50 protein-coding genes, 7 tRNA genes and 2 pseudogenes (2 of these 59 cut by a window edge) are annotated in these 57,671 nt (G+C 53.4%); 17 read left to right on the top strand and 42 right to left on the bottom strand.

Translation table 11 applies throughout. The features are described 5' to 3' along the window. The 4 genes from mrdA to ACLJNW_RS11670 form a co-directional block, all read right to left on the bottom strand. Positions 1-1,040, bottom strand: partial view of a peptidoglycan DD-transpeptidase MrdA gene (gene mrdA, locus ACLJNW_RS11685; RefSeq protein WP_000828700.1) — the 5' portion only. The gene continues 862 nt to the left of window position 1, outside the view; the window shows 1,040 of its 1,902 coding nt (coding positions 1-1,040); its start codon is at positions 1,038-1,040; the stop codon falls past the left edge of the window. 30 nt (positions 1,041-1,070) lie between these two features. Further along, a complete protein-coding gene (gene rlmH / locus ACLJNW_RS11680) occupies positions 1,071-1,538 on the bottom strand; it encodes a 23S rRNA (pseudouridine(1915)-N(3))-methyltransferase RlmH (protein ID WP_000776107.1) in 468 nt (155 codons plus the stop codon). Positions 1,539-1,541: 3 nt separating this feature from the next. Next, the gene (rsfS, locus tag ACLJNW_RS11675; protein WP_001161670.1) at positions 1,542-1,859 is read right to left on the bottom strand and encodes a ribosome silencing factor; all 318 of its coding nucleotides are present in this window, start codon (positions 1,857-1,859) and stop codon (positions 1,542-1,544) included. 328 nt (positions 1,860-2,187) lie between these two features. Continuing rightward, positions 2,188-2,796 (bottom strand): adenosylcobalamin/alpha-ribazole phosphatase, encoded by a 609-nt coding sequence (locus tag ACLJNW_RS11670; RefSeq protein WP_021294496.1) that lies wholly within the window; start codon positions 2,794-2,796, stop codon positions 2,188-2,190. A gap of 96 nt (positions 2,797-2,892) precedes the next feature. On the opposite strand from ACLJNW_RS11670, the gene cobD reads away from it, so the two are divergent. Further along, positions 2,893-3,987 (top strand): threonine-phosphate decarboxylase CobD, encoded by a 1,095-nt coding sequence (gene cobD, locus ACLJNW_RS11665; RefSeq protein WP_058663579.1) that lies wholly within the window; start codon positions 2,893-2,895, stop codon positions 3,985-3,987. On the opposite strand, the gene nadD is transcribed toward cobD, so the two are convergent. The 4 genes from nadD to leuS are packed head-to-tail and all read right to left on the bottom strand — an operon-like array spanning position 3,962 to position 8,823. Next, complete coding sequence (gene nadD, locus ACLJNW_RS11660) at positions 3,962-4,603, bottom strand: nicotinate-nucleotide adenylyltransferase (protein ID WP_001518902.1); 642 nt, start codon at positions 4,601-4,603, stop codon at positions 3,962-3,964. The genes cobD and nadD overlap by 26 nt on opposite strands. A gap of 1 nt (position 4,604) precedes the next feature. Continuing rightward, positions 4,605-5,636: a DNA polymerase III subunit delta gene (gene holA, locus ACLJNW_RS11655; protein WP_024154503.1), complete on the bottom strand. Its 1,032-nt coding sequence runs from the start codon at positions 5,634-5,636 to the stop codon at positions 4,605-4,607. Further along, complete coding sequence (gene lptE, locus ACLJNW_RS11650) at positions 5,636-6,226, bottom strand: LPS assembly lipoprotein LptE (protein ID WP_001269950.1); 591 nt, start codon at positions 6,224-6,226, stop codon at positions 5,636-5,638. Before lptE ends, holA begins: the two co-directional genes overlap by 1 nt. Before the next feature lie 14 nt (positions 6,227-6,240). Continuing rightward, positions 6,241-8,823 carry a leucine--tRNA ligase gene (gene leuS, locus ACLJNW_RS11645; RefSeq protein WP_023204470.1) on the bottom strand — a complete coding sequence of 861 codons (2,583 nt, stop codon included), beginning with the start codon at positions 8,821-8,823 and terminating at the stop codon, positions 6,241-6,243. A 236-nt stretch (positions 8,824-9,059) separates the two neighbouring features. Here leuS and ACLJNW_RS11640 point away from each other — a divergent pair, with 236 nt between their 5' ends. From ACLJNW_RS11640 to ACLJNW_RS11620, 5 genes are all read left to right on the top strand, one after another. Further along, positions 9,060-9,401: a UxaA family hydrolase gene (locus ACLJNW_RS11640; RefSeq protein ID WP_001574029.1), complete on the top strand. Its 342-nt coding sequence runs from the start codon at positions 9,060-9,062 to the stop codon at positions 9,399-9,401. A gap of 16 nt (positions 9,402-9,417) precedes the next feature. Further along, positions 9,418-10,590 (top strand): UxaA family hydrolase, encoded by a 1,173-nt coding sequence (locus tag ACLJNW_RS11635; protein ID WP_001675440.1) that lies wholly within the window; start codon positions 9,418-9,420, stop codon positions 10,588-10,590. A gap of 49 nt (positions 10,591-10,639) precedes the next feature. Continuing rightward, entirely contained in the window at positions 10,640-11,593 is a 954-nt protein-coding gene (locus ACLJNW_RS11630; protein ID WP_000694477.1) for a 2-keto-3-deoxygluconate permease, read from the top strand. A 67-nt stretch (positions 11,594-11,660) separates the two neighbouring features. Beyond that, positions 11,661-13,589, top strand: a complete 1,929-nt coding sequence (locus ACLJNW_RS11625; protein WP_024154501.1) for a sigma-54 interaction domain-containing protein — start codon at positions 11,661-11,663, stop codon at positions 13,587-13,589. A 92-nt stretch (positions 13,590-13,681) separates the two neighbouring features. Beyond that, positions 13,682-14,155 (top strand): zinc ribbon-containing protein, encoded by a 474-nt coding sequence (locus tag ACLJNW_RS11620; RefSeq protein ID WP_001044884.1) that lies wholly within the window; start codon positions 13,682-13,684, stop codon positions 14,153-14,155. A gap of 38 nt (positions 14,156-14,193) precedes the next feature. Here ACLJNW_RS11620 and ACLJNW_RS11615 read toward each other — a convergent pair whose 3' ends face one another. Then, on the bottom strand, positions 14,194-15,189 hold the full coding sequence (locus ACLJNW_RS11615; RefSeq protein ID WP_001016627.1) for a tetratricopeptide repeat protein: 996 nt from the start codon (positions 15,187-15,189) through the stop codon (positions 14,194-14,196). Positions 15,190-15,313: 124 nt separating this feature from the next. Here ACLJNW_RS11615 and ACLJNW_RS11610 point away from each other — a divergent pair, with 124 nt between their 5' ends. Genes ACLJNW_RS11610 through ACLJNW_RS11595 form a run of 4 tightly spaced genes read left to right on the top strand, consistent with a single transcriptional unit; the run spans position 15,314 to position 19,618 of the window. Then, positions 15,314-16,021, top strand: a complete 708-nt coding sequence (locus tag ACLJNW_RS11610) for a DUF1266 domain-containing protein (protein WP_001534204.1) — start codon at positions 15,314-15,316, stop codon at positions 16,019-16,021. Next, positions 16,018-17,451 (top strand): J domain-containing protein, encoded by a 1,434-nt coding sequence (locus ACLJNW_RS11605; protein WP_000845203.1) that lies wholly within the window; start codon positions 16,018-16,020, stop codon positions 17,449-17,451. Before ACLJNW_RS11610 ends, ACLJNW_RS11605 begins: the two co-directional genes overlap by 4 nt. An 11-nt stretch (positions 17,452-17,462) precedes the next feature. Then, positions 17,463-18,158 (top strand): DUF1266 domain-containing protein, encoded by a 696-nt coding sequence (locus ACLJNW_RS11600; protein WP_000356624.1) that lies wholly within the window; start codon positions 17,463-17,465, stop codon positions 18,156-18,158. After that, positions 18,155-19,618, top strand: a complete 1,464-nt coding sequence (locus ACLJNW_RS11595) for a J domain-containing protein (RefSeq protein ID WP_024154500.1) — start codon at positions 18,155-18,157, stop codon at positions 19,616-19,618. The genes ACLJNW_RS11600 and ACLJNW_RS11595 overlap by 4 nt, the downstream gene beginning before the upstream one ends. A 21-nt stretch (positions 19,619-19,639) precedes the next feature. Here ACLJNW_RS11595 and hscC read toward each other — a convergent pair whose 3' ends face one another. The 12 genes and pseudogenes from hscC to miaB all read right to left on the bottom strand — a co-directional run bounded on the left by hscC (position 19,640) and on the right by miaB (position 33,017). After that, the gene (gene hscC / locus ACLJNW_RS11590) at positions 19,640-21,319 is read right to left on the bottom strand and encodes a molecular chaperone HscC (protein WP_000368035.1); all 1,680 of its coding nucleotides are present in this window, start codon (positions 21,317-21,319) and stop codon (positions 19,640-19,642) included. A gap of 75 nt (positions 21,320-21,394) precedes the next feature. Then, a pseudogene (locus tag ACLJNW_RS11585) lies at positions 21,395-22,632 on the bottom strand (hypothetical protein). A gap of 31 nt (positions 22,633-22,663) precedes the next feature. Next, a complete protein-coding gene (rihA, locus tag ACLJNW_RS11580; protein WP_023182245.1) occupies positions 22,664-23,599 on the bottom strand; it encodes a pyrimidine-specific ribonucleoside hydrolase RihA in 936 nt (311 codons plus the stop codon). A gap of 116 nt (positions 23,600-23,715) precedes the next feature. Next, a complete protein-coding gene (gltL, locus tag ACLJNW_RS11575) occupies positions 23,716-24,441 on the bottom strand; it encodes a glutamate/aspartate ABC transporter ATP-binding protein GltL (protein ID WP_000631369.1) in 726 nt (241 codons plus the stop codon). Continuing rightward, a complete protein-coding gene (gene gltK / locus ACLJNW_RS11570; RefSeq protein WP_000272799.1) occupies positions 24,441-25,115 on the bottom strand; it encodes a glutamate/aspartate ABC transporter permease GltK in 675 nt (224 codons plus the stop codon). Before gltK ends, gltL begins: the two co-directional genes overlap by 1 nt. Beyond that, complete coding sequence (gene gltJ / locus ACLJNW_RS11565; protein WP_000020930.1) at positions 25,115-25,855, bottom strand: glutamate/aspartate ABC transporter permease GltJ; 741 nt, start codon at positions 25,853-25,855, stop codon at positions 25,115-25,117. Before gltJ ends, gltK begins: the two co-directional genes overlap by 1 nt. Before the next feature lie 159 nt (positions 25,856-26,014). After that, complete coding sequence (locus ACLJNW_RS11560; protein ID WP_001518176.1) at positions 26,015-26,923, bottom strand: amino acid ABC transporter substrate-binding protein; 909 nt, start codon at positions 26,921-26,923, stop codon at positions 26,015-26,017. A 354-nt stretch (positions 26,924-27,277) separates the two neighbouring features. Then, positions 27,278-28,816, bottom strand: coding sequence for an apolipoprotein N-acyltransferase (gene lnt, locus ACLJNW_RS11555; RefSeq protein ID WP_001749116.1), 1,539 nt, complete (start codon positions 28,814-28,816; stop codon positions 27,278-27,280). A 19-nt stretch (positions 28,817-28,835) separates the two neighbouring features. Continuing rightward, on the bottom strand, positions 28,836-29,714 hold the full coding sequence (gene corC / locus ACLJNW_RS11550; protein WP_001278612.1) for a CNNM family magnesium/cobalt transport protein CorC: 879 nt from the start codon (positions 29,712-29,714) through the stop codon (positions 28,836-28,838). 157 nt (positions 29,715-29,871) lie between these two features. Continuing rightward, positions 29,872-30,345, bottom strand: coding sequence for an rRNA maturation RNase YbeY (gene ybeY, locus ACLJNW_RS11545; protein WP_023204619.1), 474 nt, complete (start codon positions 30,343-30,345; stop codon positions 29,872-29,874). Further along, on the bottom strand, positions 30,342-31,388 hold the full coding sequence (locus tag ACLJNW_RS11540) for a PhoH family protein (protein ID WP_001018045.1): 1,047 nt from the start codon (positions 31,386-31,388) through the stop codon (positions 30,342-30,344). The genes ybeY and ACLJNW_RS11540 overlap by 4 nt, the downstream gene beginning before the upstream one ends. A gap of 204 nt (positions 31,389-31,592) precedes the next feature. Continuing rightward, a complete protein-coding gene (gene miaB / locus ACLJNW_RS11535) occupies positions 31,593-33,017 on the bottom strand; it encodes a tRNA (N6-isopentenyl adenosine(37)-C2)-methylthiotransferase MiaB (protein ID WP_001519200.1) in 1,425 nt (474 codons plus the stop codon). 143 nt (positions 33,018-33,160) lie between these two features. Between miaB and ubiF the strand changes: the two genes are divergently transcribed. Continuing rightward, entirely contained in the window at positions 33,161-34,336 is a 1,176-nt protein-coding gene (ubiF, locus tag ACLJNW_RS11530) for a 3-demethoxyubiquinol 3-hydroxylase (protein ID WP_023204618.1), read from the top strand. A gap of 130 nt (positions 34,337-34,466) precedes the next feature. Here the strand turns inward: ubiF and ACLJNW_RS11525 are convergent. The 12 genes from ACLJNW_RS11525 to nagB form a co-directional block, all read right to left on the bottom strand. Then, positions 34,467-34,541: transfer RNA gene (locus ACLJNW_RS11525), tRNA-Gln, on the bottom strand. A gap of 43 nt (positions 34,542-34,584) precedes the next feature. Then, a tRNA-Gln gene (locus ACLJNW_RS11520) sits at positions 34,585-34,659 on the bottom strand. A gap of 46 nt (positions 34,660-34,705) precedes the next feature. Further along, positions 34,706-34,782: transfer RNA gene (locus tag ACLJNW_RS11515), tRNA-Met, on the bottom strand. 15 nt (positions 34,783-34,797) lie between these two features. After that, a tRNA-Gln gene (locus ACLJNW_RS11510) sits at positions 34,798-34,872 on the bottom strand. A gap of 35 nt (positions 34,873-34,907) precedes the next feature. Further along, positions 34,908-34,982, bottom strand: a tRNA-Gln gene (locus ACLJNW_RS11505). 23 nt (positions 34,983-35,005) lie between these two features. Then, a tRNA-Leu gene (locus tag ACLJNW_RS11500) sits at positions 35,006-35,090 on the bottom strand. A gap of 8 nt (positions 35,091-35,098) precedes the next feature. Next, positions 35,099-35,175, bottom strand: a tRNA-Met gene (locus tag ACLJNW_RS11495). A 221-nt stretch (positions 35,176-35,396) separates the two neighbouring features. Further along, a complete protein-coding gene (gene asnB / locus ACLJNW_RS11490; RefSeq protein ID WP_000337034.1) occupies positions 35,397-37,061 on the bottom strand; it encodes an asparagine synthase B in 1,665 nt (554 codons plus the stop codon). A 289-nt stretch (positions 37,062-37,350) separates the two neighbouring features. After that, the gene (nagD, locus tag ACLJNW_RS11485) at positions 37,351-38,103 is read right to left on the bottom strand and encodes a ribonucleotide monophosphatase NagD (protein ID WP_000153143.1); all 753 of its coding nucleotides are present in this window, start codon (positions 38,101-38,103) and stop codon (positions 37,351-37,353) included. Between the two features lie 46 nt (positions 38,104-38,149). Further along, entirely contained in the window at positions 38,150-39,370 is a 1,221-nt protein-coding gene (nagC, locus tag ACLJNW_RS11480) for a DNA-binding transcriptional regulator NagC (RefSeq protein WP_000187578.1), read from the bottom strand. 4 nt (positions 39,371-39,374) lie between these two features. Next, positions 39,375-40,529 carry an N-acetylglucosamine-6-phosphate deacetylase gene (gene nagA, locus ACLJNW_RS11475; RefSeq protein WP_000271186.1) on the bottom strand — a complete coding sequence of 385 codons (1,155 nt, stop codon included), beginning with the start codon at positions 40,527-40,529 and terminating at the stop codon, positions 39,375-39,377. A 59-nt stretch (positions 40,530-40,588) separates the two neighbouring features. Next, positions 40,589-41,389: a glucosamine-6-phosphate deaminase gene (gene nagB, locus ACLJNW_RS11470; RefSeq protein ID WP_001237059.1), complete on the bottom strand. Its 801-nt coding sequence runs from the start codon at positions 41,387-41,389 to the stop codon at positions 40,589-40,591. Between the two features lie 326 nt (positions 41,390-41,715). Between nagB and nagE the strand changes: the two genes are divergently transcribed. The 4 genes from nagE to chiQ all read left to right on the top strand — a co-directional run bounded on the left by nagE (position 41,716) and on the right by chiQ (position 47,786). Beyond that, positions 41,716-43,668, top strand: coding sequence for a PTS N-acetyl glucosamine transporter subunit IIABC (gene nagE, locus ACLJNW_RS11465; protein WP_001023068.1), 1,953 nt, complete (start codon positions 41,716-41,718; stop codon positions 43,666-43,668). A 210-nt stretch (positions 43,669-43,878) separates the two neighbouring features. Further along, on the top strand, positions 43,879-45,546 hold the full coding sequence (glnS, locus tag ACLJNW_RS11460) for a glutamine--tRNA ligase (RefSeq protein ID WP_001287181.1): 1,668 nt from the start codon (positions 43,879-43,881) through the stop codon (positions 45,544-45,546). A gap of 451 nt (positions 45,547-45,997) precedes the next feature. After that, positions 45,998-47,404, top strand: coding sequence for a chitoporin ChiP (chiP, locus tag ACLJNW_RS11455; protein WP_001258803.1), 1,407 nt, complete (start codon positions 45,998-46,000; stop codon positions 47,402-47,404). A 49-nt stretch (positions 47,405-47,453) separates the two neighbouring features. Then, positions 47,454-47,786, top strand: coding sequence for a ChiQ/YbfN family lipoprotein (gene chiQ, locus ACLJNW_RS11450; protein WP_000722260.1), 333 nt, complete (start codon positions 47,454-47,456; stop codon positions 47,784-47,786). Positions 47,787-47,834: 48 nt separating this feature from the next. Here the strand turns inward: chiQ and tcuC are convergent, their stop codons facing one another. From tcuC to ybfF, 9 genes and pseudogenes are all read right to left on the bottom strand, one after another. Then, positions 47,835-49,139: a tricarballylate/proton symporter TcuC gene (tcuC, locus tag ACLJNW_RS11445; protein ID WP_000057014.1), complete on the bottom strand. Its 1,305-nt coding sequence runs from the start codon at positions 49,137-49,139 to the stop codon at positions 47,835-47,837. Positions 49,140-49,189: 50 nt separating this feature from the next. Beyond that, positions 49,190-50,329 (bottom strand): tricarballylate utilization protein TcuB, encoded by a 1,140-nt coding sequence (tcuB, locus tag ACLJNW_RS11440; RefSeq protein WP_020839477.1) that lies wholly within the window; start codon positions 50,327-50,329, stop codon positions 49,190-49,192. Further along, on the bottom strand, positions 50,316-51,719 hold the full coding sequence (gene tcuA / locus ACLJNW_RS11435) for an FAD-dependent tricarballylate dehydrogenase TcuA (protein ID WP_000228705.1): 1,404 nt from the start codon (positions 51,717-51,719) through the stop codon (positions 50,316-50,318). Before tcuA ends, tcuB begins: the two co-directional genes overlap by 14 nt. Before the next feature lie 97 nt (positions 51,720-51,816). After that, positions 51,817-52,743 carry a tricarballylate utilization LysR family transcriptional regulator TcuR gene (gene tcuR / locus ACLJNW_RS11430; RefSeq protein WP_000423371.1) on the bottom strand — a complete coding sequence of 309 codons (927 nt, stop codon included), beginning with the start codon at positions 52,741-52,743 and terminating at the stop codon, positions 51,817-51,819. Positions 52,744-52,857: 114 nt separating this feature from the next. Beyond that, entirely contained in the window at positions 52,858-53,310 is a 453-nt protein-coding gene (gene fur / locus ACLJNW_RS11425) for a ferric iron uptake transcriptional regulator (protein WP_000131699.1), read from the bottom strand. Next, a pseudogene (locus tag ACLJNW_RS11420) lies at positions 53,303-53,388 on the bottom strand (ryhB-regulated fur leader peptide). The gene fur and the pseudogene ACLJNW_RS11420 overlap by 8 nt, the downstream one beginning before the upstream one ends. A 203-nt stretch (positions 53,389-53,591) precedes the next feature. Next, positions 53,592-54,122: a flavodoxin FldA gene (fldA, locus tag ACLJNW_RS11415; RefSeq protein ID WP_001018620.1), complete on the bottom strand. Its 531-nt coding sequence runs from the start codon at positions 54,120-54,122 to the stop codon at positions 53,592-53,594. 150 nt (positions 54,123-54,272) lie between these two features. Continuing rightward, positions 54,273-54,566: a LexA regulated protein gene (gene ybfE / locus ACLJNW_RS11410; RefSeq protein ID WP_001040939.1), complete on the bottom strand. Its 294-nt coding sequence runs from the start codon at positions 54,564-54,566 to the stop codon at positions 54,273-54,275. A gap of 133 nt (positions 54,567-54,699) precedes the next feature. Continuing rightward, the gene (ybfF, locus tag ACLJNW_RS11405) at positions 54,700-55,470 is read right to left on the bottom strand and encodes an esterase (protein ID WP_000773245.1); all 771 of its coding nucleotides are present in this window, start codon (positions 55,468-55,470) and stop codon (positions 54,700-54,702) included. A 184-nt stretch (positions 55,471-55,654) separates the two neighbouring features. Between ybfF and seqA the strand changes: the two genes are divergently transcribed. Both seqA and pgm read left to right on the top strand, forming a co-directional pair. Next, positions 55,655-56,197, top strand: coding sequence for a replication initiation negative regulator SeqA (gene seqA / locus ACLJNW_RS11400; RefSeq protein WP_000848395.1), 543 nt, complete (start codon positions 55,655-55,657; stop codon positions 56,195-56,197). Between the two features lie 24 nt (positions 56,198-56,221). Beyond that, positions 56,222-57,671: the 5' portion of a phosphoglucomutase (alpha-D-glucose-1,6-bisphosphate-dependent) gene (gene pgm / locus ACLJNW_RS11395; RefSeq protein WP_023204349.1), read on the top strand. It continues 191 nt past the right edge of the window; 1,450 of the gene's 1,641 nt are visible here — the first part of the coding sequence; it begins with the start codon at positions 56,222-56,224; the stop codon falls past the right edge of the window.

The raw sequence follows: 57,671 nt of genomic DNA, 5'->3' as shown, positions 1-57,671 counted from the left end.
GTGATGACGCCAGCGCTTAATGCCGATACGGCGACGTAAGGCTTAACGGTAGAAGCGGGTGGGTAGACACCCTGAGTCGCGCGGTTCACTAATGGCGTGTTCGGGTCGTTAAGCAGCCCGGAGTAATCTTTGCTGGAGATGCCGTCCACGAAAAGGTTAGGGTCGTAACTTGGCATGGAGACCAGCGATAGCACGCCGCCGGTACGCGGATCGGTGACAATCACCGCCGCGCGACTGCCTGCCAGCAGCGTTTCAATATACTGCTGGAGCTTGAGATCCAGCGTCAGGTAGATATCGTGTCCGGCCTGCGGCGGCACCTCTTTAAGCTGGCGAATAACGCGACCGCGGTTGTTGACTTCAACCTCTTCATAACCGGTTTGCCCATGCAGAATATCTTCATAGTAGCGCTCAATGCCCAGCTTGCCGATGTCATGGGTGGCGGCGTAGTTCGCCAGTTTGTTTTCTCTGTCGAGACGCTCGACGTCTTTATCATTGATTTTCGATACGTAGCCGATAACGTGGGTCAGCGCCGATCCGTATGGATAATAGCGGCGTTTATAGCCTTTGACTTCGACGCCCGGAAAACGGTACTGGTTGACAGCAAAGCGCGCGACCTGAACTTCCGTCAGGTTTGTTTTCACCGGAATAGAAGTAAAGCGATGGGATCGGGCGCGCTCTTTTTTAAAGGCGGCGATATCGTCGTCGTTTAAATCGACCACACTGCGTAGCGCATCCAGCGTTTGCTGAACGTTATCCACCTTTTCCGGCATCATTTCAATCTGATAGATAGTGCGGTTCAGCGCAAGGGGAATGCCGTTGCGGTCGTAGATTATCCCGCGGCTTGGCGCAATTGGCACCAGCTTGATACGGTTTTCGTTCGAGCGGGTCTGGTAATCGGTAAAACGGAGGATTTGCAGATTATACAAATTGGCGATCAGTACGCCGGTCAGCAGCAAAATACCCAAAAAGGCGACCAGCGCCCGACGCACAAATAGTGCGGACTCAGCCGTATAGTCACGAAAAGAATTTTGTCGTTTCATCCGCTGCTTAATCTTCTCAAGACTTCACGATCACTCACGGTGATAAGGGTGGTTGGTTGTGATGCTCCACGCCCGGTACAAACTCTCCGCAACCAGAACCCGAACCAGCGGGTGAGGGAGCGTTAACGCCGAGAGCGACCAGCTCTGTTCCGCTGCCGCTTTGCAGGCGGGAGATAATCCTTCCGGGCCGCCAATCAGCAAACTGACGTCGCGCCCGTCCTGTTTCCAGCGCTCCAGCTCATTGGCTAACTGCGGCGTATCCCACGGCTTGCCTGGAATATCCAGGGTAACAATGCGATTCTTACCGGCGGCGGCCAGCATCTGCTCGCCCTCTTTGTCGAGAATGCGTTTGATATCCGCGTTCTTGCCGCGTTTGCCCGCAGGGATTTCGATCAGCTCAAAGGGCATATCTTTCGGAAAACGACGCAGATATTCCGTAAATCCCGTTTGAACCCAGTCGGGCATCTTCGTGCCGACAGCGACAAGTTGCAGCTTCACGCATTAACTCCAGAGTTTTTCCAGTTCATACAGGCGGCGACTTTCTTCCTGCATGACATGCACAATCACATCGCCCAGATCGACGACAATCCAGTCAGCCGCATTTTCGCCTTCGACGCCCAATGGCAGCATACCGGCCGCGCGCGACGACTGCACCACGTGGTCGGCAATAGACATAACGTGACGGCTGGAGGTGCCGGTACAAATAATCATACAGTCGGTGATACTGGATTTACCCTGAACATCTAAGGCGATGATGTCCTGACCTTTCAGGTCATCAATTTTGTCGATAACAAAATCCTGGAGTGCTTTACCCTGCAAGTTTTCCCCCTGGGTGAATAATTGCGTTATAACGATAGAAAAAAGGCCAACAGGCTGGACCGGTAAGGCGTTGCGAGTTAACGCTAACCTTCCGGCGGGACGCCGTGTAGTATACCTGAATTAGCAGCGATACCGGGACTTATGTCGCCGGATCGGCGTTTAAAACCAGATTATCATCCCATCCCACGTCACAGAAAGCATCGCCATTTTTGTAAAACAATTTCTGCAAAGCTCTGCAAGGTGAAAAAAGTCTGGCTGCGGAGAATAACAGCCTGTCGGGGGCTGTCAATGGGCGAAACCGCTGCGGCGAGAAAAAACGGAAAATTCATCACTCAGGCCGCCAGACGGCACGACTATTTAATACTTTCAGGGTGGCGAACCCTTCGCACAGGTCGATTGCGCTCCAGCATCCCTGTTCTACCCGGAAATGCCATAGCGAGGCGGCGGGCATTGCGAGCAGACGGGCAATCAACAGGCTGAGTACGCCCTGATGGCTGACGATCAGCAGGTTCTGGCAATCGCTGAACGCGTCGAGTCGCGAGATAAAGCGCTCTACGCGCCGGGTAAAAGCCTGAAAACCCTCGCCATTGGTCGGAACCGCATTCTGCCAGTCCGTACACCAGGCGGCATAGCTTTCGGCATCTTCATGGGCGAGGTCGCGGTGATGGCGCATTTCCCAGTCGCCGAAGTACATCTCATTAAGCTCAGGTAAGATGTGTTGCGGCGTATCCCGGCCCTCCAGTACGAGCCGGGCGGTATGGCGCGCGCGTTCCAGCTCGCTGCATAACACCCGGTCAAATGGCGCGTGGCGCAATAAAGTATGTAGCGTTTTCGCCTGGCCAATCCCATTTTCCGTTAACGGCGTGGGAGCATGTCCGCTATACAACCCGGCGACATTGGCCTCGGTTTCGCCATGACGCACCAGCCACAATCGCATGGTATTCCTCATGAGGTTAAATGCGCAAAACATGATAATGCCCCTGATTGCGCAACGTTTTTTTCACTAAAATAGCGTTTTTTGGCCGGAGGCATAATGGCGTTATTCAACAGCGCGCATGGCGGTAATATTCGGGAAGCCGCGACGGTGTTGGGCATCTCGCCTGACCAGTTACTGGATTTTAGCGCAAACATTAATCCGCTGGGTATGCCTGTCAGCGTGAAACGCGCGCTTATCGACAATCTGGACTGCATTGAGCGCTACCCGGACGCCGATTATTTTCATTTGCACCAGGCGCTGGCGCGTCATCATCAGGTGCCGGCATCGTGGATACTGGCGGGAAATGGCGAGACGGAGTCAATCTTTACCGTGGCGAGCGGTCTTAAACCGCGTCGTGCAATGATTGTCACGCCAGGTTTCGCGGAGTATGGCCGGGCGCTGGCGCAAAGTGGCTGTGAAATTCGTCGCTGGTCTCTACGCGAAGCGGATGGCTGGCAGCTTACCGATGCCATTCTTGAGGCGTTGACGCCCGATCTGGACTGCCTGTTTCTGTGTACGCCCAATAATCCTACCGGCCTGCTGCCGGAGCGGCCGTTATTACAGGCCATTGCCGATCGCTGCAAATCGCTGAACATTAACCTGATCCTGGATGAAGCGTTTATCGATTTTATTCCGCATGAGACGGGCTTTATTCCTGCTCTTAAAGATAATCCGCATATCTGGGTGCTGCGTTCGCTGACCAAATTTTATGCCATTCCCGGCCTGCGGTTGGGATATCTCGTCAATAGCAATGACGCGGCGGTGGCGCGGATGCGTCGCCAACAAATGCCGTGGTCGGTTAACGCGCTGGCGGCGCTGGCCGGTGAGGTAGCGTTACAGGATAGCGCCTGGCAACAGGCGACCTGGCATTGGTTACGGGAGGAGGGCGCCCGGTTTTATCAGGCGCTTTGTCAGCTCCCCCTGCTGACGGTCTATCCCGGGCGGGCAAACTATCTGTTGTTACGCTGTGAGCGAGAGGATATTGACCTGCAGCGGCGGTTGCTGACGCAGCGGATTTTAATTCGTAGCTGCGCTAACTACCCGGGGCTGGACAGCCGCTATTATCGTGTGGCGATACGCAGCGCTGCGCAAAACGAGCGTCTGCTGTCGGCGCTGCGCAATGTGCTTACCGGTATAACCCCTGCTGATTGATGTAGTTCAGCACGTTTTCCGGCAACAGATCGTCGCAGGACTCGCCTTTTTCCAGCCGTTCGCGGATGAGGGTTGCGGAGATATTAAGCCAGGGCGTTTCCGCCAGGTAAATTTTACCGGCTGGCAACTGGTGCAGATCGTCTGGCGTATGGGTCAGATGCTGTTCCAGCCACTGCTGGTGTTGCGCCTGCGTCATTTCAAGGGGGTAGCCGGGACGACGACAAACGATCAGGTGAGTGTTATCAAGGATGGTGTCGTAATCATGCCAGGTGGGGAAGTTAAGCAGCGAGTCCTGGCCGATAATAAACGCCAGCGGCGCTTCGGGGCCCTGTTCTTCGCGCCATGCTTTCAGCGTTTGCGCAGTGTAAGAGGGCGCGTTTCGCTGTAGCTCGCGTTCATCCAGCGTAAAAAGCGGCTTATCGGCGATAGCCAGCTCCAGCATATATTTACGCTGCGCGCTGGAGGCTTCCGGCTGGGGGCGATGCGGCGGCACATTGTTAGGCATAATAATCACCCGCGATAAGCCGATCAGATTCGCCAGCGTTTCAACAGGTTTAAGATGTCCATAATGCACCGGATCAAAGGTGCCGCCGAATAAAGCCTGTAACGATTTCATATCACCCATCAATAAATACGTTTGCCAGCGCCTTATGGCAGAGCAGGAGCGACAGCCCTTCAAGATCTGCCCATACCGACTGACCATAATCCTGTTTGAGCGTAATTTCTGTACGCGTCAGTAACTGCACGGCCTGGCGAAGCTGCGCAGGATGGAGACGCTGCAACGCGTCGCCGATCATGGGGCGACGGTTTTGCCAGACCCGGTGTTTATCAAACAGCGCGCGTAACGGCGTATGCGCGGACTGACGTTTGAGATTTACCAGTAGCAGCAGCTCTCGCTGGAGGGTCCGCAGCAGAATGACCGGCTCACTGCCTTCAAGGCGTAGCTGTTGCAGAATGTGCAGCGCGCGTTTGCTTTTCCCCATCAGTAACGTATCCACCCAGTGGAAAGGGGTAAAGTGGGCGGCGTCATTGACGGCCTGCTCCACGCGAGGAAGCGTTAACTTACCGTCAGGCCAAAGCAGCGACAGTCGTTCCAGCGCCTGCGCCAGCGCCAACAGATTGCCCTCATAGCAATAGCACAGCAGTTGGTTCGCGGCGTCATCCAGTTGCAAATTCTGTGCTTTCGCTCTGGCGGCCACCCAGCGGGGAAGCTGCGCCTGCTCCGGCGTCTGACAACTGACCTGAACGCTACGGTCTGCCAGCGCGGTATACCAGGCGGCGTTTTCCTGCGCTTTGGTGAGCTTGTTTCCGCGTACTATTAATAACAGGTCGTCATGCAGCAGCTCGCTCAGCGTGGCGAGTTGCTCATTCATTGCCGCGTTAGGCCCGTTTTCCGGCAGTTGCAGCACCAGCGTTTGACGGCTGGCGAACAGACTCATCGCCTGGCAGAGTGAGAAAAGCGATCCCCAGTCGGTACTGGGATCGAGAGTAAAAGCGTGGTGCTCTTCGAAGCCTTGCGACGCAGCCGCCAGACGAATAGCGTCCTGACTTTCCTGCAGCAGCAGCGGATCGTTGCCCAATAGCAGATATGCCGCACGCAGCCCTTCGTTGAGCTGCGCACGGAGTTGTTCAGGATACAACCTGATCATTAGTTACTCAGCGTAGTGGAGACGCGTGCTGGCGTAGAGGCGGGCGCCGCCGTCTCATTGTCGGCGGTAGCCTCCTCTTTCGTCGCCTGAATATCCGCCGCGCGGACGCTGGTCAGCTTACGAATCAGCTGTTCAGCGGCTTTGTCGTACATCTCCTGAACGATCATGGCCTGCTCGTTATCCTTCGCCAACGCCATCTGCGGGTTATCGAAGAACGAACGGTACACTTTCGTGCTGATAGGATAGATGTCATGACCCGGAATCAATACCGAGGCATTGACGGTCATTACCATCTGATATTCCGCCGTCTGGCCGTCCTGGAACACTGACGCCGTATCCTGCGAAATAGTCACCGTTCCAAGCCGCAGAGACGGAACGTCTTTGCGCGTTGTGTCTTTATCAAGCAGGTTTACGTTATTCAGCCGTAACTGATTACGTACCGCACGACTTAGCGGACCGTTCGGATCGCCGGAATCGAGGATCATCGTTTTCATTGAAGCCGGAACCTGCGTAGTGCTACGCAGATGCCAGCCGCACCCGGCGGTGACCAGCACCGCCAGAGATAACAACAGTGTTACCAGATATCGCACGCTTCCTCCCGCGCTTAGCCAACAACCAGATTGAGGAGTTTACCCGGAACGTAAATCACTTTACGCACGGTAACGCCATCAAGATATTTTGCCACCAGATGTTCCTGGCCTGCACGTTCACGCACCTGTTCTTCGGTGGCATCCACCGCAACGGTGATCTTACCGCGAACTTTACCGTTAACCTGCACGACAACCAGCGTGGTGTTTTCCACCATTGCCTGCTCGTCGGCTACCGGCCACGGCGCGTTGTCGATATCGCCTTCGCCACCCAGTTCCTGCCACAAGGTAAAGCAGACGTGCGGGGTGAACGGGTTAAGCATACGCACGACGGCCAGCAGCGCTTCCTGAAGCAGTGCGCGGTCTTGTTCGCCTTCCTGCGGGGCTTTCGCCAGTTTGTTCATCAACTCCATGATCGCCGCAATGGCGGTGTTGAACGTCTGACGGCGGCCGATATCATCGGTCACTTTGGCAATGGTTTTATGCACATCGCGACGCAGCGCTTTTTGATCTTCGCTCAGCGCATCGACGTTCAGCGCCGCGACAGGACCTTTAGCGGTGTGTTCGTAAACCAGCTTCCAGACGCGTTTAATAAAGCGGTTTGCGCCTTCTACGCCGGACTCCTGCCATTCCAGAGTCATATCCGCCGGAGAAGCGAACATCATAAACAGGCGTACCGTGTCCGCGCCATAACGTTCAACCATTACCTGCGGGTCGATACCGTTATTTTTCGACTTGGACATTTTACTCATGCCAGTGTAGACCAGCTCATGACCCGCTGCGTCTTTTGCTTTGACGATGCGGCCTTTTTCATCGCGCTCGACGATAGCGTCAACTGGCGAAACCCAGTTACGTTCGCCGTTCTCGCCGACATAATAGAACGCATCCGCCAGCACCATGCCCTGACACAGCAACTGCTTAGCCGGCTCGTCAGAGGTGACCATGCCCGCATCGCGCATCAGCTTATGGAAGAAGCGGAAGTAGAGCAGGTGCATGATGGCATGTTCAATACCGCCGATGTAGATGTCGACTGGCAGCCAGTAGTTGGCGGCTTTGGAATCCAGCATTCCTTCCTGATACTGCGGGCAGGTGTAACGCGCGTAGTACCATGACGATTCCATAAAGGTGTCGAAGGTGTCGGTTTCACGCAGCGCCGGCATACCGTTAACGGTGGTTTTCGCCCACTCAGGATCGGCCTTGATCGGGCTGGTGATGCCGTCCATGACGACGTCTTCCGGCAAAATAACCGGCAGTTGATCTTCCGGCGTCGGCAGCACGGTGCCATCTTCCAGGGTGACCATCGGGATCGGCGCGCCCCAGTAACGCTGACGGGAAACGCCCCAGTCACGCAGACGATAGTTCACTTTACGTTCGCCGACGCCTTTTTCCGCCAGTTTATCGGCAATGGCGTTAAACGCCGCTTCAAAGGCCAGACCGTCGAACTCGCCGGAGTTAAACAGCACGCCTTTTTCGGTCAGCGCCTGTTCGGAAAGATCCGGCTCGGAACCGTCAGCGGCCAGAATCACCGGCTTGATGGTCAAACCGTATTTGGAGGCAAATTCGTAGTCGCGCTGATCGTGACCCGGAACGGCCATCACCGCGCCAGTGCCGTACTCCATCAGGACAAAGTTTGCCGCCCAGACCGGGATCTCTTCGCCAGTTAACGGATGAATCGCTTTATAGCCGGTGTCGACGCCTTTTTTCTCCATGGTCGCCATTTCGGCTTCGGCCACTTTGGTGTTACGGCATTCGTCGATGAACGCCGCCAGCTCGGCGTTATTCGCCGCCGCTTTTTGCGCCAGCGGATGACCGGCGGCCACCGCCAGGTAAGTGGCGCCCATAAAGGTATCCGGACGGGTGGTATAGACGGTCAGGGTGTTATCGTAACCCTTCACATCGAAGGTGATTTCCACGCCTTCAGAGCGGCCAATCCAGTTGCGCTGCATCGTTTTTACGGTATCAGGCCAGTGGTCCAGCTTATCCAGATCGCGCAACAATTCGTCTGCGTAAGCGGTGATTTTGATAAACCACTGTGGGATCTCTTTACGCTCAACTTTGGTGTCGCAGCGCCAGCAGCAGCCGTCGATCACCTGTTCGTTGGCGAGAACGGTCTGATCGTTCGGGCACCAGTTAACGGCAGAAGTCTTCTTGTACACCAGGCCTTTTTTATACAGCTCGGTGAAGAATTTCTGTTCCCAGCGGTAGTATTCCGGGGTGCAGGTCGCGATTTCACGGCTCCAGTCATAGCCAAAACCCAGCGTTTTGAGCTGGTTTTTCATATACGCGATGTTGTCGTACGTCCACGGTGCCGGCGCGGTGTTGTTCTTCACCGCCGCGCCTTCCGCCGGCAGGCCGAAGGCGTCCCAGCCGATTGGCTGCAGCACGTTTTTGCCCAGCATACGCTGGTAGCGGGCAACCACGTCGCCGATGGTGTAGTTACGTACGTGGCCCATGTGTAGTCGGCCAGAAGGATAGGGAAGCATCGACAGGCAGTAATACTTCTCTTTGCTCTCGTCTTCGGTCACTTCAAATGTGCGCTTCTCATCCCAGTGAAGCTGTACTTTGGATTCTATCTCTTCCGGGCGGTATTGCTCTTGCATGGCAGCCAGTAGTCCTGTTTTCGATACAGCTACAAATGTAGCTTTAGAGGTGGTGTTTAGATCCGCATAGCATAGCCCAAACACGCACGTCAAAACAGGGGGTAGAACATTTGTCGCGCCAGGCGTCCATGAGCAGGTGACGCAAAATGCGACACGACTGAGGCAAATTACCGCAGTTCCTGTCACCGCCAGATCGGCCCATAAAAATAAAGTCATATAAAACATACAATTAAAAAATGGCACGCCTTTTGATTAGGGAAGACAGGACTAAAGCAAAGGAGTTAATCGTGAAAAAAAATGCAGTGGTGATTCACCCTCAGGATTGCGTCGCGACGGCTATTACGGCGCTCAAGGCCGGCGAAACCGCCACAATGTTCATTGGCGAACGCGAGATAAGCGTTGTGTTACATCAGGATGTGCCATTTGGTCACAAATTCGCCATCTGCGATGTGCCTTTTCATGGCGAAGTTTATAAATATGGCGAATCCATTGGCCGCGCCACTCAGGAAATAAAAAGTGGCGACTATGTGCACGTCCACAATGTGGAAAGTGAACGCGGACGTGGTGACTGGAAATAATATAAAACAAGGGAAAATGATTATGAGCAATGAGACTTTTTTGGGGTTCCGCCGCCCTGACGGCCGTTTTGGCATCCGTAATTATGTACTGATTTTACCTACCAGCGTTTGTGCGAATAAAGTCGCCCGGGATATTGCCCGGCAGGTAAAAGGCGCGACATGGGTGAATAACGATTTTGGCTGCTGCCAGGTAGCAGGCGATGCGCGTCTGACGGAAAAGACATTGATTAATGTGGCGAATAATCCCAACGTCGGCGCTATTGTGGTTGTGGGCTTAGGCTGTGAAGGCGCGGAGCCGCTGCGCATCGCAGAAGAGATTACCGCATTTGGCAAACCGACCTCCTGCATCACCATTCAGGAAGAGGGCGGCACGCTTAAATGTCAGGCCAGAGGGATTTCGCTGGCCCGCGACTATGCGCAACAACTCTCCATGCAAAAACCGCAGCAAGCACCGGTTAGCGAGCTGCTGCTGGCGATGGAGTGCGGCGGGTCAGATACGACATCGGGGCTGGCGTCTAACCCTTCCTGCGGGGTCGCCTCGGATAAGCTGATACGCTGCGGCGGAAGCTCAATTCTTTCTGAAACGACGGAATTTATTGGCGCCGAGCATGTGATGGCGAAACGCGCGGTGACGCCGGAGGTTGGTCAACAGCTTATTGATTTAGTGGTCGGCTGCGAGGCGCGAGCAAAAGCGCTGGGCGAGGATATTCGCGGGGGACAGCCGACGCCGGGCAATATTAAAGGCGGGTTGACTACCATTGAAGAAAAATCGTTAGGCTGTATGCATAAAGCAGGTCATGCGCCGTTACAGGGCGTCCTGGAATATGCCGATAGTCCAACGCATCCGGGCCTGTGGATTATGGATACCCCGGGGCAGGATATTGAATCTATTTCCGGCATGGTGGCGGGTGGAGCGCAGATCGTTATTTTTACTACGGGTCGCGGAACGCCTGCCGGTAACCCAATAGCGCCGGTAATAAAAATTACGGGTAATAAAGCAACGTGGGAAATGATGCAGGACAATATTGATATTGATGTGTCCGCCATTATGTCTGGCGAGGCTTCTATTACACAAATGGGCGAGGAAATTTATCAGGAAATTTTACGTGTCGCGAATGGGAAAACGACTAAATCAGAAGATTTAGGTCATAACGAATTCTCTATTTATAAGATCGCGCCGACGTTCTGATATCAAATCGGGCAGCACAAGCTGTCCGGTTATCTCCTGGGAATAAGCTATGAAAATTAAAAAAACACTGGAACGTTTTCCTGGTGGTATGATGGTTGTACCGCTAATCATCGGCGCATTGTTTAAAACCTTTGCCCCGGAGGCGCTGGAAATAGGCGGTTTTGTCACTTCTATTTCGCATGGCGCAATGGCGATTTTAGGCATGTTTTTAGTCTGTATGGGCGCGGATATCCAGTTTAAAGCCGCGCCGAAAGCACTGAAAAAAGGCGCTGCTATCACCTTTGCGAAATTTGCCAGCGGCGTGATTATTGGCATTCTGGTCGGAAAATTTTGCGGCCCGGATGGGTTATTAGGTCTGTCGGCTTTAGCGATTATTTCGGCGATGACCAACTCGAACAGTGGGTTATATGCCGCGTTGGTGGGGGAGTACGGCGATGAAACCGACGGCGGCGCGATTGCGGTAATATCGTTGAACGATGGTCCCTTTTTCACCATGCTGGCGTTAGGGTCGGCAGGCATGGTGTCGATACCCTTTATGAATCTGGTGGCGGTTATTATTCCCATTATCATTGGCATGATTTTGGGTAATCTGGATGAGGACATGCGCAAGTTTCTTAAACAGGGCAGCGTGGTAACGATTCCTTTTTTTGCCTTTGGGTTAGGATACGGTATTGATTTCGCACGACTTATCACGGCAGGTTCTTCAGGCATTTTACTGGGACTCATGACGGTGGCGATTGGCGGATTTTTTAATATTTTCGCCGATCGTCTGACGGGAGGCAGCGGCGTGGCAGGCGCGGCGGTCTCCACCACCTCTGGCAACGCCGTCGCGACGCCAGCGGCAATCGCGCTGCTCGATCCGCATTTTACCGACCTGGCGTCGACGGCGGCGGCGCAGGTGGCGGCCTCGACGATTATTACCGCTCTGTGCGCCCCCTTCCTGACCGTATGGATAAAAAAACGCTACGATCGTAAACTGAACCCAGCCGCCGCAGGCGGTTAGCGTTTCGGCGGAAAATAAATCACGACGGGCGGTCTCGCCCGTTCATAAACCAACAGGATGGTGAGTGATGAATAAGACGAAAGATATAGCCGCATCTCCTCTCTGTTTTGTCTCTCCTTACCCGCAACTGGCAAAGGCTGCCGAGGCGCTGGTCGCGCAGTTGGATTACGCCGTCACTATTCATCAAACGACGCTTAATCGTATCCTGGATGAGCTACCTTTATTAGAGTCCCGTGGGCACCAGGTACTGATTAGTCGTGGCGGCTGTGCGGAAATATTAAAAAAGCACAGTAAATTACCGGTAGTCGAAATTAAAATGTCCGGCTACGACATTCTTGATGCGCTTATCCCTTTTAAAGGACAAAAAGGCACTGTCGGTATTGTCGGCTTTTCCAGTGTGATCAAAGGATGCGCGCGCGTAGCGGAACAGTTAAATATTAACTATAAAATTTTTACCTTACAGGGAAATGATAAAGAAACGATTTCTTGCCTGAAGCGGCAATTAGCGTCCACGCCATTAGATTGCATTGTTGGCGATACCGTTTGTCAGGATTATTTTTCACCGCTGGGCTCGCAATTCCGTTTACTTGATTCCAGCCCCGCCTCAATAACCGAAGCTCTGGAAGAAGCCCGCTCATTATATCTGGCTTTTCGCAGCCAATTACTCGAGCGTCATCATCTGCAGCTGATTCTCGATCAGTTTGATAAAGCTGTTATCACGCTTGATGATACCGGCGCGTTACTGCATTACAATAAATATGCGAGCCAACTTTTTAAAATTAACGCCTCCGGTGAGATTTATGACGCATCTTTCCTGAAACAGGTATTGCACCAGGAGCGGCATACATTACGTGAGGGAAAAACCGTCAGCGCGAAAGTCGTCGATACGCCGCAAGGCGCGATGGTGGTTAATCTGTATCCGGTATTTGCGGCCAGACAGTTAAGCCGGGTAGTGTTGACGATGCAAACCGTCTCCAGTTTACAGGGGGCAGAACATCATGTTCGCCGCCAGGAACTGTCTCGCCGCGGCTTGAGCGCCCGCTATCATTTCGACGATCTGCTTACCGAAAACCCGGAAATGCTGCGTCGTCTGGCGATCATTAAAAATTATGCCGGTACGGACGCGACTATCTTAATTAATGGCGAAAGCGGGACGGGGAAAGAGGTGCTGGCGCAAAGTATTCATAATGCCAGCCAACGCGTCAACGGCCCGTTTGTCGCCATTAACTGCGGCGCGATGGCCCCTCAGATTCTGGAGAGCGAACTCTTTGGCTATGTCGCCGGCGCATTTACCGGCGCGTCGCCGAAAGGCAAAATAGGCCTGTTTGAATTAGCGCACCACGGTACCATTTTTCTGGATGAGATTAGCGAGCTGGATAAACCGCTACAGACGCGCTTATTACGGGTATTGCAGGAGCGGCAGATTATGCGGCTGGGCTCAGACCAGATGATACCTGTTGATATTCGCGTGATTGCGGCGACCAATCAGACGTTAACGAAGCTCATTGCGGACGGGACATTTCGCGAAGATCTTTACTATCGGCTTAACGTATTAAAAGTGACCACCATCCCGCTACGCAAACGTCCGGAGGATATCAAAGCCATCGGCCTGTCGCTGCTTACTAGTTTCAGCCAGCATTATAAACGCCCGGCACTAACGTTAACCCCGGCGCTGTGGCAAGAGCTTCAGCGCTTCGCCTGGCCCGGAAACGTCAGGCAGTTAAGCAATATTATCGAACGGCTGGTACTCTCTATTGATCACTCCCCGGCAACGCTGGATGAGGGGCGCCTCTTGCTGGACGATCTGGAAGAGGGGAGCCGACGCGAGCCAACTACCTGCCACGACTGCCAGATGCTGGCTGGCGATTATAAAACGATTCGCCTGCGTATTTTGAGACAATTATTAGAGGCGGAAAGGGATAATAAATCGTTAGTGGCGAAACGGTTAAATGTCGATCGTACCTCGCTGACGCGCTGGATACGTGAGTCGGCCTGACAAGAATTTACAGACTCTGTGGGCAGCCTTGCAAAGCGTAACGCAAATAACGTCTATTATTATAGGCAGTTAACGATCCAAGAGGTGAAGTGATGAACAAGGTTGCTCAATATTACCGTGAACTGGTGGCCTCATTAAGCGAGCGTTTACGCAATGGCGAGCGCGACATTGATGCGCTGGTGGAGCAGGCGCGCCAGCGCGTGATGCAAACAGGGGAGTTAACGCGAACCGAGGTGGACGAACTGACGCGCGCTGTCAGACGCGATCTGGAAGAGTTCGCCATGAGCTACGAAGAGAGCCAGGACGATAGCGTCTTCTTACGGGTGATTAAAGAGAGTCTCTGGCAGGAACTGGCGGACATTACCGACAAAACCCAGCTGGAATGGCGCGAGGTATTCCAGGATTTGAATCACCACGGCGTGTATCACAGTGGCGAAGTGGTGGGATTGGGGAATCTGGTGTGCGAGAAATGCCACTATCATCTGGCGGTTTACACGCCGGATGTGTTGCCGCTCTGCCCGAAGTGTGGCCACGATCAGTTCCAGCGCAGGCCGTTTGAGCCGTAAGGTTCATTATCGTGAGCGGACGGTTGCCGTCCGCCATGTTAAGCGTGCAGTTGGGCTTCCAGCTTACGGATCTCTTCGTCGACGTTCCATTTGCCCGTGGGCTGTGCTTTTTTGAACCAGTAGAGCGCTTGTTGTAGGTCTTGTGCGGTACCGTATCCATCTCTGTACATGCATCCGAGGTTGTACCAGCCCGATGAATTGTTACATTCTGCTGATTTGTGGAACCATTCCAGTGCTAGCGAATAATTTTGCTCGACGCCATGACCGCATTTGTACATCCAGCCGATACTGTTATAGGCATCATCGTCACCCTGGTCTGCCGCTTTTCGAAACCAGTATATTGCCTGCTGGTAATCTTGTTTGATACCTTTTCCGATGTAATAACAATAGCCCATCTGATATTGCGAGTAGCTGCTCTCTTGTAGCGCGCTCTTCTTGTACCAAAGGGCGGCAAGGGATAAATTTTTCCGACATCCTTTCCCATTGCCATACATATACGCCAGTCTTTCCTGGCTGGCGCAATGGCCTTGTAATGCTGCCTGTTTAAACCAGTAGAGTGCCTGTGTATCATTTTGCTCTACGCCAGTTCCTGAATGATACATTCTCCCGAGATTATATTGCGCAAGGTTGTGGCTCTGTTCTGCTCCTTTGCGATACCAGGCAACGGCCTGGGCATAATCTGGCGCCATCCCGGTTTCTCCTTCCTGAACCCAGCCTAATGTGTTGAAAGCGTGGCGGTGTCCTTGCTGTGCGGCTTTTTCTGACCAGAATAAAGCCAGCGTATTATCTTTCATGTCGGTAGGCGTGTCTTTGTATCGTAAGCCGAGCCAATATTGTGCCTCGCAGTGTCCTTGTTCAGCTGCCTGCTGCAACCAATAAAAAGAGAGCTTATCCTCTTCGCTGCCATCTATACGTTCGTCATTATATAAACGGCCTAATATATATTGAGCTTCACTATTTCCTGACTGCGCCAGTTCGGTTAATTGTGCTAAAGATACGTTGTCGCAGGGATGACTGGTTATGGAATGATTCATTTTTTAATTTATCCCGCCATTGTTTTTTAGATTAATAATATATTGCGATTTGGCTTTGTTGTACTCTATTTTAGTTTTCAATTGCGTTTTTATTTGTGGTGTGAATATATTTTGGCGATTTATTATGGATAAAGAATCACAATATTTACTCTTTGCACTTTCCTCGCCGATGGAAGTATTGAACGAGGACTGTTTACCTTCACATTCGTCACCGAAAATGTATTTAGGTGTAAAACGTTTCGATCTTGAATCGTCGTGGGGTATTGAAAATCGCGATGAACTGCTTCAGACCATTTCCCGCATGACGGATGACGGTCATGCCACGCAACTGGAATGGCTATATCGCCGCTGGTTTAGGTATGCGCCGCAGGAGTGGCAGGAGTATACCGACGCGCTGGACGAGGGAGATCGCATTTATGCCCGATTCGTCGCTGATACCGCCGTGTGTTGCGGCGAAGGTGGTATTCGCAGTTGGGATTATGTGCGGATGGGATTTCTCTGCCGCATGGGCGTGCTCAATGAATGGCTGACGGAAGAGGAGAGCCTGTGGCTGCAGTCGCGGATACAGCTTCGTGCGCTCAGCTATTATTCCGGCTGGTTGCAATATTTCAGCGCTTATTACACCGGGCGTTTGTACTGGCAGTTACGGAATGGCGATAACCTACCGTTGCTACGCGAGACATTCGCCCGTAAGGAGTTTGATGACGCGGGGCGACGTATGATGAATAAGCTGATCGCAGGGAAGGACAGTTTTTACGCCACGCTGCCGTGGCGCTACCTGCCCCATTACCCTGAATGCCCGGACACGCTTCAGGAGGTGAGCGATCTATGAAAACCTGTTGGCAAGTCCTTGGCATTGAGGCCACCACGGATACCGACGCCATTCGTCAGGCTTATCTGGCGCTGCTGCCGTCATTTCATCCGGAAACCGATCCGCAGGGTTTTAAGCAATTGCGAGAAGCCTATGAGAATGCATTGCAGGGGACAACATCGCCCGCCATTACGGTGGTTGATGAGGATCCCGATACCCCGTGGGTGAATTATCTCAGGGAGATATTCGGTGATTTGCTGGCGGATGGCGAACGGCGCTTTCAGCCGCAGGCATGGCAGGAGTTTATCCAACAGATCAATAAATTATCGATTTCACAGGTCGAAAAATCGCGCTGGTGGCTGTGCGCTATCGCGATGAAGACCTTTCCTATTTCGTACTCGTGTCTGAAACTGCTGTCAGATCGCCTGGCCTGGGAACAGGGGAGTGATAATCGAGATGTCGATGCCGAGGAGGTGGAGGATCTTTTGTTTGAAATCCGCCGTGGCGACCTGTTTGATTATTCGCTATTGCTGCATTTGCCAGTGGCGGTACAAAACCAGACCATTGCTTTTTATGATGCCCTGGACAACACCTTTTTCGAGCATCCTCTCTATTTCGCCCAACTTATGGCCCAGCACGGCCCGTGGATTATCCCGGACAATCTACGCTTTCAACGACGTCTGTTACGCTGGTTCAGCACCTTGCACTGGGGTATTGCGGAGCTGCTGCCTGTCGCCCTGGCATGGCAGGAAGCCGAACCCGATAACGCAACGCCGGGTTATTACTACTTAGCCCAGCGCGTATTTTGCGGTGAAGGCGATAGCCTGCTGCCAGAACTTTACGCGCAGTGGTGGGCGCATCCTTCTACCCAGCTTGACGATCTGTTGCTGCGCTGGTGCCGTCAGCATCGACCGGACTTTTTCCCGCTGCTGGTGATGGCGGTTGAGGGGCGTGAGCAGGTGGATATTAACGCTGAACAGCTGCTGTATATTCCCGGCTCAAGCGCTCGTTCCTGCTTGCTGTGGGCCGAGGCGCTGCACAGCGGCGCATTATCGCCGCTAAGCGAAAGTTTTATTGCGCGGCGTTTGAATTATGGCGCGCCAGCGGTGAGTGAGGCGCATAGCCAGCATCCATACTGGCTGTTGTATCAGGTGGCGGATAGCCTGGCGTGCGCCGAGGAGCCGTCAGCGGCATTGTTACAGAGTCTGGTAACGAAGCTTGATGCGCCGGATATCTGCCCGTTGGAAGCGCTGGTTATTCGCGGGTTGCTGGGGCGGGCTGCGGCTGTCGCCACACCGTGTGAAGCTGTAGTCGCAGATGAAGAACCGGTGACGACGGTGACTTCGCCGAGTACGGAGGAATCTGGCGGCGGCTTTGGCCTCTGGCAGGTGATTAAAATCATTTTATTTATTGGCGTTGTCGGCCATGTATTACGCCAGTTTATGCATTAGGGATATCGAATATGGACAAGGAAGAACAATATTTACTTTTTGCGCTCTCCACGCCGATGGAGGTGCTATATATCGGCAATGAGCCTTCGCATACCTCTCCAGCAATGTATACCGGAATTCCTGCTGTCGATCTCTCCGATTCATGGGGGATTGATAACCGTGAAGATCTTATTCAAACCATCTATCGGATGACGGACGATGGTCATGCGGCAGATTTGGCTCCCTTTTATATCCGCTGGTTTACGCTATCTCCTCGTCAATGGCGCGAATTTACCGCGCAGTTTGGCGAGCAGGGCCAGATTTATGCGCGATTTGTTGCCGAAACCGCACTATGCTGCGGGCGCGGAGGCATTAAAGCCTGGGACTATGTGCGTATGGGGTTTTTATGCCGGATGGGGGTGTTGAATCAATGGCTGACGGAAGAGGAAAGCCTGTGGCTGCAATCGCGTATCTATGCGCGGGCGTACTATTTTTACGACGGTTGGACGCAATATTTTGCCGCCTATTCGTTGGGTCGGCTGTACTGGCAGGCTAAAGGGGACACCATACAGGCATATTTCGCTCACCTAAAGTACGACGCTTCAGGCGCGCGGATGTTTAATGAACTGGCCTCTACGACAGAGAGTTATTATGCGCAGCTACCGTGGCGTCCGCTCAACGAACAACCGACATGCCCGGAAACGCTTAAAGGAGTGAGCGATTTATGAATATCTGTTGGGAAATCCTGGGCATTGAACCTACCACCGATCTGGAATGTATCCGTCAGGCTTATCTTGCCCTGTTGCCCTCATTCCACCCTGAGAGCGATCCGCAGGGTTTTAAGCGATTGCGCCAGGCCTATGAAGAAGCGCAGCACTGGGCCGCCTCGCCTGCGGAGGACGCAAAAACGGAAGAGGTGGGCGACGAACATGAAATACTGGTGGCGTTCAGGGAATTGCTGGCATCAGAGCGCGATCGCTTTCAGCCCTCGGCATGGCAGAAATTTATTCAGCAATTGAACCAGTGTTCAATGGATGAGATAGATAAGCTGCGCTGGCAGTTGTGCGACATCGCCATGAAAACGGAAACGATCTCGCTGTCTTGCCTGGCATTGTTGGCGCAGCGTCTGAACTGGCAGCCGCAGGAAGCAGACGATGATGCTGAGGGAGAAGAGCTGGAAGCATTTCTGGAGACCGTAAAGCGGGGCGATGCGTTTGATCTGCTAAGTCTGGCCAAATTGCCTCTTGTTGTTCAAGACCAAACTGACGCCTATTTTTTTAAGCTTGAGAGTATCTGGCGCTTTTATCCCGAACATTTTGCCGACGCTCTGCAGGTTCAGGGAGCCTGGATAATTCCCGATGATAAACAGCTGCATCGTAAACTATTACACTGGTTTAGCGCCGAGCAGTGGGGCATGGCGGAACTGGTCGATATTGCTCGTCGCTGGCAGGCCGCGGAGCCGGATAACGAAGATGCGCACTATTACCTGTGCAAACAGCGTTTGCTCTGCGGTGAAGGGGAAAGCCTGTTGGCCGATCTTTGCGATTTCTGGCAGCGTTATCCCTCCACGCAGGCGGACGACCTGTTGCTGGGCTGGTGCCGCCAGCATCGGCCTGATTTCTTCCCGCTGGCGGTGATGGCGGTCGAAGCGCGCTGTATGGTGGATGCCGAATATGTGCCCGGTGAAAGCGCGCGCACGCGTTTACTGTGGGCGGATATTTTGCACAGCGGTAGGTTATCACCGCTGGGGCGTTCATTTGTTGACTCCCTGTTTTATAAGCGAAAAGCGATGGCGTGGGCAAATTCGCGGCTGAGTACCCAGGGGGAACCCGAAACGCCGCTGTTGGAGCTGTACCGGACGGCGGAGCAGGTGGTGCTGGAAGCGTTTCCCAAAGAAAAGCCCTTTTTTCGCCTGCTGATCCGGCTGGAGGAGGGGCAAGCCTGTCCGCTGGAGGAGCTGATAACGCAGGCATTGTCATCTAAAATTGCCATGAAGCCAGGCGATATTCGCGACAAAAAGGAGCTGGCGGAAGAGCTCAGGCTGGCGGCTGAGAAAAAATTGTCTTCTGAAGCGAAAACCGAAGCACCCCGTCAGGCGGAATCTGGCGGGGTGATGAAAATCATGAAGATTGTCGGTTTGATCGCGTTGATTGTCTGCGCGTTAAATCGATTCTTCCATTTTTTCTGAACAGGGGCAGTGAAAGCGCCGTTACGGCGCTTTCGGCTCGTCAATACCCAGATATTCGCAGGCGCGACGGCGCACGTCATCGACGCGCTGCATATCATTAGACAGCAGGGCCGCGTCGAAATCGGTAATAATCTCCCCCAGCATTTCGCGCTCATCGCCTAACGCGCGTGACCACTGCTCCTCTAACTGTGCTTTAAACGTCCGGTTAATCAGCATATCGCGGGGATAAATTTTCAGCGCCTGCAGGCGCTCGCGGCTGGCGTCGATTTGCTGCGTCGTCAGTGAGGTGGCATTGTGACTGATGATTCTGGATTCACTCTTGCCGTCTTCCAGCAGCACGTCAACTTCCAGCAGACCATTAATATCGTAGCTAAAACGAATATCAATGGCCTGAATGTGCCCGTTCGGCTTCAGCATGACGTCAAAAGAATCGATCAGGATATTATTTTTCACCTTATGGCTTTCGCCCTGGTATACCCTGACGCAAATAGAGTCCTGCTCAGGGTGCATGGTGGAGTACGTTTCCACTTTTGACACCGGAACGGTGGTATTGCGTTCAATGATGGGCGAGAAGATACCAGGCACGCCCTGTCGGTTGACTTCCACGCCCAGCGAGTAGGGGCAGATATCTGTGAGGATCACCTCTTCAACGTCTTCATGGCGCAGGCGACAGGCGGCCTGAGTTGCGGCGCCAAGCGCCACGATGGTGCTGGGATCGTAACTTTGATAGGGCAATTTACCGAATAAGCGCACCGCGATGCGTTGCACCAGCGGCATCTGTGACGCGCCGCCGACCAGCACCAGGCTGTCAATTTGCTCCGGTTTGAGTCGGGAGTCGCGTAGCGCCTGCTCAATGGGCGTGCGCAGCCGGTTGAGCAACGGTAGCCACAGGGCTTCCAGCTCATCGTCATAAAACGTGCTTTCCAGAACGCTCTCCTGATAAAGCCAGCTCATGCGCAGCGGGGAGCTGCTGGCGCATTTTGCGGCTTCAACACAGGCATACAGCGCAGCCAGATCGCTATCCGTCAGCGCTGATTTATCGAGGTTCCAGCGTTTCAGCACTTCATCAAGCAACAAATGCGTGAAATCTTCGCCGCCGAGGTAGTTATCGCCAGCGGAGGCGTGAACTTCGATAATCGGCGTAGCGTATTCCAGAACGGTCACATCAAAGGTTCCGCCCCCCAGATCGAAAACCAGCGAACGGCTGTTTTGCTGCGTATGCAGGCCATAAGCCATTGCCGCCGCCGTGGGTTCATTGATCAAGCGCACGGCGTTTAACCCCGCAAGCTCAGCGGCAAGGCGTGTATGCTTCCGCTGCTCATCGCTGAAATAAGCCGGAACCGAGATCACGACGTCCTTGATTGGCTGCTGAAGGTAGTCTTCCGCATCTTCTTTCAGCGAGCGTAAAACCAGCGAAGATAATTCCGGCGCATTAAACGACTCTTCACCCAAATGCCAGTGAGTATTACTGCCCATTGCGCGTTTAAATAAGGCAGCGGTTTTATCTGGATGAGATGTTTTACGAGCTGCGGCAGGTTTTCCCACCAGGATTTGCTTATTTTCATCCATACTAATTATGGATGGTGTTAAATATTCACCAAATTTATTAGGTATTAATTGTGCGGCTCCGTCTTGCCAGACGGCGATTAAACTATTGGTGGTACCGAGATCGATACCAATCGCTAACGTTGCATTATCCATTGCGTTTAATTTATCGGGAAAGAGAGTTTATAGAATAAAGAACACCACCCTCTGGCGTGGTGATCTTTATCAATGTCACGCCTGGCGAAAGTATTCATCCATAATATTCGTTAACTCCGGGCGCTCGCCGTCATCATTGATGGCGAAATCGAGGAAAAAAGCATCGGCCTGTGGCGTGCGTTTCTGGGCCAGTAAACGAAACGCCAGCGGGTAGTGGCAAGCATAACCGGGTGCGCGAGTCAGAAAACGGACAAAATCAATCAACAAGGGAGAATGGGTATAAAACAGCGCGCGTAACAGTACGGCGGGAAATCCCTCTTCGGCGATCCCTTGCGCCATGATTTTGTTGAGGCCGGCTTCGCTCAAATCGCCTGCGGCAATAATATCTGCGCAGGCCGCAAGATCGGGATAATTCGCCGCGCAGTTAGCCAATGCGTTCGGCCAGTTGACGCGGGTATAACGTTCGTCATGGCGAGTAAAGTAATCCTCCCAAAGGGATGGCGGTAGTTTTTCGTACTGTATTTTCAGGGGATGCGGCGCTGAAACTGGGCTTCTTCCAGGCGCTCGCCGTCATAAAATCGCAGGTATTGCTGTCGCGTCTCGTAGCATGTCATCGCCACCGGCTGGCTGATGACCCAGGTCTTCACGGGCCGGCCTTCCAGCGCGGCGGCGGTGGCTTTATGGTGACCATCAAGCAGGACGCAAAGCCAGCTGTCATTCATATACCAGGCCAGCGCGTGGCTCTCTGGCTTATCGCGGTAATACCCGGCGCGTTGTGGGTTAAATCGCGATGGGGGCTGGCCTGGCAGTAAAAAACATGGTTCGCCGGACTGGTAGTGATAGTCCACGTCAGCAATCCACTGCCCTGTGGTCGCGGGATTCGGTTGTTTTTCGTTACCCACCGCCCAGAAAAAATGTCCGTTGCCATCTGTGGGATAAAGTTCGCGTTCCTCCAGTCGGTAATAGCCATCGGCAAAGAGTGAAAACAGCGGCGTCAGGGCGGTAAATGCTTCGTTCAACCCGACTCCTGGCTGATTCCACTCGGCAAGTGAGGATAAAAACTCCGCGGCGCCTTCATCATCATTGCTAAAACCAGCATAAACAAATTCTGCGCAGGTTGGGCACCAGGCTTCAGTGTAAAAACGAATCAGCGGCGAGCCATGCCAGGAGAGCGTATGAATACCGGCGTCAGAGTCGGGATCGTGGATAACGCAGGGACGAAGCAATGCTTTTCCGTTACGTACTGAAAACGTAATATGGGCTACGTCGTGCTGTAGCAGGCTGATTTCAGGTCTATTGTTACGCCAAAACATCGCTGTTCATCCCTGGATTCTACTTTGCGCTTTATGCGTAGTATTGCAGCCGTTCCGCCAGCAAATCGACAAATCCCTGGCGGTCTACATCGACCATCACCGTCGCATTCGGCTTATTCCCCGTCAGGAAATAATAATCCACCACCGTCATCCCCTGGGTGTATTTCCCCTGGGTTTCCACGCCAACCCAACGCTCAACGGTGGTGAAAATCTCGGGTTTCAGCAGCCAGGCGATAGTGCACGGGTCGTGCAGCGGCGCGCCGATAAATCCCCATTTTTCGTCTTTGTGATATTCAAAGAAGAAGTCGAGTAGTTCAGCCACGATCGTCGAAATTGGATTGCCGATGTCGCGGAAACGCTCGATATCGGCGGCGTGAATCTGCGCCTTATGGGTGACGTCCAGCCCGGCCATCACCACCGGAATGCCTGACTGGAAGACAATTTCTGCCGCTTCCGGGTCGACGTAAATATTAAATTCCGCAGCGGGCGTCCAGTTACCCAATCCCATTGCGCCGCCCATGATCACAATGCGGGCGATTTTCGTATGCAGTTCCGGATGGCTATTCAGCAGCAGCGCCACGTTGGTCTGTGGGCCAGTGGAGACGATGGTGACCGGCTGTGCGCTCTCGCGCAGTGTTTTTGCCATCAGCTCAACGGCAGTGCCGCTTTGCGGGGCGAATGACGGCTCGGGCAGCGCCGGGCCGTCAAGACCGCTTTCGCCGTGAACGTTATCAGCGATAATCAGTTCGCGCATGAGCGGTTTCACCGCGCCGCCCGCCACCGGAATATCCGGGCGTTTGAGCAGCGTCAGCATCCGCAGCACGTTGCGCAGGGTCTTCTCCGGCGTCTGGTTACCGGCGGAAGAGGTGATCGCTTTCACTTCCAGTTCAGGGGAGGCGAGGGCGAGAACGAGGGCGATCGCGTCATCATGACCCGGATCGCAATCAATAATAATGGGCAGTGCCATTGTGGCTCCTTGTAAGCGGTACTTTGTGACAAGGTTAACGCCCGGCTGGATACGTTTCGAGAAGCGAAGAAGTAAAGCGTGAGATAGCGCGCACTCTGACGTGCGCGCCGGGAAGATTAGTGCAGGATTTTCGCAAGGAAGTCTTTTGCGCGATCGGAACTGGGGTTAGCGAAGAACTCCTCTTTTGGCGAATCTTCGACGATTTTACCTTCATCCATAAAGATCACCCGGTTAGCCACTTTACGGGCAAAGCCCATTTCGTGCGTCACCACCATCATGGTCATCCCTTCGTTCGCCAGCTCGACCATCACGTCCAGTACCTCGTTGATCATTTCCGGATCGAGCGCGGAAGTCGGTTCATCGAATAACATGGCAATGGGGTCCATGCACAGCGCACGGGCGATGGCGACACGCTGCTGCTGACCGCCGGAAAGCTGCGCCGGGAACTTGTTGGCATGTGCAGACAGGCCAACGCGCTCCAGCAGCTTCAGGCCTTTATCGCGGGCGGCGGCCTTATCGCGTTTCAGTACTTTCACCTGCGCCAGCGTCAGGTTTTCGATGATCGACAGGTGGGGAAACAGCTCGAAGTGCTGGAATACCATGCCCACGCGGGAACGCAGTTTCGCCAGATCGGTTTTTTTGTCGTTCACAATAATGCCGTTAACGGTAATTTCGCCTTTTTGCACCGGCTCCAGGCCATTGACGGTCTTAATCAGCGTGGATTTACCGGAACCCGATGGCCCGCAGACTACCACCACCTCACCTTTTTTCACTTCTGTTGAACAATCGGTCAGCACCTGAAAGTGACCATACCATTTTGAAACATTTTTCAGGGTAATCATTAAACTGTCCTTTTCTTCAAATAGCTGACCAGCAACGACGCGCTCAGGCTGATAACAAAATAAACGGCGCCGGCGAACAGAATCATTTCGACCTGAGTACCGTCACGCTCGCCGATAGTCGACGCGGTGCGGAAGAAGTCCGCCAGGCTGAGTACATAAACTAAAGAGGTGTCCTGAAATAGCACGATGCCCTGCGTAAGCAACAGCGGCACCATCGCCCGAAACGCCTGCGGCAGAATAATGAGCTTCATCGACTGCCAGTGGGTCATCCCCAGCGCCAGCGCGGCGCTGGACTGCCCGCGGGAAATACTTTGAATACCGGCGCGAATAATCTCGGAATAGTAGGCCGCTTCAAACATGGAGAATGCCACCATCGCGGAGATCAGGCGGATATCGGTTTTCGGCGATAGTCCCAGCACGTTTTGCAGAAAGCCGGGTACAATCAGATAGAACCACAGCAAGACCATCACCAACGGGATGGAACGGAAAACGTTAACATACGCTTTAGCAAACCAGGCGATAGGGGCAAAGCTTGAGAGGCGCATGACGGCCAGAATGGTTCCCCAGACTATCCCCACGACAACGGCGGTGACGGTGATCTTCAGCGTGATGACCAACCCGGCCAGCAGGTAAGGCAGTGAGGGGATAATCGAACTCCAGTCAAATTCGTACATTATTTGCTCCCCACGTTGCCCGGCAGGCGGACTTTGCGTTCAACCAGGCTCATGACCAGCATGATAACGGCGTTAATCAGCACATAGGCCAGCGTAATGGCGGTGAAGGATTCCCAGGCGTGCGCCGAGTAATCCAACAGTTTGCCTGCCTGCGCCGCCATATCCACCAGGCCGATGGTTGAGGCAATAGCCGAGTTTTTCACCAGGTTCATCATCTCTGACGTCATTGGCGGCACGATAACGCGATAGGCATTCGGGAGCAGGACATAGCGATAAGCCTGCGGCAGCGTTAGCCCCATCGCCAACGCCGCGTTCTTCTGCCCGCGAGGCAGAGACTGAATCGCGGCGCGCACCTGTTCGCAAACGCGGGCGGCAGTAAACAGTCCCAGACAGATCATTGAGGAGAGGAAAAACTGAATATTGGGATCGAGTTCCGCCTTAAACCACATGCCAAGATCTTCCGGCAACAGTTCAGGCACCACCAGGTACCAGGTGAAGAATTGCACGATCAGCGGCACATTACGGAACAGTTCTACGTACAACGTGCCCAGCCCGGAGAGGAAACGGTTGGGAACGGTACGTAAAATGCCGAAAATAGATCCTACCAGGAAAGCGATAATCCAGGCGGTAATCGAAAGGGCGACGGTGACCTGAAAACCACTCCATAGCCAGCCGAGATAGGTGGTATTGCCGAAGGGGGCTTCCTGTAAAAAAATACCCCAGTTCCAGTCTATTGACATACATCTACTCCGAAAAAAAAGGGTAGCAGCGCTACCCTCGAAGATTGTTGCCCGGCGATTTGCGGCTTCAGGCCCGATGGGGAACGACCATCAGGCTTATAGTCTGTCCGTGCTGAGCGACAATCGAGAGGACAGGAGTCCCGTCCCATTTAGTTTTAGTTAGTTAAGCGCTTTATCATTCGGTGCTTTGAACAGGGCTTTCATCTCGTCAGACAACTCGAAATTCATGTTCAGGTTTTTCGGTGGGATCGGATTTTTAAACCACTTATCAAACCACTTTTCCGCTTCGCCGGAGGTTTGCGCCTGGGCGATGGTATCGTCCATCAGCTTTTTAAACTCAGGGTCGTTTTTACGCAGCATACAGCCGTAGGCTTCCTGGGACTGCGGTTTACCGACAATCTCCCAGTTATCCGGTTTCTTGGCTTTGGCGCGCTCGCCGGCCAGCAGCGCGTCATCCATCATAAAGGCGACGGCGCGACCGCTTTCCAGGGTGCGGAACGAGTCACCGTGGTCTTTCGCGCTAATAATACGCATCCCCATCTTTTGCTCTTCGTTAAGCTTATGCAGCAGAATTTCAGAGGTCGTCCCGGAGGTGACGACGACCGCTTTGCCTTTCAGATCCGGGAAATCTTTAATATCGCCGCCTTTTTTAGTCAGCAGTCGCGTCCCGACGACGAAAATCGTATCGGAGAAGGCGGCCTGTTTCTGGCGCTCAAGGTTGTTAGTCGTTGAACCACATTCAAAATCGAAGGTTCCGTTTTGCAACAGCGGAATACGGTTTTGCGAGGTGATCGGGATCAGCTTCACCTGCAGATCGGGCTTGTTAAGTTTCTTTTTTACCGCTTCCACAATGGCGTTGGAGTAGTCCTGGGAATAGCCGACCACTTTCTGCTGGTTGTCGTAATAAGAAAAGGGCACAGAAGATTCGCGATGCCCGACGACGATCACGCCATTTTTAGCGATCTTGTCCAGGGTGCTACCAGCGGCAGGCGCGCCATCTTCTGCGTGCGCAAGGCCCGCAGACAGTCCCATGACCAGCATTGCTGTGGTTAGCTTACGTAATTGCATATCCAACTCCTTTATCATCTGCGCCGTCGACGCATTGATAGCTATTGTGATGTTGTTATTGCCTGCAACTTGCGCGTGCAGTGTTATGTGTGTTTGTTAACATTTAGTGTGGCTTGTTGTAAATATTTTGCTGCGATATTGTTTATTTTTGCGAAGTGCGCCGCACCGTTCAGAGGCAAAAATCCTACATTGCACCGTTCAGGTGCTACCGATGATCGATTTTGGTGCGACCAGGTTGCACAAGCAGCCAGAACAGGTTTGCCATGTTTAACAAAGCAATAGACGTGCCAGAATGAGGGAAAAAGGAGGATTTTCAGGCCGGATAAATGAAGCGCTATCCGGCCTGGGGAGAGATTATTTCCGTCGTTGTCGCAGACTCATCACTACCGCGCCAAAAGCAAACAGCGCGGTCAGTACCCATAGCGGCCAGTTGCCGGTACGGGCATAGGGAGTTAACCCCGTGGTTGGCGTGACGTGGGTGGTCAGTACCTGGCGTGTGAACTGCGGGATCATCGCCTGGATTTCGCCCTGCGGGCCAATCACCGCCGTAATACCGTTATTAGTACTGCGCAGTAACGGACGCGCCAGCTCCAGCGAACGCATCCGCGCCATCTGGAAATGTTGCCACGGGCCAATGGACTTACCAAACCAGGCGTCGTTAGAAATCGTCAGCAGGTAGTCGGTGTCCGGGCGGAAGTTATCTCGCACCTGCTCGCCAAGAATAATTTCATAACAGATTGCCGCCGTCAGCTTATAGTCGTGCGCATGTAACTGCGGCTGGATATAAGGGCCGCGGCTAAAGGAGGACATGGGCAGATCGAAGAACGGCGCCAGCGGACGCAGGATAGACTCCAGCGGAACGAACTCGCCAAAGGGTACAAGGTGATTTTTATTGTAGCGATTGGGCGAGTCATAACTGTATGGATTATCCTTGCCCAACGTAATAATCGTATTGTAGGTGTCGTATCGATTCTGTTTATTGAGACGCGCATCGACAATACCGGTGATCAGCGTGCTATTTTTTTCGCGTAACATCTCGTCCAGCGAACGAAGGAAAGGCTGCTGATTGATTTCGAGATCCGGAATCGCCGACTCAGGCCAGATAATAATCTGTGATTTGCCTAACTCTGGGCGAGTTTCGTTGAGATAAATTTTTAGCGTATTCAGTAGCTGGTTTTCGTCCCACTTCAGCGACTGCGGGATATCGCCCTGCACCAGCGATACCTGGGTCGCTTTGGCCGGTTCCAGCGTAAACCACTGGATATAACGTAGCGGAAAGGGCAAAGCAAACAGAATCACGGCGACAGCCAGCGGACGCCAGTTCCGCGTCGCCAGTGCCAGCGCTAACAGGCCGCTGACCATCATCAGCAGGAAGTTGATCGCTTCGACGCCCATTACCGGCGCCAGGCCTTTTAGCGGGCCATCGACCTGACTATAGCCAAATTGCAGCCAGGGGAAGCCGGTCAGCACCCAGCCGCGTAAAAATTCGGTGATTTGCCATATTGCAGGCGCGGCGATAGCGACGCGCAGCCAGTTGGTTTTTGGCCACAGGCGCGACAAAATCCCGGCAAACAGTCCGGTATACAGCGAGAGATAAGCTGCAAGCAGCACCACCAGAAAAACGTTAACCGGGCCCGGCATGCCGCCAAACTGCGCGATACTGACATAAACCCAGTTAATCCCGCTACCGAAAAGTCCGAGTCCCCAGCAATAGCCGATGGCGGCAGACTGGAGCGGGCGGCGATTAAACGTTAAGGCCTGCAGCCCGATAAGCGACACTATCGCTGCGGGCCAGACGTCATACGGAGAGAAAGCCAGCGTTCCGCAGGCGCCGAATAATAACGCCAGCAGCAGGCGAATACGCTGGCGTTCAATTAACGAGGCAAATGCCATTTTTAGTCCACTATTGCTGTTATTCGTCCAGTTTTGGCTGGGGCGAGTCATCCGGGATCCTGACATGCACCTGAATAATACGACGACTATCGGCCATCGCCACTTTGAACTGGTAACCATCAATGTCAATGGTTTCGCCGCGGGCCGGTAAATGGCCGAACGCCTGCATCACCAGTCCGCCGATGGTATCGACTTCTTCATCGCTGAAGTGGGTGCCGAAAGCGTCGTTGAAGTCTTCAATCGACGCCAGCGCGCGAATCGTCCAGGTATGGCGGCTAAGCTGACGGAAGTCGATATCGTCTTCTTCGTCATACTCATCTTCAATTTCACCGACAATCAGTTCGAGGATGTCTTCGATAGTCACAAGGCCGGAAACGCCGCCAAACTCATCGATAACGATGGCCATATGGTAGCGCTGGGAGCGGAATTCCTTGAGCATACGGTCAACCCGTTTGCTTTCCGGTACGACAACCGCGGGGCGTAACACTTTGTCCATGCTGAAGGCTTCGGCATCGCTGCGCATAAACGGCAGCAAATCTTTGGCCATCAGAATCCCTTCAATGTGATCTTTATCTTCGCTGATCACCGGAAAACGCGAGTGGGCGGACTCGATGATAACATCGAGACATTCGTCCAGCGTCTGGTTGCGTTTCAGGGTAATCATCTGGGAGCGTGGGATCATAATATCGCGAACGCGCTGGTCGGCGATGTCCATTACGCCTTCGAGCATATCGCGCGTATCTTCATCGATAAGCTCGTTCTGCCCGGAATCACGGATCAGCGCCAGCAACTCATCACGGTTTTTAGGTTCACCGTGGAAAAGCTGGCTGAGTAGCAGGGAAAAAAATCCCTTTTTACTGTTTACTGTGTCACTACTGTGTGAATTGTCGTCGCTCATGGCGTCGTATGGGTTCTCATGTTAGTTAATACAAAGCTCGTCATGCGTATACTCAGCTGTGACGGCATGTTTTGCCTGATGGCGCTACGCTTATCAGGGCTACAAAAGGCATGAATGTAGGCCGGATAAGGCGCAAGCGCCGCCATCCGGCAAGCTACTATTCTGCAATCTTCTCGGCAATGTACGGATCCTCATAGCCCATAGCAAGCATAATCTCCGTTTCGAGAGACTCCATCTCTTCCGCTTCGTCATCGTCGATATGATCGTAACCCAGCAAATGCAGGCTACCGTGCACGACCATGTGCGCCCAGTGCGCCTCCAGCGGCTTGCTCTGTTCCTGCGCTTCCTGCTCCACGACCTGACGGCAAATAATCAGATCGCCCAGTAGCGGTATTTCAATGCCGGGGGGCGCTTCAAACGGGAAGGAGAGAACATTAGTGGGTTTATCTTTCCCGCGGTACGTCAAATTAAGGTCGTGGCTTTCGGCCTCATCCACCAGACGGATTGTGACTTCCGCCTCTTCCTGAAACTGCGGAATAACGCCGTCCAGCCAGCGTTGAAACTGAGCTTCATCCGGCAGGCCCGCGTGGTTTTCACAGGCCAACTGTAAATCGAGGATCACCTGGCTCATTTCTGTTCCTGCTCCTGGGCTTCACGCTTACGCTCCGCCGCCAACGCCGCTTTGCGTTTTTGTTCGGCCTCTTCCCAGGCTTCATAGGCGTTAACAATGCGGGCAACGACCGGATGGCGCACCACGTCTTCGCTGTGGAAGAAGTTGAAACTGATTTCATCGACTTCCGCCAGCACTTCAATGGCATGACGCAAGCCGGATTTGGTGTTGCGTGGCAGGTCAATCTGCGTCACGTCGCCGGTGATCACCGCTTTCGAGTTAAAGCCGATACGCGTCAGGAACATCTTCATCTGTTCGATAGTGGTGTTCTGGCTTTCATCCAGAATGATAAAGGCGTCGTTTAACGTGCGTCCGCGCATATAGGCCAGCGGTGCGACTTCAATCACATTGCGTTCAATCAGCTTCTCGACTTTTTCAAAGCCGAGCATTTCGAACAGCGCGTCATACAGCGGACGCAGGTACGGGTCCACCTTCTGACTTAAATCGCCTGGCAGAAAGCCGAGTTTTTCGCCCGCTTCCACCGCCGGACGGGTCAGTAGAATACGGCGAATCTCCTGGCGCTCCAGGGCGTCTACCGCAGCGGCGACCGCAAGATAAGTTTTACCGGTACCCGCTGGGCCGACGCCAAAGGTAATATCATGATCGAGAATATTGGCGATGTACTGCGCCTGGTTCGGGGTACGCGGTTTAATCACGCCGCGCTTGGTTTTGATATTGATCGCTTTGCCATAGTCAGGCACGCTTTCCGCGCTCTGTTCCAGCACCCGCGCTTCTTTGATCGCCAGATGAATTTGTTCCGGTTCGATATCCTGAGTCTGGCCGCGCATCGGTGCGGTATCGACATACAGACTTCGCAAAATATCTGTCGCCGCGGTCACGCAAATCGGACGACCGGTCAGTTTAAAGTGATTGTCACGGCGGTTGATTTCAATACCGAGACGACGTTCGAGCTGTTTAATATTGTCATCAAACGGCCCGCAAAGGCTCAACAGACGGGCGTTGTCTGCGGGCTCAAGGGTAATTTCGCGAGTGTCTATATTCAAACTGTTCCTCTTGTGTCTGTATCGCCGGACGCTGAACATTTACCGGCATCTAAGGAAATTATTCACGCCATAGGGAAAAGGCGCAAGCATTGCAATGAAGATGGGGATGAAGAGAGAAAATTGCAAGGCCCGTCGGGCGACAGGCCATGACCAGGAAGCCCGACAGGCGTAGCGCCATCGGGCATTATTGCCTTTTCAGCAGGGTTAAGGCTGGTAGAATCCTACGCCTAGCTCATTTTCTTTACGGGTACGGGCAATGACGGACTCCGGCGTTTCGGCGACGCGCAGCCCCATTTCATCTTCGGTACGCACCACTTTTCCGCGCAGGGAGTTCGGATAGACGTCAGTAATTTCCACATCGACAAACTTACCAATCATCTCCGGCGTGCCTTCAAAGTTCACCACCCGATTGTTTTCGGTACGGCCAGACAGTTCCATAATGTTTTTACGTGACGTGCCTTCCACCAGAATGCGCTGTGTCGTGCCGAGCATACGGCGGCTCCATGCCATCGCCTGCTGATTGATACGCTCTTGCAGAATATACAGACGCTGCTTCTTCTCTTCTTCCGGTACGTCATCAACCATATCGGCAGCCGGCGTTCCCGGACGCGCAGAGAAGATAAAGCTGTAGCTCATATCAAAGTTGACGTCAGCGATAAGCTTCATGGTTTTTTCGAAATCATCGGTAGTTTCGCCAGGGAAACCGACGATAAAGTCAGAGCTTATCTGAATGTCCGGCCGCGCCGCGCGCAGTTTACGGATGATTGCTTTATATTCCAGCGCAGTGTGGGTGCGCCCCATCAGATTCAACACGCGATCGGAACCGCTCTGTACCGGCAGATGCAGGAAACTGACCAGCTCCGGCGTATCGCGGTACACCTCGATAATATCGTCGGTGAACTCAATCGGATGGCTGGTGGTAAAGCGAATACGGTCAATGCCGTCGATGGCGGCAACCAGACGCAGCAGATCGGCAAAGGTACCGGTGGTGCCGTCGTAGTTTTCTCCGCGCCAGGCGTTAACGTTCTGGCCCAGCAGGTTGACCTCACGCACGCCCTGCGCCGCTAACTGGGCGATTTCGAACAGGATATCGTCTGAGGGACGGCTGACTTCTTCACCGCGGGTATACGGTACCACGCAGTAAGTACAATATTTATTGCAGCCTTCCATGATAGAAACGAAAGCGGTCGGGCCTTCGGCGCGCGGTTCCGGCAAACGGTCGAACTTCTCGATTTCCGGGAAGCTGATATCGACCACCGGGCTGCGGTCGCCACGCACGGAGTTAATCATCTCCGGTAGGCGGTGTAAGGTTTGCGGGCCAAAAATAATGTCGACGTAATGGGCGCGTTGACGAATGTGCTCGCCTTCCTGGGAAGCCACGCAGCCGCCGACGCCGATAATCAGATCGGGATTTTTCTCTTTTAACAGTCTCCAGCGACCTAATTGATGGAAGACTTTTTCCTGAGCCTTCTCGCGGATTGAGCAGGTATTCAACAGCAGCACATCCGCCTCTTCCGCCACGTCGGTCAGTTGATAGCCGTGGGTGGCGTCCAGCAGATCGGCCATCTTCGATGAATCGTACTCGTTCATCTGACAGCCCCAGGTTTTAATATGGAGTTTTTTAGTCATCGACTTGCTCTTGCGAAATAGTGGCTGAAAACCAGGGCGCATAGTGTAATGCTTTGGCGCGGTTGTGACCAGTATGACTGACGTCAGCCCTAATGGGTAAAAAATCCTGTAAACTTGTCTAAAACGTAACAGGATGAATGACCATGACAAATCAACCAACGGAAATTGCCATTGTCGGCGGGGGAATGGTCGGCGGCGCGCTGGCGCTGGGTCTGGCGCAGCAAGGGTTTACGGTGATGGTAATAGAACATGCCGCGCCTGCGCCGTTTGTGGCGGACAGCCAGCCTGACGTGCGGATTTCGGCCATTAGCGCGGCATCCGTGGCGCTGCTCAAGGGACTGGGCGTTTGGGAGGCGGTGCAGGGGATGCGTAGCCATCCTTATCGGCGACTGGAGACCTGGGAGTGGGAAAACGCCCATGTGGTGTTCGACGCCGCTGAACTCAAGCTGCCGCTGTTAGGCTATATGGTAGAGAACAACGTCCTGCAACAGGCGCTATGGCAGGCGCTGGAAGCGCACCCCGGCGTGACGCTGCGCGTTCCGGCTTCACTGGCGGCATTGCAACGCCGCCACGATGGTTATGCGCTGGAACTGGCCGACGGCGAATGTATCACGCCGAAGTTAGTGATTGGCGCCGACGGCGCGAATTCGCAGGTTCGGCAAATGGCGGGAATTGGCATTCATGCCTGGCAATATGCGCAGTCGTGTATGCTTATCACCGTCAAGTGTGAAAATGCGCCAGGCGACAGCACCTGGCAGCAGTTTACGCCAACGGGGCCGCGCGCTTTTTTGCCGCTGTTCGACGATTGGGCGTCGCTGGTGTGGTATGACGCTCCGGCACGTATTCGCCAGCTGCAGGGTTTATCGATGACGCAATTGCAGGTGGAAATTAACCAGCACTTTCCGGCGCGTCTGGGGGCGGTGATGCCTGTCGCGGCGGGCGCGTTTCCGCTAACCCGTCGTCACGCGTTGCAGTATGTACAACCGGGGCTGGCGCTGGTAGGCGACGCGGCGCATACCATTCATCCGCTGGCCGGGCAGGGCGTCAACCTGGGGTATCGGGATGTTGATGCGTTGATTGATGTGCTGGCGAGTGCCCGTAGCTATGGCGAGTCCTGGGCCAGCCATTCGGTGTTGAAACGCTATCAGACGCGGCGCATGGCAGATAATTTTATGATGCAAAGTGGAATGGATCTGTTCTATGCCGGGTTCAGCAATGAACTGCCGCCGCTGCGTATTTTACGCAATATGGGGCTGATGGCGGCGCAGCGCGCAGGCGTGCTAAAACGTCAGGCGCTGAAGTATGCGTTGGGGTTGTAGTTTGTGTTATGCCGGGTGGCGGATACCTTACCCGGCCTGTATTCGCCCGTAGGCCTGATAAGCGTAGCGCCATCAGGCAGTCCGAATTGCCAGAAAAGCAAAAAGCTCGCCGAAGCGAGCTTTTTAAAGGTGGCTGGGGTACGAGGATTCGAACCTCGGAATGCCGGAATCAGAATCCGGTGCCTTACCGCTTGGCGATACCCCAATTGTCGTACTTCTTGCGCTCGTCAGCAGAGCGTCTTTAAAACTGGCTGGGGTACGAGGATTCGAACCTCGGAATGCCGGAATCAGAATCCGGTGCCTTACCGCTTGGCGATACCCCAACAAATTATTTTCGAACCGGTCGAATACCTCGACGCGTTCTGAATATGGTGGCTACGACGGGATTCGAACCTGTGACCCCATCATTATGAGTGATGTGCTCTAACCAACTGAGCTACGTAGCCAGATGATTTCTTCGATGGCTGGGGTACCTGGATTCGAACCAGGGAATGCCGGTATCAAAAACCGGTGCCTTACCGCTTGGCGATACCCCAATACCGTCGCGGTGAACCGCAAACTCGAAGAAATATGGCTGGGGTACCTGGATTCGAACCAGGGAATGCCGGTATCAAAAACCGGTGCCTTACCGCTTGGCGATACCCCATCCGTACAACGCTTATCGGTGAATGGTGCGGGAGGCGAGACTTGAACTCGCACACCTTGCGGCGCCAGAACCTAAATCTGGTGCGTCTACCAATTTCGCCACTCCCGCAAAAAAGATGGTGGCTACGACGGGATTCGAACCTGTGACCCCATCATTATGAGTGATGTGCTCTAACCAACTGAGCTACGTAGCCATCTTTTTTCGCGTTACCTTATCGGCGTTGCGGGGCGCATTATGCGTATTGAGCCTTGAAGCGTCAACCTCTTTTTCATCGAAAAACGTCGGAAAGTGTCTGTTTGGTTAGGTTGCGAACAGCGTGGCGCAATATTCGGCAATTATTGGTTATTAATCGTTTTTCCGAAAGTGGTTTGCTATAAAAAAAGAGCCCCTAGGGGCTCTTTCGTCATCGTTAATTTACTGGTACGCCGACTGATGCACGCCGACCGCGCGGCCTGACGGGTCATCCATCGTTTTGAATGCTTCATCCCACTCAATGGCTTTGGCGGAAGAACAGGCCACGGACGGGCCGCCGGGTACGCATTCCGCCGCGCTCGGCACCGGGAACAATTCTTCAAAAATTTCCCGGTACAAGTACGCCTCTTTAGACGACGGCGTGTTGTATGGAAAGCGGAAGCGGGCGGTTTCCAGTTGTTGATCGGAAATCTGTTTCGCCGCCACTTCTTTCAGCGTATCGATCCAGCTGTAGCCTACGCCGTCAGAGAACTGCTCTTTCTGACGCCACGCGACGCTTGCTGGCAGATAAGACTCGAAGCACTCGCGCAGCACGTGTTTTTCCATCTTGCCGTTGCCGCACATTTTATCCTGTGGGTTGATACGCATCGCCACGTCGAGGAATTTTTTATCCAGGAACGGTACGCGCGCTTCCACGCCCCAGGCGGACATCGCTTTGTTGGCGCGGGCGCAGTCATACATATGCAGCGCCTGTAGCTTACGGACCGTCTCTTCATGTAACTCTTTGGCGTTCGGCGCTTTATGGAAGTACAGGTAGCCGCCAAACACCTCATCGGAACCTTCGCCGGAGAGCACCATTTTGATGCCCATCGCTTTGATCTTACGCGACATCAGATACATCGGCGTTGAGGCGCGGATAGTGGTCACGTCATAGGTTTCAATGTGATAGATAACATCACGAATGGCATCAAGGCCTTCCTGCACGGTGAAGTGAATTTCATGGTGCACGGTGCCGAGGTGGTTAGCCACTTCCTGGGCCGCCTTCAGGTCAGGCGAACCTTCCAGACCGACCGCAAAAGAGTGCAACTGTGGCCACCAGGCTTCGGAGCGCTCCTGATCTTCGACGCGACGGGCGGCGAATTTTTTGGTGATTGCCGAAATAACCGACGAGTCCAGACCGCCGGAGAGCAGCACGCCATAGGGCACGTCGGACATCAGGTGGCTTTTCACGGATTCTTCCAGCGCCTGGCGCAGCGCGTTTTTGTCGGTGACGTTGTCTTTTACCGCATCGTAATCGAACCAGTCGCGCTGATAGTACTGACGAATTTCGCCGTCTTTGCTCCACAGGTAGCTGCCCGCCGGGAACTCTTTAATGGTGCGGCAGACCGGGGTCAGCGCTTTCATTTCTGACGCTACGTAGAAGTTGCCGAATTCGTCATAGCCCATATAGAGCGGAATAATACCGATATGGTCACGACCAATCAGATAAGCGTCTTTTTCGCTGTCATACAGGGCGAAGGCGAACATCCCCTGTAAATCGTCAAGGAAATCCGGCCCTTTTTCCTGATACAGCGCGAGAATAACTTCGCAGTCGGAGCCTGTCTGGAACGCGTAACGATCGCCATACTCCGCGCGTAACGTCTGATGGTTATAAATTTCACCGTTCACCGCCAGTACGTGGGTTTTTCTGGCGTTATACAGGGGCTGGGCGCCAGCGTTAACATCAACAATCGACAAGCGTTCATGTGCGAGAATCGCGTTATCGCAAGCGTAGATGCCGGACCAGTCCGGGCCGCGATGGCGCATCAGGCGTGACAGTTCAAGGGCTTTTTTACGCAGTTCCGCTGCATCTGTTTTGATATCGAATACGCCGAAAATAGAACACATAGCCTTCTCCGTTAATCTGTTGCGTCGTACTTTTTGTATTTGCTTGACTAAAAAATGCCGCAAAGGCGTGGAAGGCGCAAGGGGATTACGGTCTGAAAAATGAAAAATGCAATCGTCATTGTTGATTAGTGAAAAATGATTACGTATTGCGCGGATTTATTGATGGATCTTCAGTTTTATCGTGGTTTAATTGAATTATGTTTTTCCTGATGACGTTTCGCTTATCAGGCCTACAATGTTGTTCGAACCGTAGGCCTGAAAGCGGCGCGTCATCGGGCAGGGGACAGGTTTAGATAACGTCTATCTCGGCGACGGAAGGGTAAATCCAGCTTGGGCGGAACGGCATACTGTCAATATCATTGATTGTTGATACGCCTGAAAGCACCAGAATGGTCTCCAGACCGGCCTGGAACCCCGCCAGAATGTCGGTGCGCAGGTTGTCGCCGACGATAACGGTCTCTTCCGAGTGCGCCTGCATTTTGTTTAACGCCGCGCGGATGATCCACGGGCTGGGTTTGCCGACATAAAATGGCTTCCGGCCGGAAATTTTTTCAATGCCTGCGCACAGCGCGCCGCAGGCCGGATAAAAGCCGCGACCGTGAGTATCCGGGTTGGTGGCGATAAAGCGCGCGCCATTGGCGACGAAAAATGCCGCTTTATGCATCATGTCCCAGTTGTAGGAGCGGGTCTCTCCAACGATGACAAAATCAGGGTTCACATCGGTAATAGTAAAACCCGCTTTATAGAGCTCGTGAATGAGCGCGCCTTCGCCCACGACATACGCTTTCTTACCTTCCTGACGGCGCAGAAAATCGGCTGTCGCCATTGCTGACGTATAAAACACGCTGTCCGGCACGTTAACGCCAGCGGTAGCAAAACGGTTCGCCAGATCCTGGCCGGTTTGCGACGGGTAATTGGTCAGCAGCACCAGCGGCAGACCTTTTTCCAGAATCCCCGTCAGAAATTCCGCCGCACCGGGTACGGCTACGTTGTCGTGCATCAGCACGCCGTCGATATCGCAGATTACATTCTTGATGGTCATGAACTACCCAGGGAATTTGTGAATAATCCGATACTATAAGAGCGCATCAACTTTCCAGCAAACGTTGCAGCAATGTTCCGTTGAGCATGGCGCGTTTAACTAAGGCAAATGCGCCGATAGCAGAACGGTGATCCAGCGTGGAGCGTACCACCGGCAAATTTTTGCGAAATGCCTTTAACGCCTGCGTATTGATACAGCTTTCGATAGCGGGCAACAGGACTTTATCGGCTTCAATGATCTCGCCGGCAATGACGATTTTTTGCGGGTTAAACAGGTTGATAGCAATGGCGATCGTTTTGCCCAAATGGCGACCAACATGCTCAATGACTTCCGAGGCCAGGCTGTCGCCCCGGTTTGCCGCCTTACAGATGGTTTTAATCGTGCAGTCGTCAAGCGGAACACGGCTTTGATACCCTTGTTTAAGCAAATTCAGCACCCGTTGTTCAATCGCCGCATTGGCGGCAATGGTTTCCAGACAGCCGAAATTACCGCAGTGGCAGCGCTCGCCCAGCGGCTCCACCTGAATATGCCCAATTTCACCGACGTTGCCGTTACGGCCAATGAAGATGCGTCCGTTGGAGATAATCCCGGCGCCTGTACCACGATGAACGCGCACCAGAATCGAGTCCTCGCAATCCTGACTGGCGCCGAAGTAGTGTTCCGCCAGCGCCAGGCTACGGATATCGTGTCCCACGAAACAGGTAACGTGAAACCGTTTTTCCAGCGCTTCAACCAGTCCCCAGTTTTCAACCTGAATGTGCGGCATGTAACGAATCACGCCGCTTTCCGGATCGACAAGCCCTGGCAGTATCACCGAGATAGCGATCAATTCACGAATTTTACGCTGACAGCTATCAATAAAGACGGCGATAGTGTTGAGCAGCGCATGTTCCAGCGTCTCCTGGGTGCGCTCCGGCAGCGGATAATGCTCCTCAGCGACCACTTTACTGCTCAGATCGTAGAGCGTTAAAGTGGTGTCATGACGGCCCAGGCGAACGCCAATGGCATGGAAGTTGCGGGTTTCCGTGACGATAGAGATAGCGCGGCGGCCTCCGGTAGAGGCCTGCTGATCGACTTCTTTGATCAGCCCGCGTTCAATGAGTTGACGCGTAATTTTCGTTACGCTGGCGGGGGCAAGCTGGCTTTGCTCGGCAATTTGTATGCGCGAGATAGGACCATGCTGGTCAATCAGGCGGTAAACGGCCGCGCTGTTAAGCTGTTTTACGAGATCAACGTTACCTATCTGAGCTTGTCCGCCTGGTGTCATATTCTCACTTACTCAAGTCAACGACCTCGTCACCATTAACGATGGTCTTGATAATTTTAAAATCGTGGGTGAACGCGGTCAGGTTGGCGACTTTACCCGGCGCAATGCTACCGAGATGTTTATCAACGCCGATAGCGCGTGCCGGATAGAGCGTTGCCATGCGCAGCACTTCATCCAGCGCGATGCCGCAATGCGCGACCAGGTTGCGTACGCCTTCAATCATGGTTAAGGACGAACCGCTCAACGTACCGTTTTCATCCACACACAGTCCATTACGGTAGTATATTGTTTTACCTGCGAAAATGAACTGCTCAATATTGGCCCCCGCCGGTGCGGTGGCGTCTGTCACCAGACAAAGTTTGTCGCCTTTCAGGCGTTTGGCATTGCGAATGTTGGCGTAGTCGACATGCAGACCATCGGCGATAACGCCGCAATAAATATCCGCTTCGTCCAGAACAGCGCCAGCAAGGCCCGGCTCACGCCCTGTAATGTACGGCATCGCGTTAAACAGGTGAGTCGCAAAAGTAATCCCGGCGCGGAAGCCTGCTTTCGCCTCTTTTAACGTCGCGTTGGAGTGACCTGCGGAAACCACAATGCCCGCATTCGCCAGTTTAGCGATTACGTCGGCAGGCACCATTTCCGGCGCGAGAGTGACTTTGGTGATGACGTCGGCATTATCGCATAAGAAATCGACCAGCGCAGCGTCTGGTTTACGCACGAAATCAGGATTATGGGTGCCTTTTTTTACCAGATTAAGCCAGGGGCCTTCCAGGTGGAGACCTAGCGCCTGGTGCGGATGTTTTTCCAGGTATTCGCGCATGACGCGAATGCCCTGTTTCATCAATTCGTCGCTGGTAGTGATAAGCGTTGGCAGAAAGTTAGTACAGCCCGATTTTTCATTGGCTTTCTGCATAATTTCCAGCGTTTCAACGCTGACGGCTTCTGCGGTATCGTTAAACTGCACGCCGCCGCAGCCGTTTAGCTGCACATCAATAAAACCGGGGGAGAGAATGGCCCCATTCAATGAGCGTTGTTCTATTCCCGGCGGCAGTTCGGCCATCGGACAAACGCGGTCAATCAGGCCATTAGCGACAACAAGCGCATGGTCATCAAGAATTTCGTGACCGGTAAAGATCCGGCCCTGGGTTAAAGCATACATTCCGACCCCCGATATCAAAAATTTACCGCCCCGCATTGACTGGCGGGGCGGAGATAACATTACAGACCTTTAATATTCTCTGCTTCTAATTCATTGAAATATTTCAATGTTTTAACTTTAAGTTCCATTGTGGAAGGCTCATCGCATACCACAACCGCTTTCGGATGGAGTTGCAGGCAGCTAATGGTCCACATGTGGTTGACGTTGCCTTCAACCGCCGCCTGCAGCGCCTGGGCTTTCTGATGGCCCAGCACCAGAATCATCACTTCTTCCGCATCCAGCAGCGTACCCACGCCTACCGTCAGCGCGTATTTCGGCACCTGGTTTACGTCGCCGTCAAAGAAGCGGGAGTTCGCTACGCGAGTATCATGGGTTAACGTTTTGATACGGGTACGGGAAGCCAGGGAAGACGCCGGTTCGTTAAAGGCGATGTGACCGTCGTTGCCGACGCCGCCCATAAACAGATGGATTTTACCGTAAGAACGAATTTTTTCTTCATATTGACGGCATTCCGCATCGATATCCGGTGCGTTACCGTTGAGAAGATTGATGTTTTCTGCTGGAATATCAACGTGATCGAAAAAGTTACGATGCATAAAGCTGTGGTAGCTTTCCGGGTGCTCTTTCGGCAGGCCAACATATTCGTCCATATTAAAGGTGACCACATGCTTAAAGCTGACCTCGCCCGCTTTGTGCATCTCAACCAGCGCTTTGTACGCCGTTAGCGGCGTGCCGCCGGTAGGCAGTCCAAGGACAAACGGACGATCGGCGGTCGGTTTGAACGCATTAATACGGTTAACGATATGGCGAGCAGCCCATTTGCCAACCTGTTCTGCGGTACTCAGGGGGATCAGTCTCATTCTTCACCTCAATAATCAATGTCAAAATTTGGCGGATCGTATTAAGCGTAACCTGGATATCCAGGGTTCGTGTTCAATCCGTCCTGATTTTTTGAATCATAAAATAAGTTTTCCGTGTTAGCCAGTGGATGGTGGGGGTAATTACGATATTTAGTGATTATAATCACAAAAAACACCCGTTTAATTTGCGAGGCGAATTAATTTTCCACACACTCTGCAGAAGATGATCTCACCGTTCGATTACAGAACATCACGTTTTTAACGTTTGCAGCACAATAAAAAACGGCTTCAAAGAAGCCATATCGGCGTCTCGTAGGGGGAATAAGATGAATATTTTAGGTTTTTTCCAGCGGCTGGGTAGGGCGTTGCAGCTCCCTATCGCCGTGTTGCCGGTGGCAGCGTTGTTGCTGCGATTCGGCCAACCAGATTTGCTGAATATGCCGTTTATCGCGCAAGCGGGCGGGTCTATTTTCGATAACCTGGCGCTGGTTTTCGCTATCGGCGTGGCCTCCAGTTGGTCTAAAGATAGCGCGGGCGCGGCAGCGCTGGCGGGAGCCGTGGGCTACTTCGTCATGACCAAAGCGATGGTGACGATTAACCCGGAAATCAACATGGGCGTGCTGGCGGGGATTATTACCGGTCTGGTCGGCGGCGCGGTTTATAATCGCTGGTCTGGTATCAAACTGCCTGATTTTCTCAGTTTCTTCGGTGGAAAACGTTTTGTGCCGATCGCAACGGGCTTTTTCTGTCTGGTGCTGGCCGCTATTTTCGGTTACGTCTGGCCGCCGGTACAGCATGGCATCCATGCGGGCGGTGAATGGATCGTTTCCGCAGGCGCGCTGGGTTCCGGTATCTTTGGCTTCATCAACCGTCTGCTGATCCCCACCGGTCTGCATCAGGTACTGAACACCATCGCCTGGTTCCAGATTGGCGAATTCACCAATGCCGCAGGCACTGTATTCCACGGCGACATCAACCGCTTCTATGCTGGCGACGGCACGGCGGGGATGTTTATGTCCGGCTTCTTCCCGATCATGATGTTTGGTCTGCCGGGCGCCGCTCTGGCGATGTATTTCGCCGCGCCGAAAGAACGTCGTCCGATGGTGGGCGGTATGCTGCTGTCTGTCGCGATCACCGCGTTTCTGACCGGCGTAACCGAGCCGCTGGAATTCCTGTTTATGTTCCTGGCGCCGCTGCTGTACCTCCTGCACGCCATTTTGACCGGTATCAGCCTGTTCGTCGCGACGCTGCTGGGTATCCATGCGGGCTTCTCTTTCTCGGCAGGCGCTATTGACTATGTTCTGATGTATAACCTGCCAGCGGCCAGCAATAACGTCTGGATGTTGCTGGTGATGGGCGTTGTATTCTTTATCATCTACTTCCTGCTGTTCAGCGCGGTTATTCGTATGTTTAACCTGAAAACGCCGGGCCGCGAAGATAAAGTTGATGAGATGGTAACGGAAGAAGCCAACAGCAACACCGAAGAAGGGTTAACGCAACTGGCGACCAGCTATATTGCTGCGGTTGGCGGTACGGACAACCTGAAAGCGATCGATGCGTGTATTACCCGTCTGCGCCTGACCGTGAATGACTCTGCTCGCGTTAACGATGCGGCCTGCAAACGCCTCGGCGCTTCCGGCGTGGTGAAACTGAACAAACAGACCATTCAGGTTATTGTGGGCGCGAAAGCGGAATCGATTGGCGATGAAATGAAGAAAGTGGTGGCGCGGGGACCGGTCGCGGCAGCGTCTGCTGATGCGGCTCACGTTGCGACACCTGCTCCGGCGGCCAAACCCCAGGCGGTGCCGAATGCGGTGACTATCGCTGAACTGGTCTCTCCGATTACCGGTGAGGTAGTGGCGCTGGATCAGGTACCGGATGAAGCTTTCGCCAGCAAAGCGGTCGGCGACGGCGTGGCGGTGAAACCCACCGATAAAACCGTGGTTTCTCCGGCGGCGGGTACTATCGTGAAAATCTTCAACACTAACCACGCGTTCTGTCTGGAAACCGAAAAAGGCGCGGAGATCGTTGTCCATATGGGTATCGATACCGTCGCGCTGAACGGTCAGGGCTTCAAGCGTCTGGTAGAAGAGGGTGCGGAAGTCACGGCAGGTCAGCCGGTTCTGGAACTGGATCTGGATTTCCTGAATGCCAATGCGCGCTCCATGATAAGCCCGGTTGTTTGCAGCAATAGCGATGACTTCAGCGCTCTGGTCATCAAAGCGGATGGTCACGTGGTAGCGGGTAAAACGCCGCTGTACGAGATCAAGAGCAAATAATCGCTTCCTGGCCGGATAAGGCGTAAGACGCCATCCGGCGATATCACAGGAAACATAAGCGGCAGAGGGAAACCTTCGCCGCTTTTTTTTACCGCAATTAGCCCCAATATTTTCTGCAAAGCCACTTTTTAAGTAACTAAAGGTTGTCAGTCTGTCCGGCTTATAAGATCATATGCCGTTATACGTTGTTTACGCTTTGAGGAATCCACGATGAGTGAGGCTGAAGCCCGCCCGACTAACTTTATTCGTCAGATTATTGATGAAGATCTGGCGAGTGGTAAACATACCACTGTCCATACCCGTTTTCCGCCGGAGCCGAATGGCTATCTGCACATCGGCCACGCGAAATCTATCTGCCTGAACTTTGGCATCGCGCAAGATTATCAGGGCCAGTGCAACCTGCGTTTCGATGACACCAACCCGGTAAAAGAAGATATCGAGTACGTTGATTCGATCAAAAACGACGTCGAGTGGTTAGGCTTTCACTGGTCTGGCGATATTCGCTACTCCTCCGATTACTTTGACCAACTGCACGCCTATGCGGTCGAGCTGATCAATAAAGGCCTGGCCTACGTTGATGAGCTGACGCCGGAGCAGATCCGCGAATACCGCGGTACGCTGACCGCGCCGGGTAAAAACAGCCCGTTCCGCGATCGCAGCGTCGAAGAGAACCTCGCGCTATTTGAAAAAATGCGTACCGGCGGTTTTGAAGAGGGTAAAGCCTGTCTGCGCGCCAAAATCGACATGGCGTCGCCGTTTATCGTGATGCGCGATCCGGTGCTGTATCGCATTAAATTCGCCGAGCATCATCAGACCGGCAACAAGTGGTGCATCTATCCGATGTACGACTTTACTCACTGCATCAGCGATGCGCTGGAAGGCATTACTCATTCTCTGTGTACGCTGGAGTTCCAGGATAACCGTCGTCTGTACGACTGGGTGCTGGACAACATCACCATTCCGGTTCACCCGCGCCAGTACGAATTCTCGCGGCTGAATCTGGAATACACCGTGATGTCCAAGCGTAAGCTGAACCTGCTGGTGACCGACAAACACGTCGAAGGCTGGGATGATCCGCGTATGCCGACTATTTCCGGTCTGCGCCGTCGCGGCTATACCGCGGCCTCCATTCGGGAGTTCTGCAAACGCATCGGCGTCACCAAGCAGGACAACACCATTGAGATGGCGTCGCTGGAATCCTGCATTCGCGAAGATCTGAACGAAAACGCGCCGCGCGCAATGGCGGTAATCGATCCGGTAAAACTGGTTATCGAAAACTACCCGCAGGGTGAGAGCGAAATGGTTACCATGCCTAACCATCCGAATAAACCGGAGATGGGCAGCCGTGAAGTGCCGTTTAGCGGTGAGATCTGGATCGATCGCGCAGATTTCCGCGAAGAAGCGAACAAGCAGTACAAGCGTCTGGTGATGGGCAAAGAAGTACGTCTGCGTAATGCCTACGTCATTAAAGCGGAGCGCGTAGAGAAGGATGCCGAAGGGAATATCACCACCATCTTCTGTACCTATGATGCCGATACGCTGAGTAAAGATCCGGCTGACGGGCGTAAAGTGAAAGGCGTAATCCACTGGGTTAGCGCAGCACATGCGCTGCCGATTGAAATTCGTCTCTACGACCGTCTGTTCAGCGTGCCGAATCCGGGCGCCGCGGAGGACTTCCTGTCCGTTATCAACCCCGAATCATTAGTGATTAAGCAGGGTTATGGCGAGCCGTCGCTGAAAGCGGCGGTAGCAGGGAAAGCTTTCCAGTTTGAACGTGAAGGCTACTTCTGCCTCGACAGCCGCTATGCAACGGCCGATAAGCTGGTCTTTAACCGCACCGTGGGCCTGCGTGATACCTGGGCGAAAGCGGGCGAATAAGCACTGCGCCAACAGGCGAATGCTGTAAAAATACCTTGTCAACGCCGCGTTCTGCGGCGTTTTTTCTCTGCATTTCTAAGTCGATTCTCTTTTTTGCGAGGCGAATTAATTATTTTCTGAAAATTATTGATCTGATAAATGATTATTAATCTAAATGTTATAAGCGTCAGGTCAACAGGAGACAATTATTTTCATACCTATGGAAAACAAGTCAATTTTCTTTCTGGCGGTCTGCTTCCCCCACCAGCAGTCGAATGTAACAGAAAGCAATTAAATATGTGCGGTTGCTCATATTATTACATACTGGTTACAGAAAGAGATTGATAATTCGCATCGCGAAAAATAGTCTATTTAACGTAGTAAATGAGGTTTCTCAGCGCTACTTTTTATTTTTATTTTTTCGCTGTTCGCTTTTGTCGGCAGCAATTTATACGTCAAAGAGGATTAACTTATGCGTACGTTTAGTGGCAAACGTAGTACGCTGGCTCTGGCTATCGCCGGTATCACAGCAATGTCGGGGTGGATCGTTGTTCCGCAGGCGCAAGCCTCCGGCTTTTTCGACGACTCCACGTTAACGGGCGGCATCTATTATTGGCAGCGTGAACGCGATCGCAAAGATGTGACCGACGGCGACAAATATAAAACTAACCTTTCTCATGCGACCTGGAACGCTAACCTGGATTTTCAGTCTGGTTACGCTGCGGATATGTTCGGTCTGGATATCGCGGCGTTTACCGCGATTGAAATGGCAGAAAACGGCGACAGCGGTCATCCAAACGAAATTGCCTTCTCGAAAAAGAATAAAGGCTACGACGAAGACTATTCCGGCGATAAGAGCGGTATCAGTCTTTATAAAGCCGCCGCGAAATTTAAATATGGCCCGGTCTGGGCGCGCGCCGGTTATATTCAGCCTACCGGTCAGACGCTGTTAGCGCCGCACTGGAGTTTTATGCCGGGTACCTATCAGGGTGCGGAAGCTGGCGCCAGTTTTGACTATGGCGATGCGGGCGCGTTAAGTTTTTCCTACATGTGGACTAACGAATATAAAGCGCCGTGGCATACCGAAATGGATAAGTTTTATCAGGCGGATAAAAAAACCAATGTAGATTATCTCCACTCCATCGGCGCGAAGTACGACTTCAAAAATGATCTGGTGCTGGAAGCGGCGTTTGGTCAGTCCGAAGGCTATGTCGATCAATATTTCGCGAAGGCCAGCTATAAATTTGATTTAGGCGGCAATCCGTTCACCACCAGTTACCAGTTCTACGGCGCGCGCGACAAAGTAGACGATCGCAGCGTGAATGATATTTACGACGGTACGGCCTGGCTGCAGGCGTTGACCTTCGGCTACAAAGTCGCGGAAGTGGTTGACCTGCGTCTGGAAGGCACCTGGGTGAAAGCGGACGGTCAGCAGGGCTATTTTCTGCAACGTATGACGCCAACCTACGCCTCTTCAAACGGTCGTCTGGATATCTGGTGGGATAACCGCTCCGACTTTAACGCTAACGGTGAAAAGGCGGTTTTCTTCGGCGCGATGTATGACCTGAAAAACTGGAATCTGCCGGGCTGGGCTGTGGGCGCGTCTTATGTTTACGCCTGGGATGCTAAACCGGCAACCTGGCAAAGTAACCCGGATGCTTACTACGACAAAAACCGCACTATCGAAGAGTCCTCATACAGTCTGGATGCGGTCTATACCCTGCAGGAAGGGCGTGCCAAAGGCACCATGTTCAAACTGCACTTCACCGAATATGACAACCACTCCAATATTCCAAGCTGGGGCGGTGGTTACGGCAACATCTTCCAGGATGAACGTGACGTGAAATTTATCGTTATTGCGCCATTCACTATTTTCTGATGTCAGATGCGGCAGGCTGCCGGTCTGCCGCGCTGTTGAGGAACGACCTATGAAAAAAATTTTACTCATCGCCAGCATGACCGCCGGTTTGACGGCCTGCGCGTCATCACCCGCGCCGGAAGAAGATAGCCGGCTGAAAGAGGCGTACAGCGCCTGTATCAATACCGCACAGGGCTCGCCTGAGAAGATAGAGGCCTGCCAAAGCGTACTGAATGTCCTTAAAAAAGAGCGCAAACATCAGCAATTTGCTAACGAAGAAAGCGTGCGGGTACTGGACTATCAGCAGTGCATTCAGGCGACGCGCACGGGTAACGATCAGGCGGTCAAGGCTGACTGCGATAAGGTCTGGCAGGAAATTCGCAGCCATAATAACGTGCAATAAAACCCTGCCTTGCCACCCACGGGCGAATGTTTTCCGCCCGTGGTTTTTTCAGGCTTTATTTTCTGCCGCGATATAGCCGCGACTCAGACGTACAAACAGCATCGCCGTCGCGGCAAGTCCACATAACGCTGCGCACATCAGCCACCAGCCGGGCGAGCTTTTATCGCCGGTTAACTTTACCAGCGCGGTAGAGATGGCCGGCGTCAGGCCGCCAAAAATTGCCGTCGCCAGGCTAAAGGCCAGCGAGAAACCAACGGTACGCACATAGACTGGCATCACTTCGGTTAACGCCGCGACCATTGCGCCGTTATACATGCCAAAAAAGAAAGAGAACCACAGCAGTACCAGCGTCATGCGGGTAAAGTCGGGCGCGGCGGTCAGCCACTGCATGACGGGCCAGGTGGTGATCAGCGCCAGCAACGTAATGCCCATTAACACGGCGCGACGGCCAATCCGGTCGGAAATCGCGCCGCCAATGGGTAACCAGATAAAATTGGACACCCCCACTAACATGGTGACGATCAAACTGTCCCGCGCGCTGAGATTAAGCACGGTTCTGCCATAGGTCGGCGTATAAACGGTGATAAAATAAAACGTTGTGGTGGTCATCGCCACCAGCAGCGTTCCGGCCGTAATAATGCGCCAGTTTTTGGCGATAGTTGCAAAAATTTCCCTGGTGTCGGGGCGATGCTTGCGTTGTAAAAACGCCTCTGTTTCTTGTAATGAACGACGTAAAACAAAAATCAGCGGAATGATCATACAGCCGATAAAGAACGGAATTCGCCAGCCCCACTCCGATATCGCGTCGTGTCCCAGCGTGATATTCAGGCTATAACCAATCAACGCGGCGACAACGATCGCGACCTGCTGACTGGCGGATTGCCAGCTGGTATAAAACCCTTTATTGCCTGGCGTTGCGATTTCGGACAGATAGACCGAGACGCCGCCTAACTCAACGCCCGCAGAAAATCCTTGTAATAACCGGCCCAGCAGCACCAACGCAGGCGCTGCCAGGCCGATCGTTTGGTAGCCGGGGACGAGGGCGATGAGCAACGTACCGCAGCCCATAATCGCCAGCGTCACCATCAGCCCTTTACGACGTCCGATTCTGTCAATATAGGCACCAAGCACAATCGCGCCGACGGGGCGCATTAAAAAACCGGAGCCAAAGACGGCAAAGGTCAACATTAATGAGGCAAATTCGCTTTCCGCCGGAAAAAACGTTCTGGCGATATAGGTGGCGTAAAATCCGAACAAGAAAAAATCAAACTGTTCAAGAAAATTGCCGCTTGTCACGCGCAGTATTGCGCCGAACGTGCCGGCGCGCGATGTTGCAGGTGTGTGTTGTGCCATAGGGTTTGCTCTCCACTGTCTTTATTGTTTTATGGGTAAGATGTTGCGGGTCAGTTGCCTGTATCCCCCGCATGTTTTCCGCGTCGCTTCTCAACTGCCCATTTGAGTAAGGCCGCGCAGCGGAAAAATCCGTGGGCGAATTTTCCGTAGGGAAGAGTGAGAAAGAGCGCCATCACCACGCCTAAATGGAGCGCCAGCAGTATGCCCATTCCGCTGGTGTCTCTGCCTGCCAGCAGCGCCAGCCCGGTAAGACTGGTTAAGAACAGCAGCAGAATAAAGCCGCGATCCATGGGTTTCTGGCGCACATCGCCATGTAACGGCGACCGCCGCAGATTGAGCCACAGTAGCCCGGCCGGGCCGATAAGCAGACCGATACCGCCCAGCGTGCCGAGCATGACCGGCAGGCTAAAGAACGGGTAGGGCGCTTCCCAACCGGCGACGTAGTGATAGCCCGTCGCCACGACCGTGGCGGCAAAACAGAGCATAAAACCGTAGAAGGTAAAGTGATGAAAGCGACGGCGCAGCAGCGTGAACGCATCGTCCGCTTCGTTACAGCCTTTGCCGTGACCGCCGTCGAGATATTTCAGCGTTAACGCATTGTGCGACGCTTCCGCAATCTCCGCCGAACGCGGTACACCCGGCGAGATCTCACGCCAGAAGCGAATTACGCCCGCCATAAGCAAACCGATTGCCAGCACAAAAACTGAGCCAAACATCCATGCCAGCAGGCTATGCGGAAAAATTTGATAGAAGTCACCGGCCAGCGGCGGATGAATCAGCGACCCTTTCAGCGCCATCGCCAGTAATAAAAAGAGCGTCAGACCGACTATCAGCGCCAGCGCGACGGTGATCCCCGCCCGACGGTATAACGCGCCAAAAGCCGCGGGCTGGGCATACTGTTGATACGTCTCCAGGCGGGCTTGTGCCATCGCTTTCGGCACGTTAATGGCAAATTCATGGGGCGGCGCGTACTGGCACGCGTGCAGGCAGGCGCCGCAGTTATGACATAAATTCGCCAGATAATGAATATCGGCTTTACCGAATTCGAGCCGCTGGGTCATCGCCGGAAATACCGCGCAAAAACCTTCGCAGTAGCGACACGCGTTACACACTTGCATGACGCGTTCGACCTCGGCTTCCGGTTCGGTAAGCACGGTGGCCTCAATGATTAATTTTTCAAGCTGTTTCATGCTGCGCCTCCTTGTGCGCCGCGCGGGCGGCTTCTATTCCCGCAATGCGGCCAAAGGTTGTGCCGATAGACATGCCTACGCCTGCGGTATACCCCTTGCCCAGAACATTTCCTGCCATCATCTCGCCGGCAACAAACAGGTTGCGGCTTGGATGACCGGCAAAATGCACCGCGGCACGTTCGTTAACTTTCAGACCCAGGTAGGTAAACGTGATGCCGGGTCGCAGCGCATAACCGTAGTAGGGCGGCGCATCAAGCGGGCGCGCCCAGTGGGTTTTCGCCGGCGTCAGGTTTTTAGTAGCGCAGTCATCAAGCAAGGTATGATCAAAATGACCGGGCTGGCAGGCCTGGTTATACTGCGTGACAGTATGGGTAAATTTTTCCGCGTCCAGCCCCAACTGGCAGGCCAGCTCAGCCAGCGTATTGGCCTGCGCGCCAGGAAAAACCGGCGGCATAAAGTGGCCGATGGCTTTGCTGTCAATAATCGAATAGCCAATTTGTCCTGGCTGTTGAGCAACCAGCCGCCCCCAAATGGCGTAACGCTTCGGCCAGAAATCTTCGCCTTCATCATAAAAACGTTCGGCGTCGCGATTCACGACAATACCCAGCGATACGCAATCCACGCGAGTACAAATACCGCCGTCGTACAGCGGCGCCCTGGCATCAATCGCTACGCAGTGCGACTGGGACGGATCGCCAATGATATCCGCGCCGGCATCCATCATAAATTTGAGTAATACGCCCTGGTTAAAACGCGTGCCGCGAATCAGGAAATTATCCGCGGGCCATTCGCCGCGGGCGTTTTCTCCCCAGGCCTCCCGCAGCCATTCACGGTTTGATTCGAAACCGCCAGCCGCTAATACGCAGGCTTTGGCGGTAATCCGTTCGCTACCCGCCAGAGCTGCCACGAATTCGCCGTCATGAAGTTCAAGCGCGTGAACCGGCGTGTTATAGCGAATCTGTACGCCCAGCCGTTCGGCGCTACGGTAATAGGCATTGACGAGCGCTTTCCCTCCGCCCATAAAAAACGCATTGGTGCGCGCAACGTGGAGCGCCCCAGATAGTGGCGGTTGAAAGTTAACGCCATGTTTGCGCATCCAGTCGCGGCATTGCGAAGAGGTGCGAATGACCAGCCGCGCCAGCGCCTCGTTGGTGTTGCCGTCGGTGACTCGCCACAGATCCTGCCAGAATTCCTCTTCAGGATAGCTTTCTACCAGCACATCCTGCGGCGCATCATGCATACAGCGCAGGTTTCGTGTGTGCTGAGAATTTCCGCCGCGCCATTCCCGCGGGGCAGCCTCCAGCAGCAGAACCGATGCGCCCGCTTCCCGTGCGGTCAGGGCGGCGCATAATGCGGCATTGCCTCCGCCTATCACCAGTACATCAACCATCTTATACTCCCGTACCATTTAACTATTTGTTAAATTTGTAATTGAAATGTATACGGATAAATAAGCGGCGCGCTATCAGGTAGCGCTAAACAGGGGTTTAGTAAGCGTAAAGGGTTGCGCCTGGCCATTCACCGGCGTCGACTAACTGACGCATAACTTTGGTAAGGACTACTCTGGCGGCAAGGCCGGCGGGCGTCAGTTCATCATCCGACAGGCTGACTAAAAAATTGGGGCGGCTGAGTACCGGATTATGGACGCCGATCACGCGTAGCGCGTCGTTATCCAGATGAGAAATCGCCGCGCCGGGCTGCAACGTGGCGCCAAGACCGTCGCGCACGGCGCGCATCAACAACGCCAGGCCGTCAATTTCCGCGACGATTTCAACATTAAGCGCATGTTCCTGGCAGACAGCGTCCAGCCTGCCGCGCAGCCCATGTCCCTGGCTTGGCATAATGAGCGGAATGCCTGCCAGTTGTTCAGGTGTGATCGGGTTATCAGGAAGCGCCGCCAGCAGGGCATGGGAGCCAATCAGAAAAAGCTGTTCTTCAAGGATCGGTCTGGCGCTCCAGCGCAGGATTTTATCTTTTTGAAAGACAACGGCTAAATCAATCTGGCGGGTATTGATCATTCTTTCCAGATTACCGGACAAGCTTTCCACCACATGCAGTCGGACATCGGCATAGTTTTCCTGCATGGCATGGATAAACGGTATACCCAGTATGGAGGCGGTACTGGGGGCCATTCCTACGCTCACATGACCGGAAAGGCGCGCTTCTCTGGCGGCGAGAATCGCGTCGTCGGCATGACGCAGGGCGAGTTGCGCCTGTGAATAAAAGGCCAGCCCGGCGTTGGTTGGCGTTACGCCGCGCGAGGTGCGCTGCAGCAGACGGATGGCGAGCTCGTTTTCCAGACGGGACATCTGTTGACTCAATGCTGAAACGCCAATATCAAGATCCTGTGCGGCGCTGCCCATACTGCCGGTTTCAATAATACGCACGAAATAGCGTAACTGGCGAAGCTCCATTCCTGCTCTCCTGAGATGCGATAGCGTTTTTTACATTAAATCAACATCAAGCGGCAGGAAAGAGGAGGATATAAAAAAGCCAACCGGGCGGTTGGCTCTTCGAAAGATTTACACTTATTTAGTCGCGTCATCGTGCGCGTGCTCGTCTTCGCGGCAGTCGCCTTCAGCGCAGTGGCCGTAAAGATAGAGGCTGTGATTAGTTAAACGAATACCGTGTTTCGCCGCAATTTCACGCTGGCGCGCTTCAATAGAGTCATCACTAAATTCAATCACTTTTCCGCAGTCAAGGCAGATAAGATGGTCGTGATGATGCTGTTGCGTCAGTTCAAAAACGGATTTACCGCCTTCAAAATTATGGCGGGTCACGATACCGGCATCGTCAAACTGGTTCAGCACACGGTATACGGTTGCCAGACCGATTTCTTCACCCATGTCGATCAGGCGTTTGTATAAATCTTCCGCACTGACGTGATGGTTATCTGGTTCCTGAAGAACTTCCAGAATTTTTAAACGAGGAAGCGTTACTTTCAGGCCAGCCTTCTTTAATGCGGTATTGTTGTCAGTCATGCGGAATCTGTCCTGTTGCTAAACGATTCACTTCATTAGAGAAGTGACAGAAATTGCACTCAAGATAATGCGTATCATTATAGGACTGCCATGCCGAAATGAAAACCGCAAGTCTCTCGCAGATGTTAATAAAACTGTGGTTTTGCCTGCAAATTCTGGCGCCACCTGATTACACCCGGACATTGTACAGGGATGGGTGCGAAAGTTACAAATTTGTAGCAATTATTTTGATTGGTCTTGTCTATTGATGCGGCGCAGATATAACGCTGCGCCGCATAAGATTAGGCGTTGAGGATGTCGTCGAGGTGCAATTCAGCCGAAATTTGCTTAACCCATTTTTCAACACGCTCGGCGGTCAGTTCAGGCTGACGGTCTTCGTCAATCGCCAGACCGACAAAATGATCGTCGTCAGCCAGACCTTTAGAGGCTTCAAAATGATAGCCTGCGGTTGGCCAGTGACCCACAATCGTGGCGCCGCGCGGCTCAATAATGTCGCGAATCGTGCCCAGCGCATCACAGAAGTATTCCGCGTAGTCTTCCTGATCGCCACAGCCAAACAGCGCCACCAGCTTACCGTTAAAGTCAATCTCTTCGAGAGTCGGGAAGAAGTCATCCCAGTCACATTGCGCTTCGCCATAGTACCAGGTTGGGATGCCCAGCAGCAGAATGTCGTACCCTTCCAGGTCTTCTTTACTGCTTTTTGCAATGTCATGCACATCGGCAACGTCTTTACCAAGCTGTTTTTGAATCATTTTTGCGATATTTTCGGTATTACCGGTGTCGCTGCCGAAAAAGATGCCAGTGATTGCCATGAGTAAAATAACCTCTTGAAACTTATTGAAATGGTGGTGGCGAACTGCCCACGGATAAGGGCAATCATAGCAGAACAGGCAGATATGCGGAAACAGCAATCACGCGGGACTGCACGCTCTGCTACACGAAATATGAAACAAAACTTATTTTCAGACTAAACCCTGGCCGCGCAGCGCCATAAGCTGCTTCATTAATATTTCTTCAATGAGCTCGCTGCGGCTAATGTTGCGCGCTTCGGCCAGCTCATTCAGCGCGTCAACCGCTTGTGCGTTGAGTTTTAATTCGACACGCTTGAGGCCACGAACTTTGTCGCGTTTTAACTGGTTGCGCTTGTTGATGCGTAACTGTTCATCGCGCGAAAGCGGATTCGTTTTAGGTCGTCCCGGGCGACGCTCGTGCGCGAACAGATCTAATGTCGTACGGTCCGTTTGTTCTTTGGCCATGATTTTGGTGACTTCGGGGGAAACAATCAGCCAGGCTTATGCCCGGATGGATAGCGCGCCATCATACATCAGCGAGGAAGCGACGCCAACGCCCGCGCGCGTAATCGCGCACAGGCGATGAGTTTTTAATCAGTTAGCGTTTATCGTGCAGATAACGGCGGATGGCGCGCAGAACCGCCTCTGGTTTTTCGGCATGTACCCAGTGGCCCGCGCCGGCGATCACATGCGCGCGCGCCAAAGGGAATTGCGCCAGCAGCGCGTCGCGGTACGCTTCGGTCACGTACGGCGAGTTACCGCCTGGAATAAACAGCGCCGGATGTTCCCAGGGCGGAATGGTTTCCCAGCCGACGATATGCGGATACTGCTCCCATAATACCGGAACATTAAAACGCCATTCGCCTTCAGCCCAGGATTTTAACAGAAACTGGATCACGCCTTCTTCGTTGAGGTGTTGGCGCATAATCCCTGCCGCCTGTTGGCGGGATGTCGCGTCGGATTCGCTGACGGCATTAATGGCCGCGAAAATGCGATCGTGGCGGCGAACGTGATAATCCACGGGGGCGATATCAATCGCGACCAGACGATCGATGCGATCGGGCGCCAGCGCCGTCAGCGCCATTACCGCTTTTCCGCCCATGGAATGACCAATAAACGTCGCTTTTTCAATCTGCTGCGCGTCAAGCGTATCCAGAAGATCCTGGGCCATTGCCGGATAATCCATGACCGGATCGCGCGGCGATAAACCATGATTGCGCATATCGACCTGAATAATGTCGTGATCGGTCACCAGATCCCGCGCCAGTACGCCGAGGTTGTCCAGGCTGCCAAACAGACCATGAACGAGAACGATGGGGGAATTATTGTGCAGGTTTTGTGCAGATTGCGCTCGGATGTTTAATTTCATGGCAAAGTTCTTTTTTTCGCTCTGTCGGGTTAGGGTATTATGTTGACCATTCTGCCACTGGGCTGCAACCTCTAAGGTTTACTCCGAGTTTTTTTGTCAGCCGGGCTTAACGCTATCCGCTGTTGGGATTTGTTCCTATAATCCCAATGACTTGTATTCAGCAAAGACATCGCACTGGATTAAGATGAAAACGATTGAAGTTGATGATGAACTCTATAGCTATATTGCCAGCCACACCAAGCATATCGGCGAGAGCGCATCCGACATTTTACGGCGTATGTTGAAGTTTTCCGCCACGACACAGCCAACGGCTTCAGCGGTGAAGGGGACGCCTGCGGCGCAACCCGTTGCCGAAGCGAAACCGGTCAACCCGGTAAAAGACAAAGTTCGCGCGATGCGTGAGCTGTTGTTGTCTGACGAATATGCCGAGCAGAAAAAAGCGGTCAACCGCTTTATGCTGATTCTGACTACACTCTATTCACTGGATCACCACGCGTTTGCGGAGGCGACGGAGTCGTTGCATGGCCGCACGCGCGTCTATTTTGCGGCGGATGAACAAACGCTGCTGAAAAATGGGAATCAAACTAAACCTAAGCACGTTCCCGGCACGCCGTACTGGGTGATCACCAACACCAACACCGGCCGTAAATGCAGCATGATCGAACACATCATGCAGTCAATGCAATTCCCGGCGGAATTGATTGAAAAGGTTTGCGGAACAATTTAATCCTTGCATTAGAAGGACCAGGCAATGGCAATCCACAACCGCGCAGGACAACCCGCGCAACAGAGTGATTTGATTAACGTCGCCCAACTGACGGCGCAGTATTATGTACTGAAACCGGAGGCAGGGAATGCAGAACATGCCGTGAAATTTGGCACTTCCGGCCATCGCGGCAGCGCAGGTCGTCACAGTTTCAACGAACCGCATATTCTGGCGATCGCCCAGGCGATTGCTGAAGAGCGGGCGAAAAATGGCATTACCGGCCCCTGCTATGTGGGGAAAGACACCCATGCGCTCTCGGAACCGGCCTTCATTTCCGTGCTGGAAGTGCTGGCGGCAAACGGCGTAGACGTTATCGTGCAGGAAAATAATGGCTTTACGCCAACGCCTGCCGTGTCAAATGCTATCCTGGTCCATAACAAAAAAGGCGGCCCGCTGGCTGATGGTATTGTCATTACGCCGTCGCACAACCCGCCGGAAGATGGCGGTATTAAATATAATCCGCCCAATGGCGGCCCGGCGGATACCAACGTCACTAAAGTGGTAGAAGATCGCGCCAATGCGCTGCTGGCGGGCGGCTTGCAAGGCGTTAAGCGCATCTCTCTGGATGCGGCAATGGCCTCGGGCCACGTTAAAGCGGTAGATCTGGTACAGCCGTTTGTCGAAGGGCTGGCGGATATCGTTGATATGGCGGCGATTCAGAAAGCCGGTCTGACGCTGGGTGTCGATCCGCTGGGCGGCTCCGGTATTGAATACTGGAAACGTATCGCTGAGCATTACAAACTTAACCTGACGTTAGTTAACGATCAGGTTGATCAAACCTTCCGCTTTATGCACCTTGATAAAGACGGCGCGATCCGTATGGATTGCTCCTCCGAATGTGCGATGGCGGGTTTGCTGGCGCTGCGTGACAAGTTTGACCTGGCCTTCGCCAACGACCCGGACTACGACCGTCATGGCATCGTGACGCCTGCAGGGCTGATGAACCCGAACCATTATCTGGCGGTCGCCATTAACTATCTGTTCCAGCATCGTCCGCTGTGGGGCAAAGACGTGGCTGTCGGTAAAACGCTGGTCTCTTCCGCGATGATTGACCGCGTGGTGAATGACTTGGGACGCAAGCTGGTGGAAGTGCCGGTAGGCTTCAAATGGTTTGTTGACGGTTTGTTCGACGGCAGCTTTGGTTTCGGCGGGGAAGAGAGCGCGGGCGCTTCGTTCCTGCGTTTCGACGGTACGCCGTGGTCTACCGATAAAGACGGGATCATCATGTGCCTGCTGGCGGCGGAAATCACCGCCGTTACCGGGAAAAACCCGCAAGAGCATTACAATGAACTGGCAGCGCGTTTTGGCGCCCCGAGCTATAACCGTCTGCAGGCGAGCGCGACCTCCGTGCAGAAAGCGGCATTGTCTAAACTGTCTCCGGAAATGGTGAGCGCCAGCACGCTGGCAGGCGACCCGATCACCGCGCGTCTTACCG

It is taken from the genome of Salmonella sp. SAL4457, from assembly GCF_046548235.1.
In the GTDB taxonomy this organism is placed as follows: Bacteria; Pseudomonadota; Gammaproteobacteria; order Enterobacterales; family Enterobacteriaceae; genus Salmonella; species Salmonella enterica.
Note: the sequence above shows the minus strand (reverse complement) of the source record. Positions and strands in the feature narration are given on the sequence as shown.

Bases quoted from the DNA above. Each gene is read 5' to 3' on its own strand.
- ACLJNW_RS11670 (WP_021294496.1), bottom strand. From the start codon at position 2,796: ATGCGATTGTGGCTGGTGCGTCATGGCGAAACCGAGGCCAATGTCGCC.
- cobD (WP_058663579.1), top strand. From the start codon at position 2,893: ATGGCGTTATTCAACAGCGCGCATGGCGGTAATATTCGGGAAGCCGCG.
- nadD (WP_001518902.1), bottom strand. From the start codon at position 4,603: ATGAAATCGTTACAGGCTTTATTCGGCGGCACCTTTGATCCGGTGCAT.
- holA (WP_024154503.1), bottom strand. From the start codon at position 5,636: ATGATCAGGTTGTATCCTGAACAACTCCGTGCGCAGCTCAACGAAGGG.
- leuS (WP_023204470.1), bottom strand. From the start codon at position 8,823: ATGCAAGAGCAATACCGCCCGGAAGAGATAGAATCCAAAGTACAGCTT.
- ACLJNW_RS11640 (WP_001574029.1), top strand. From the start codon at position 9,060: ATGGCACGCCTTTTGATTAGGGAAGACAGGACTAAAGCAAAGGAGTTA.
- ACLJNW_RS11635 (WP_001675440.1), top strand. From the start codon at position 9,418: ATGATTATGAGCAATGAGACTTTTTTGGGGTTCCGCCGCCCTGACGGC.
- ACLJNW_RS11630 (WP_000694477.1), top strand. From the start codon at position 10,640: ATGAAAATTAAAAAAACACTGGAACGTTTTCCTGGTGGTATGATGGTT.
- ACLJNW_RS11625 (WP_024154501.1), top strand. From the start codon at position 11,661: ATGAATAAGACGAAAGATATAGCCGCATCTCCTCTCTGTTTTGTCTCT.
- ACLJNW_RS11620 (WP_001044884.1), top strand. From the start codon at position 13,682: ATGAACAAGGTTGCTCAATATTACCGTGAACTGGTGGCCTCATTAAGC.
- ACLJNW_RS11615 (WP_001016627.1), bottom strand. From the start codon at position 15,189: ATGAATCATTCCATAACCAGTCATCCCTGCGACAACGTATCTTTAGCA.
- ACLJNW_RS11610 (WP_001534204.1), top strand. From the start codon at position 15,314: ATGGATAAAGAATCACAATATTTACTCTTTGCACTTTCCTCGCCGATG.
- ACLJNW_RS11605 (WP_000845203.1), top strand. From the start codon at position 16,018: ATGAAAACCTGTTGGCAAGTCCTTGGCATTGAGGCCACCACGGATACC.
- ACLJNW_RS11600 (WP_000356624.1), top strand. From the start codon at position 17,463: ATGGACAAGGAAGAACAATATTTACTTTTTGCGCTCTCCACGCCGATG.
- ACLJNW_RS11595 (WP_024154500.1), top strand. From the start codon at position 18,155: ATGAATATCTGTTGGGAAATCCTGGGCATTGAACCTACCACCGATCTG.
- hscC (WP_000368035.1), bottom strand. From the start codon at position 21,319: ATGGATAATGCAACGTTAGCGATTGGTATCGATCTCGGTACCACCAAT.
- rihA (WP_023182245.1), bottom strand. From the start codon at position 23,599: ATGGCACTGCCCATTATTATTGATTGCGATCCGGGTCATGATGACGCG.
- gltL (WP_000631369.1), bottom strand. From the start codon at position 24,441: ATGATTACCCTGAAAAATGTTTCAAAATGGTATGGTCACTTTCAGGTG.
- gltK (WP_000272799.1), bottom strand. From the start codon at position 25,115: ATGTACGAATTTGACTGGAGTTCGATTATCCCCTCACTGCCTTACCTG.
- gltJ (WP_000020930.1), bottom strand. From the start codon at position 25,855: ATGTCAATAGACTGGAACTGGGGTATTTTTTTACAGGAAGCCCCCTTC.
- ACLJNW_RS11560 (WP_001518176.1), bottom strand. From the start codon at position 26,923: ATGCAATTACGTAAGCTAACCACAGCAATGCTGGTCATGGGACTGTCT.
- lnt (WP_001749116.1), bottom strand. From the start codon at position 28,816: ATGGCATTTGCCTCGTTAATTGAACGCCAGCGTATTCGCCTGCTGCTG.
- corC (WP_001278612.1), bottom strand. From the start codon at position 29,714: ATGAGCGACGACAATTCACACAGTAGTGACACAGTAAACAGTAAAAAG.
- ybeY (WP_023204619.1), bottom strand. From the start codon at position 30,345: ATGAGCCAGGTGATCCTCGATTTACAGTTGGCCTGTGAAAACCACGCG.
- miaB (WP_001519200.1), bottom strand. From the start codon at position 33,017: ATGACTAAAAAACTCCATATTAAAACCTGGGGCTGTCAGATGAACGAG.
- ubiF (WP_023204618.1), top strand. From the start codon at position 33,161: ATGACAAATCAACCAACGGAAATTGCCATTGTCGGCGGGGGAATGGTC.
- asnB (WP_000337034.1), bottom strand. From the start codon at position 37,061: ATGTGTTCTATTTTCGGCGTATTCGATATCAAAACAGATGCAGCGGAA.
- nagD (WP_000153143.1), bottom strand. From the start codon at position 38,103: ATGACCATCAAGAATGTAATCTGCGATATCGACGGCGTGCTGATGCAC.
- nagC (WP_000187578.1), bottom strand. From the start codon at position 39,370: ATGACACCAGGCGGACAAGCTCAGATAGGTAACGTTGATCTCGTAAAA.
- nagA (WP_000271186.1), bottom strand. From the start codon at position 40,529: ATGTATGCTTTAACCCAGGGCCGGATCTTTACCGGTCACGAAATTCTT.
- nagB (WP_001237059.1), bottom strand. From the start codon at position 41,389: ATGAGACTGATCCCCCTGAGTACCGCAGAACAGGTTGGCAAATGGGCT.
- nagE (WP_001023068.1), top strand. From the start codon at position 41,716: ATGAATATTTTAGGTTTTTTCCAGCGGCTGGGTAGGGCGTTGCAGCTC.
- glnS (WP_001287181.1), top strand. From the start codon at position 43,879: ATGAGTGAGGCTGAAGCCCGCCCGACTAACTTTATTCGTCAGATTATT.
- chiP (WP_001258803.1), top strand. From the start codon at position 45,998: ATGCGTACGTTTAGTGGCAAACGTAGTACGCTGGCTCTGGCTATCGCC.
- chiQ (WP_000722260.1), top strand. From the start codon at position 47,454: ATGAAAAAAATTTTACTCATCGCCAGCATGACCGCCGGTTTGACGGCC.
- tcuC (WP_000057014.1), bottom strand. From the start codon at position 49,139: ATGGCACAACACACACCTGCAACATCGCGCGCCGGCACGTTCGGCGCA.
- tcuB (WP_020839477.1), bottom strand. From the start codon at position 50,329: ATGAAACAGCTTGAAAAATTAATCATTGAGGCCACCGTGCTTACCGAA.
- tcuA (WP_000228705.1), bottom strand. From the start codon at position 51,719: ATGGTTGATGTACTGGTGATAGGCGGAGGCAATGCCGCATTATGCGCC.
- tcuR (WP_000423371.1), bottom strand. From the start codon at position 52,743: ATGGAGCTTCGCCAGTTACGCTATTTCGTGCGTATTATTGAAACCGGC.
- fur (WP_000131699.1), bottom strand. From the start codon at position 53,310: ATGACTGACAACAATACCGCATTAAAGAAGGCTGGCCTGAAAGTAACG.
- fldA (WP_001018620.1), bottom strand. From the start codon at position 54,122: ATGGCAATCACTGGCATCTTTTTCGGCAGCGACACCGGTAATACCGAA.
- ybfE (WP_001040939.1), bottom strand. From the start codon at position 54,566: ATGGCCAAAGAACAAACGGACCGTACGACATTAGATCTGTTCGCGCAC.
- ybfF (WP_000773245.1), bottom strand. From the start codon at position 55,470: ATGAAATTAAACATCCGAGCGCAATCTGCACAAAACCTGCACAATAAT.
- seqA (WP_000848395.1), top strand. From the start codon at position 55,655: ATGAAAACGATTGAAGTTGATGATGAACTCTATAGCTATATTGCCAGC.